Origin of the sequence: Halobaculum rarum (assembly GCF_040025155.1) — an archaeon.
In the GTDB taxonomy this organism is placed as follows: Archaea; Halobacteriota; Halobacteria; order Halobacteriales; family Haloferacaceae; genus Halobaculum; species Halobaculum rarum.
Window position 1 is genome coordinate 835,685 of sequence record NZ_CP157275.1, and the last position, 54,797, is coordinate 890,481.

General features: G+C 65.0%; 61 protein-coding genes and 2 tRNA genes (2 of these 63 running past the window's edge). 37 read left to right on the top strand and 26 right to left on the bottom strand.

The genetic code is table 11. The features are described 5' to 3' along the window. Positions 1-297: the beginning of a Gfo/Idh/MocA family protein gene (locus ABJD39_RS04360; protein ID WP_348612491.1), read on the bottom strand. It extends 729 nt beyond the left edge of the window; 297 of the gene's 1,026 nt are visible here — the first part of the coding sequence; the start codon lies at positions 295-297; its stop codon lies off the left edge, out of view. A 100-nt stretch (positions 298-397) separates the two neighbouring features. Here ABJD39_RS04360 and ABJD39_RS04365 point away from each other — a divergent pair, with 100 nt between their 5' ends. Beyond that, positions 398-880: a MaoC/PaaZ C-terminal domain-containing protein gene (locus ABJD39_RS04365; protein WP_348612493.1), complete on the top strand. Its 483-nt coding sequence runs from the start codon at positions 398-400 to the stop codon at positions 878-880. A gap of 58 nt (positions 881-938) precedes the next feature. Further along, a complete protein-coding gene (locus ABJD39_RS04370) occupies positions 939-1,529 on the top strand; it encodes a flavin reductase family protein (RefSeq protein ID WP_348612495.1) in 591 nt (196 codons plus the stop codon). A gap of 28 nt (positions 1,530-1,557) precedes the next feature. On the opposite strand, the gene ABJD39_RS04375 is transcribed toward ABJD39_RS04370, so the two are convergent. From ABJD39_RS04375 to ABJD39_RS04400, 6 genes are all read right to left on the bottom strand, one after another. Then, positions 1,558-1,815, bottom strand: coding sequence for a hypothetical protein (locus tag ABJD39_RS04375; protein ID WP_348612497.1), 258 nt, complete (start codon positions 1,813-1,815; stop codon positions 1,558-1,560). 80 nt (positions 1,816-1,895) lie between these two features. Further along, positions 1,896-2,084 (bottom strand): 1,2-phenylacetyl-CoA epoxidase subunit PaaE, encoded by a 189-nt coding sequence (gene paaE / locus ABJD39_RS04380; protein WP_348613695.1) that lies wholly within the window; start codon positions 2,082-2,084, stop codon positions 1,896-1,898. Beyond that, positions 2,084-2,539: a 1,2-phenylacetyl-CoA epoxidase subunit PaaD gene (gene paaD, locus ABJD39_RS04385; RefSeq protein WP_348613696.1), complete on the bottom strand. Its 456-nt coding sequence runs from the start codon at positions 2,537-2,539 to the stop codon at positions 2,084-2,086. The genes paaE and paaD overlap by 1 nt, the downstream gene beginning before the upstream one ends. A gap of 12 nt (positions 2,540-2,551) precedes the next feature. Then, positions 2,552-3,454: a 1,2-phenylacetyl-CoA epoxidase subunit PaaC gene (gene paaC, locus ABJD39_RS04390; protein ID WP_348612499.1), complete on the bottom strand. Its 903-nt coding sequence runs from the start codon at positions 3,452-3,454 to the stop codon at positions 2,552-2,554. Beyond that, positions 3,451-3,792 (bottom strand): 1,2-phenylacetyl-CoA epoxidase subunit PaaB, encoded by a 342-nt coding sequence (gene paaB / locus ABJD39_RS04395; protein WP_348612501.1) that lies wholly within the window; start codon positions 3,790-3,792, stop codon positions 3,451-3,453. The genes paaC and paaB overlap by 4 nt, the downstream gene beginning before the upstream one ends. 2 nt (positions 3,793-3,794) lie before the next feature. Further along, the gene (locus ABJD39_RS04400) at positions 3,795-4,733 is read right to left on the bottom strand and encodes a Phenylacetic acid catabolic protein (RefSeq protein WP_348612503.1); all 939 of its coding nucleotides are present in this window, start codon (positions 4,731-4,733) and stop codon (positions 3,795-3,797) included. 106 nt (positions 4,734-4,839) lie between these two features. Between ABJD39_RS04400 and ABJD39_RS04405 the strand changes: the two genes are divergently transcribed. Then, positions 4,840-5,478, top strand: a complete 639-nt coding sequence (locus ABJD39_RS04405; RefSeq protein WP_348612505.1) for a helix-turn-helix domain-containing protein — start codon at positions 4,840-4,842, stop codon at positions 5,476-5,478. A 160-nt stretch (positions 5,479-5,638) separates the two neighbouring features. Beyond that, a complete protein-coding gene (locus tag ABJD39_RS04410; protein WP_159668766.1) occupies positions 5,639-5,815 on the top strand; it encodes a hypothetical protein in 177 nt (58 codons plus the stop codon). A gap of 181 nt (positions 5,816-5,996) precedes the next feature. Here ABJD39_RS04410 and ABJD39_RS04415 read toward each other — a convergent pair whose 3' ends face one another. Then, entirely contained in the window at positions 5,997-6,236 is a 240-nt protein-coding gene (locus ABJD39_RS04415) for a PRC-barrel domain containing protein (protein WP_348612507.1), read from the bottom strand. Between the two features lie 129 nt (positions 6,237-6,365). Here ABJD39_RS04415 and ABJD39_RS04420 point away from each other — a divergent pair, with 129 nt between their 5' ends. Both ABJD39_RS04420 and ABJD39_RS04425 read left to right on the top strand, forming a co-directional pair. Next, a complete protein-coding gene (locus ABJD39_RS04420) occupies positions 6,366-6,770 on the top strand; it encodes a hypothetical protein (RefSeq protein WP_348612509.1) in 405 nt (134 codons plus the stop codon). 194 nt (positions 6,771-6,964) lie between these two features. Further along, on the top strand, positions 6,965-7,618 hold the full coding sequence (locus tag ABJD39_RS04425) for a helix-turn-helix domain-containing protein (protein ID WP_348612511.1): 654 nt from the start codon (positions 6,965-6,967) through the stop codon (positions 7,616-7,618). 51 nt (positions 7,619-7,669) lie between these two features. Here the strand turns inward: ABJD39_RS04425 and ABJD39_RS04430 are convergent, their stop codons facing one another. Further along, a complete protein-coding gene (locus ABJD39_RS04430; protein ID WP_348612513.1) occupies positions 7,670-8,362 on the bottom strand; it encodes an alpha/beta hydrolase in 693 nt (230 codons plus the stop codon). After that, positions 8,362-9,363: a VOC family protein gene (locus ABJD39_RS04435; RefSeq protein ID WP_348612515.1), complete on the bottom strand. Its 1,002-nt coding sequence runs from the start codon at positions 9,361-9,363 to the stop codon at positions 8,362-8,364. Before ABJD39_RS04435 ends, ABJD39_RS04430 begins: the two co-directional genes overlap by 1 nt. Positions 9,364-9,695: 332 nt before the next feature. On the opposite strand from ABJD39_RS04435, the gene ABJD39_RS04440 reads away from it, so the two are divergent. Next, positions 9,696-10,001: a HalOD1 output domain-containing protein gene (locus tag ABJD39_RS04440; RefSeq protein ID WP_348612517.1), complete on the top strand. Its 306-nt coding sequence runs from the start codon at positions 9,696-9,698 to the stop codon at positions 9,999-10,001. Between the two features lie 52 nt (positions 10,002-10,053). Here ABJD39_RS04440 and ABJD39_RS04445 read toward each other — a convergent pair whose 3' ends face one another. Continuing rightward, positions 10,054-10,929 carry a hypothetical protein gene (locus ABJD39_RS04445; protein WP_348612519.1) on the bottom strand — a complete coding sequence of 292 codons (876 nt, stop codon included), beginning with the start codon at positions 10,927-10,929 and terminating at the stop codon, positions 10,054-10,056. A 66-nt stretch (positions 10,930-10,995) separates the two neighbouring features. After that, entirely contained in the window at positions 10,996-11,427 is a 432-nt protein-coding gene (locus tag ABJD39_RS04450) for an Ig-like domain-containing protein (RefSeq protein WP_348613697.1), read from the bottom strand. A gap of 165 nt (positions 11,428-11,592) precedes the next feature. On the opposite strand from ABJD39_RS04450, the gene ABJD39_RS04455 reads away from it, so the two are divergent. Beyond that, complete coding sequence (locus ABJD39_RS04455) at positions 11,593-12,735, top strand: ATP-binding protein (RefSeq protein ID WP_431357865.1); 1,143 nt, start codon at positions 11,593-11,595, stop codon at positions 12,733-12,735. A gap of 49 nt (positions 12,736-12,784) precedes the next feature. Further along, on the top strand, positions 12,785-12,928 hold the full coding sequence (locus tag ABJD39_RS04460; protein WP_348612521.1) for a hypothetical protein: 144 nt from the start codon (positions 12,785-12,787) through the stop codon (positions 12,926-12,928). A gap of 525 nt (positions 12,929-13,453) precedes the next feature. Here ABJD39_RS04460 and ABJD39_RS04465 read toward each other — a convergent pair. Then, a complete protein-coding gene (locus tag ABJD39_RS04465) occupies positions 13,454-13,717 on the bottom strand; it encodes a hypothetical protein (RefSeq protein WP_348612523.1) in 264 nt (87 codons plus the stop codon). A 508-nt stretch (positions 13,718-14,225) separates the two neighbouring features. Between ABJD39_RS04465 and ABJD39_RS15005 the strand changes: the two genes are divergently transcribed. Next, positions 14,226-14,423: a hypothetical protein gene (locus tag ABJD39_RS15005; protein WP_431357866.1), complete on the top strand. Its 198-nt coding sequence runs from the start codon at positions 14,226-14,228 to the stop codon at positions 14,421-14,423. Positions 14,424-14,770: 347 nt separating this feature from the next. Here the strand turns inward: ABJD39_RS15005 and ABJD39_RS04470 are convergent. Next, a tRNA-Asp gene (locus ABJD39_RS04470) sits at positions 14,771-14,843 on the bottom strand. Positions 14,844-15,132: 289 nt separating this feature from the next. On the opposite strand from ABJD39_RS04470, the gene ABJD39_RS04475 reads away from it, so the two are divergent. From ABJD39_RS04475 to ABJD39_RS04515, 9 genes are all read left to right on the top strand, one after another. Continuing rightward, positions 15,133-15,363, top strand: a complete 231-nt coding sequence (locus ABJD39_RS04475) for a DNA-directed RNA polymerase subunit H (protein WP_348612525.1) — start codon at positions 15,133-15,135, stop codon at positions 15,361-15,363. Then, positions 15,360-16,925, top strand: coding sequence for a DNA-directed RNA polymerase subunit B'' (locus ABJD39_RS04480; protein ID WP_348612527.1), 1,566 nt, complete (start codon positions 15,360-15,362; stop codon positions 16,923-16,925). The genes ABJD39_RS04475 and ABJD39_RS04480 overlap by 4 nt, the downstream gene beginning before the upstream one ends. A gap of 3 nt (positions 16,926-16,928) precedes the next feature. Next, a complete protein-coding gene (rpoB, locus tag ABJD39_RS04485; RefSeq protein WP_348612529.1) occupies positions 16,929-18,755 on the top strand; it encodes a DNA-directed RNA polymerase subunit B in 1,827 nt (608 codons plus the stop codon). Positions 18,756-18,757: 2 nt separating this feature from the next. Then, positions 18,758-21,709, top strand: coding sequence for a DNA-directed RNA polymerase subunit A' (locus ABJD39_RS04490; RefSeq protein WP_348612531.1), 2,952 nt, complete (start codon positions 18,758-18,760; stop codon positions 21,707-21,709). Next, a complete protein-coding gene (gene rpoA2 / locus ABJD39_RS04495; protein WP_348612533.1) occupies positions 21,702-22,949 on the top strand; it encodes a DNA-directed RNA polymerase subunit A'' in 1,248 nt (415 codons plus the stop codon). The genes ABJD39_RS04490 and rpoA2 overlap by 8 nt, the downstream gene beginning before the upstream one ends. A 2-nt stretch (positions 22,950-22,951) precedes the next feature. Next, entirely contained in the window at positions 22,952-23,377 is a 426-nt protein-coding gene (locus ABJD39_RS04500) for a NusA-like transcription termination signal-binding factor (protein WP_348612535.1), read from the top strand. A gap of 56 nt (positions 23,378-23,433) precedes the next feature. Beyond that, complete coding sequence (locus ABJD39_RS04505; protein ID WP_348612537.1) at positions 23,434-24,318, top strand: mechanosensitive ion channel family protein; 885 nt, start codon at positions 23,434-23,436, stop codon at positions 24,316-24,318. 190 nt (positions 24,319-24,508) lie between these two features. Next, the gene (locus ABJD39_RS04510; RefSeq protein WP_073306653.1) at positions 24,509-24,937 is read left to right on the top strand and encodes a 30S ribosomal protein S12; all 429 of its coding nucleotides are present in this window, start codon (positions 24,509-24,511) and stop codon (positions 24,935-24,937) included. Beyond that, positions 24,937-25,575 (top strand): 30S ribosomal protein S7, encoded by a 639-nt coding sequence (locus ABJD39_RS04515; protein WP_348612540.1) that lies wholly within the window; start codon positions 24,937-24,939, stop codon positions 25,573-25,575. The genes ABJD39_RS04510 and ABJD39_RS04515 overlap by 1 nt, the downstream gene beginning before the upstream one ends. Before the next feature lie 194 nt (positions 25,576-25,769). On the opposite strand, the gene ABJD39_RS04520 is transcribed toward ABJD39_RS04515, so the two are convergent. The 5 genes from ABJD39_RS04520 to ABJD39_RS04540 form a co-directional block, all read right to left on the bottom strand. Then, complete coding sequence (locus ABJD39_RS04520; RefSeq protein ID WP_348612542.1) at positions 25,770-26,105, bottom strand: DUF7344 domain-containing protein; 336 nt, start codon at positions 26,103-26,105, stop codon at positions 25,770-25,772. 105 nt (positions 26,106-26,210) lie between these two features. Beyond that, a complete protein-coding gene (locus ABJD39_RS04525) occupies positions 26,211-26,861 on the bottom strand; it encodes a class II aldolase/adducin family protein (RefSeq protein ID WP_348612544.1) in 651 nt (216 codons plus the stop codon). Continuing rightward, complete coding sequence (locus ABJD39_RS04530) at positions 26,858-27,607, bottom strand: HAD family hydrolase (protein ID WP_348612546.1); 750 nt, start codon at positions 27,605-27,607, stop codon at positions 26,858-26,860. Before ABJD39_RS04530 ends, ABJD39_RS04525 begins: the two co-directional genes overlap by 4 nt. Before the next feature lie 252 nt (positions 27,608-27,859). Next, entirely contained in the window at positions 27,860-28,396 is a 537-nt protein-coding gene (locus ABJD39_RS04535; RefSeq protein ID WP_348612548.1) for a hypothetical protein, read from the bottom strand. A gap of 107 nt (positions 28,397-28,503) precedes the next feature. Continuing rightward, positions 28,504-29,268 carry a DUF5781 family protein gene (locus tag ABJD39_RS04540; RefSeq protein WP_348612550.1) on the bottom strand — a complete coding sequence of 255 codons (765 nt, stop codon included), beginning with the start codon at positions 29,266-29,268 and terminating at the stop codon, positions 28,504-28,506. Positions 29,269-29,443: 175 nt separating this feature from the next. On the opposite strand from ABJD39_RS04540, the gene ABJD39_RS04545 reads away from it, so the two are divergent. Together ABJD39_RS04545 and ABJD39_RS04550 are read left to right on the top strand one after the other, a co-directional pair. Beyond that, positions 29,444-31,636, top strand: a complete 2,193-nt coding sequence (locus ABJD39_RS04545; RefSeq protein WP_348612552.1) for an elongation factor EF-2 — start codon at positions 29,444-29,446, stop codon at positions 31,634-31,636. A gap of 218 nt (positions 31,637-31,854) precedes the next feature. After that, positions 31,855-33,279: a sodium-dependent transporter gene (locus ABJD39_RS04550; protein WP_348612554.1), complete on the top strand. Its 1,425-nt coding sequence runs from the start codon at positions 31,855-31,857 to the stop codon at positions 33,277-33,279. A gap of 92 nt (positions 33,280-33,371) precedes the next feature. Here the strand turns inward: ABJD39_RS04550 and ABJD39_RS04555 are convergent, their stop codons facing one another. Beyond that, a complete protein-coding gene (locus ABJD39_RS04555) occupies positions 33,372-34,112 on the bottom strand; it encodes a proteasome assembly chaperone family protein (RefSeq protein ID WP_348612556.1) in 741 nt (246 codons plus the stop codon). 717 nt (positions 34,113-34,829) lie between these two features. Between ABJD39_RS04555 and ABJD39_RS04560 the strand changes: the two genes are divergently transcribed. The 8 genes from ABJD39_RS04560 to ABJD39_RS04595 all read left to right on the top strand — a co-directional run bounded on the left by ABJD39_RS04560 (position 34,830) and on the right by ABJD39_RS04595 (position 41,464). Further along, positions 34,830-35,429: an amino acid-binding protein gene (locus ABJD39_RS04560; RefSeq protein WP_348612558.1), complete on the top strand. Its 600-nt coding sequence runs from the start codon at positions 34,830-34,832 to the stop codon at positions 35,427-35,429. Next, the gene (locus ABJD39_RS04565) at positions 35,426-36,400 is read left to right on the top strand and encodes a homoserine dehydrogenase (protein ID WP_348612560.1); all 975 of its coding nucleotides are present in this window, start codon (positions 35,426-35,428) and stop codon (positions 36,398-36,400) included. The genes ABJD39_RS04560 and ABJD39_RS04565 overlap by 4 nt, the downstream gene beginning before the upstream one ends. A 297-nt stretch (positions 36,401-36,697) precedes the next feature. After that, positions 36,698-37,963, top strand: coding sequence for a translation elongation factor EF-1 subunit alpha (gene tuf, locus ABJD39_RS04570; protein ID WP_348612562.1), 1,266 nt, complete (start codon positions 36,698-36,700; stop codon positions 37,961-37,963). Further along, a complete protein-coding gene (gene rpsJ, locus ABJD39_RS04575; RefSeq protein WP_348612564.1) occupies positions 37,964-38,278 on the top strand; it encodes a 30S ribosomal protein S10 in 315 nt (104 codons plus the stop codon). It begins immediately after the preceding gene. 123 nt (positions 38,279-38,401) lie between these two features. Further along, positions 38,402-39,010: a rhomboid family intramembrane serine protease gene (locus ABJD39_RS04580; protein ID WP_348612566.1), complete on the top strand. Its 609-nt coding sequence runs from the start codon at positions 38,402-38,404 to the stop codon at positions 39,008-39,010. Positions 39,011-39,073: 63 nt separating this feature from the next. After that, a tRNA-Ala gene (locus ABJD39_RS04585) sits at positions 39,074-39,145 on the top strand. A gap of 823 nt (positions 39,146-39,968) precedes the next feature. Further along, positions 39,969-41,165: a replication protein gene (locus ABJD39_RS04590; protein ID WP_348612568.1), complete on the top strand. Its 1,197-nt coding sequence runs from the start codon at positions 39,969-39,971 to the stop codon at positions 41,163-41,165. After that, positions 41,162-41,464: a hypothetical protein gene (locus ABJD39_RS04595; protein WP_348612570.1), complete on the top strand. Its 303-nt coding sequence runs from the start codon at positions 41,162-41,164 to the stop codon at positions 41,462-41,464. The genes ABJD39_RS04590 and ABJD39_RS04595 overlap by 4 nt, the downstream gene beginning before the upstream one ends. Positions 41,465-41,549: 85 nt before the next feature. Here ABJD39_RS04595 and ABJD39_RS04600 read toward each other — a convergent pair whose 3' ends face one another. Further along, positions 41,550-41,849: a hypothetical protein gene (locus ABJD39_RS04600; RefSeq protein ID WP_348612572.1), complete on the bottom strand. Its 300-nt coding sequence runs from the start codon at positions 41,847-41,849 to the stop codon at positions 41,550-41,552. Positions 41,850-41,959: 110 nt separating this feature from the next. Between ABJD39_RS04600 and ABJD39_RS04605 the strand changes: the two genes are divergently transcribed. Next, entirely contained in the window at positions 41,960-42,895 is a 936-nt protein-coding gene (locus ABJD39_RS04605; RefSeq protein WP_348612573.1) for a DNA adenine methylase, read from the top strand. Here the strand turns inward: ABJD39_RS04605 and ABJD39_RS04610 are convergent. After that, complete coding sequence (locus ABJD39_RS04610; protein ID WP_348612574.1) at positions 42,892-43,935, bottom strand: restriction endonuclease; 1,044 nt, start codon at positions 43,933-43,935, stop codon at positions 42,892-42,894. The two genes, ABJD39_RS04605 and ABJD39_RS04610, sit on opposite strands and share 4 nt — an antisense overlap. Positions 43,936-44,193: 258 nt before the next feature. On the opposite strand from ABJD39_RS04610, the gene ABJD39_RS04615 reads away from it, so the two are divergent. Beyond that, complete coding sequence (locus ABJD39_RS04615; protein WP_348612575.1) at positions 44,194-44,736, top strand: hypothetical protein; 543 nt, start codon at positions 44,194-44,196, stop codon at positions 44,734-44,736. A gap of 72 nt (positions 44,737-44,808) precedes the next feature. Here the strand turns inward: ABJD39_RS04615 and ABJD39_RS04620 are convergent, their stop codons facing one another. Next, positions 44,809-45,162 carry a helix-turn-helix domain-containing protein gene (locus ABJD39_RS04620; RefSeq protein WP_348612577.1) on the bottom strand — a complete coding sequence of 118 codons (354 nt, stop codon included), beginning with the start codon at positions 45,160-45,162 and terminating at the stop codon, positions 44,809-44,811. A gap of 241 nt (positions 45,163-45,403) precedes the next feature. Here ABJD39_RS04620 and ABJD39_RS04625 point away from each other — a divergent pair, with 241 nt between their 5' ends. Continuing rightward, positions 45,404-46,420 (top strand): tyrosine-type recombinase/integrase, encoded by a 1,017-nt coding sequence (locus tag ABJD39_RS04625; protein ID WP_348612579.1) that lies wholly within the window; start codon positions 45,404-45,406, stop codon positions 46,418-46,420. Positions 46,421-46,618: 198 nt separating this feature from the next. On the opposite strand, the gene ABJD39_RS04630 is transcribed toward ABJD39_RS04625, so the two are convergent. After that, a complete protein-coding gene (locus ABJD39_RS04630; protein WP_348612581.1) occupies positions 46,619-49,141 on the bottom strand; it encodes a DUF262 domain-containing protein in 2,523 nt (840 codons plus the stop codon). A gap of 180 nt (positions 49,142-49,321) precedes the next feature. On the opposite strand from ABJD39_RS04630, the gene ABJD39_RS04635 reads away from it, so the two are divergent. After that, positions 49,322-49,747 carry a hypothetical protein gene (locus ABJD39_RS04635; RefSeq protein WP_348612583.1) on the top strand — a complete coding sequence of 142 codons (426 nt, stop codon included), beginning with the start codon at positions 49,322-49,324 and terminating at the stop codon, positions 49,745-49,747. Positions 49,748-49,802: 55 nt separating this feature from the next. Here the strand turns inward: ABJD39_RS04635 and ABJD39_RS04640 are convergent, their stop codons facing one another. Further along, the gene (locus tag ABJD39_RS04640; protein WP_348612585.1) at positions 49,803-50,474 is read right to left on the bottom strand and encodes an HAD family hydrolase; all 672 of its coding nucleotides are present in this window, start codon (positions 50,472-50,474) and stop codon (positions 49,803-49,805) included. A gap of 347 nt (positions 50,475-50,821) precedes the next feature. Between ABJD39_RS04640 and ABJD39_RS04645 the strand changes: the two genes are divergently transcribed. Genes ABJD39_RS04645 through ABJD39_RS04660 form a run of 4 tightly spaced genes read left to right on the top strand, consistent with a single transcriptional unit; the run spans position 50,822 to position 54,747 of the window. Then, positions 50,822-51,661: a DUF4129 domain-containing protein gene (locus ABJD39_RS04645; protein WP_348612587.1), complete on the top strand. Its 840-nt coding sequence runs from the start codon at positions 50,822-50,824 to the stop codon at positions 51,659-51,661. Continuing rightward, the gene (locus ABJD39_RS04650; RefSeq protein WP_348612589.1) at positions 51,658-52,305 is read left to right on the top strand and encodes a DUF7269 family protein; all 648 of its coding nucleotides are present in this window, start codon (positions 51,658-51,660) and stop codon (positions 52,303-52,305) included. Before ABJD39_RS04645 ends, ABJD39_RS04650 begins: the two co-directional genes overlap by 4 nt. A gap of 7 nt (positions 52,306-52,312) precedes the next feature. Then, on the top strand, positions 52,313-54,034 hold the full coding sequence (locus ABJD39_RS04655; RefSeq protein WP_348612591.1) for a DUF58 domain-containing protein: 1,722 nt from the start codon (positions 52,313-52,315) through the stop codon (positions 54,032-54,034). Then, complete coding sequence (locus tag ABJD39_RS04660; RefSeq protein ID WP_348612593.1) at positions 54,031-54,747, top strand: DUF7519 family protein; 717 nt, start codon at positions 54,031-54,033, stop codon at positions 54,745-54,747. Before ABJD39_RS04655 ends, ABJD39_RS04660 begins: the two co-directional genes overlap by 4 nt. A 24-nt stretch (positions 54,748-54,771) precedes the next feature. Here the strand turns inward: ABJD39_RS04660 and ABJD39_RS04665 are convergent, their stop codons facing one another. After that, a protein-coding gene (locus ABJD39_RS04665) for an AAA family ATPase (RefSeq protein WP_348612595.1) crosses the window boundary here: on the bottom strand, positions 54,772-54,797 show its final stretch. It continues 928 nt past the right edge of the window; the window shows 26 of its 954 coding nt (coding positions 929-954); the start codon falls outside the window, past its right edge — the gene reads right to left on this strand; it ends in the stop codon at positions 54,772-54,774.

Consider the following 54,797-nt stretch of genomic DNA (forward strand, 5'->3'; position numbering starts at 1 on the left):
GGCGTCCTCGGCGATCGGCTTCTCGCAGATGACGTTGACGCCCGCCTCCAGCCCCGCGGCGGCGATCTCCCGGTGGTGCATCGGCGGCACGCCGACGTAGAGGACGTCCAGATCCGCCTCGGCGAGCATCGTCCCGTGGTCGGTGTAGGCGGCCGCGTCGCGCTCGGCGGCGAACGACTCGGCGCGCTCGGCGTCCACGTCGCAGGCGGCCGCGACGGTCGTGTCCGGGTGCTGTGCGAACGACTCCGCGAGTCTGGTGCCGATGACGCCGCAGCCGACGATCCCCACGTCGTACATGGATCGTGATTCGGGTGCGGCGGTTTGTGCGTTCGGATCCCGATGTCGTCGCGACGGAACCACGCGAAACGGTTTTCACGCGATCCGGTGACATGTCGACATGGCATACAGCTACGAGCCGCACTACTTCGAGGACTTCGAGGAGGGACAGGAGTTCGTGAGCGTCGGGCGCACCGTCACCGAGTCCGACTTCGTGATGCACTCGGCGCTGACGGGCGACTGGACGGAACTTCATACGAACGCCGAGTACGCCGAGGACAACGCCTTCGGCGAGCGCATCGCCCACGGCCCGATGACGTTCGTGCAGGCGACGGGGTTCGTCTACCGGACTGGCATCGTCGAGCGCACCGCGCTGGCGTTCCTCGGGATGAACTACATGGACCTCCCGAACCCCGTGTTCATCGGCGATACCATCTCGATGGAGATGGAGGTGACGGAGACGAAGGACGTGTCCAGCCGCGACGACGCCGGCCTCGTGGTTATCGACTGCGAGGTGACGAAGGGGGACGACACCGTCGTGCTCCAGGGGGACATGAAGTTCCTGATCAAGACGCGCGCCGAGGCCGACGACCCCCACGCGTGAGCGGTCGATTCCGCCCGTACCCGCGGGTATTTGTTCCGGGTTGTCCCAATGTGTGCCGATGGAAACAGCCGTCTCCGACCGAACGCCGCGAGAGATCGCGCGGATCGTCAAGACCGCCGTCTCGCCGCGTCCGATCGCGTGGATCAGCACGGTCGACGAGAACGGCGTGGACAACCTCGCGCCGTTCAGCTCCTACAACTACGTCTCCTCGCGGGAGCCGGTGGTACTGTTCAACTCCCCGAACGAAGCCAACGGCGGGCTCAAGGACACCCCGCGCAACGCGCTCGACACCGGCGAGTTCGCGGTGAACGTCGTCACCGAGCCGTTGCTGGAACGGATGGACCACAGCGCCGAGTCGCTGCCGCCCGAGGAGAGCGAGTTCGATTCCGTCGGGGTGTCGCGCGCCGACTGCCGACGGATCGACGCCCCGCGGGTCGGCGAGGCGGCCGTCACGATGGAGTGCACGTTGTACGACTCGCTGGAGGTTCACGACCGGCTGATGGTGCTCGGGGAAGTCGAGTACGTCCACGTCGACGACGACGTGCTCACCGACGGCCGGATCGACCAGCGGAAGCTCCCGACGGTGGGGAGACTCGGCGGCCCGTACTACACCGTCTCGGAGATCACGGAGTTCGAGCGGCAGTTCTGAACCCCACGGCGGCCACGGTCGCCGGCAGTCAGGCGGAGCGAGCGTAGCGAACCCCGAAGTAGAACGCCACCGCCGGGACGACGGCGGTGAGGAGGAGGTTCACAACGAGCAGATAGACGGACACGGTCTGTCCGATGCTCCCAAGCGTCGGCAGCCACGTCGCCCCGGTCTCGATGTACGCGTCGATCACGACGCCGACCGTGGCGCGGAGGAGATAGCCCGCGAGGACGAGGGCGACGACGCCGAGCGGGTACCGGAGGCGGCGGTCGTCATTGAGTACTGACACGGGGAGCGATCCGGCAGCTTCGCTGATAGCTGTTCGGGATGGAGAGCAGAATCGGCACGGGGGCTCCGGTTCGTGCGATGTCAGCCGAACCGCTCGAACGGCTCGCCGCACTCGTTGCAGAAGTGCATCGAGCGGCACAGCCCCGGCCCCTTCGGGTGCTCGCGCTCGGTGTCGGTCGACCCGCAGTACGGGCACTCCGCGGGGTCGTCGTCCGCGTCGCTTCCGGCGACCCCCGCGGCGACGCTCGGGTCCGGCGCGTTCCGGCGCATCACACGCTCAACCCGAACTCGCGCAGGGCCGTCCGCCCCGCGTCGGTCACCATCGCGACGGTCCACTCCGGCGAGTACCGCAGGCGCACCTCGGCCTCCTCGACGCCCGGCGCCGTCTCGGCGGCGCAGCGCACGTCGTTCGTGAGCATGTCGCGGGCGGGACAGCCCGTGTACGTGAGCGTCATCTCGATCTCGCAGCGCCCGCCCTCGTCGACGGCCACGTCATAGATCAGGCCGAGGTCGACGACACTGACGGGCATCTCCGGGTCCTCGACCTCGTAGAGTGCGTCCCACACGTCCGCCTCGACGCCCGTCGCGTCCGCGCCCGTCTTCGGGTACTCCTCGGGCGCCTCGCCGGAGTCGTAGGACGTGTACGCGCACGCCTCGGCGTCGGACGGGGCATCCGCGCCGTCCGCGGCGTCGTCGGAGGACCCGCCGGGCACGTCCGTCGGCATGTTCGTCGGCATCTATGCCTCCTCCCCCCGCAAGCGCGCGGGGCGGTCGAAGTCGACCTCGCGGTGCGTCGCGGTGAACGCCTCCCGCAGATCGAACCACGCGTCCGTGTGGCTCCCGTCGCGCCCGCGGGCCTCCGGACGGGTGACCTCGTCGGGCTCCGGGACGACGAGCCCGTATCCCTCCAGCGTCGGGACCACCGTCTCGAGCCACTCCTCGCGCATCGACGCGAGCGACTCGCGGCGGAAGCCGGCGGCCCGGATCTCGGCCTCGTGCTCGCCCGAATACCACAGCGACAGCGCGTGCGGGAACAGGTCGTCGACGGCGGCCTGCAGGCGCTTGCGGGCGTTCTCGTCGCTCGCGAGGCGTTCGAGCCAGCTCAGCGCGTGCTCGCGGTGGTACTCCTCCTCGGCGAGCGCCTTGCCGACCCGGTCGGCGAGGGGGGCGTAGCTGGTGTCGACCAGCGCCTCCAGGCGGATGCGCTCGGCCACGTCGTACAGGTACGTGCGGACGACGGCGTCGCCCCAGCCGTCGTCGGCGAAGGGGCGCTCGACGAGCGTCGCGTGCGTCCAGTCGTCGGCCGGGCGCCGCCAGATGCACTCCTCCTCGGAGTAGCCGAGTTCCTGCAGGAGATCGTACCACAGGCGCGCGTGGCCGAACTCGTCCTGCGCGACGTTGGCGAGCGCGAGGTCCGACTCGATGGTCGGCGCGAAGATCTGCCACTCGGTGAGGCGCTCGGCGTGGACGAACTCGTCGTCCGCGAGGCGAAACAGGAGTTCCTCCAGCGCGACCTGCTGTTCGGGGGCGAGATCGCCGCGGTCGAGGGAAGCGGCGGCGGGCGCGTCGGTCTCGTCGGTCGCGCCGCCGTCCGTGACGCGCTCGGCGTCACCGTCGTCCACGTCGTCGCGTCCGCTCATACCTCGCCCTCCGATTCCAACTGCTCGCGACGCTTCCGGGCCGCCTCGCGCTGTTCGGCCTCGCTGTCTTCCACTTCCTTGGCGAACGACGCGTCGATGTCGTTGTACGTCATCGCCCAGCGGTAGGACTTGTCCGTGCGGCCGCCGAAGGCGGCCTCCTCGGCGTCGACCTCGCCGATCTCCGACTGCGGCACCACCCACAGCGAGTTGGTCTGCATTCGGCGGGCGTGCTGGATCTGCGCGAACAGCTTCGCCATCTCGCGGTCGGGCGCGTGGACGTTGCCGACGTGACGGTGGTACTCGCCCGGCTTCTCCTGTCTGAACACTTCCCAGATCATGGTCAGTCCGCCGCCTGCGGCGTTCCCGAGGTGCCGCGCTCCCAGTTGTCGAGGCTCTCGCGGACCCACTCGACGGCCTCCTGCCGGCGGGCGCGCGAGCCGATCTGTACGTCGCTTCCCTCGTAGTCGTTCTTGGCGATAGTCCAGAACTCGTCCCAGTCGAGGTCGTCCTCGCGGACGGCCATCGTCCCGTCGTCGCGCTCGAAGACCCGCGGGTACTCCGGGATCTCCAGCCCGTACTTCTCGGCTTTCGGGATGTACAAGTTGAGGAACGAGTTGCGGAGCTCGTCGTTGGAGGTCGTCTTGAGGCCGACCTGCTGGGCGAAGTCGTTGTGGGTGGACTTGTCGTTCGTCGGCCCGAAGAACTGGAGGATGCGAGGCCACCACTCCTCGAACGTCTCCTGGGTGCGCTCCTGTGTGGCCTTCGACCCGCGCATCAACTCCCGCAGGATCGACTCGCCGTGTTTCACGTGGAACCCCTCCTCGAAGCACACCTTGTCCATCGCGTGGGCGTACGGCGTCCAACTCGTCGATTTCAGGGTGGCCTGCCGGCGCATCGCGCCGCCGTCGACGAAGAAGTCGATCATCGGCGCCTCGTACCACGAGTCGACCGGGTAGTGGAAGCAGTTGAGGAACTTCCCCTCGCCGTTCTGCAGTTCCTCGAGCATCTCGTCGCGCGTCTTCACGCCGAGCGTCTCGGCGGCGCGGTAGAGCAACTGCGCGTGGCCGATCTCGTCTTGCACCTTCGCGGTGTTCGCCAGCTTTCGGTCGAGCGAGGGTGCGTGCCGGGTGAACTCCTTGTCGAGGTACCCGCCCATCACCTCGCTGTTGGCGTGGAACTGGATCATCCGGGTCGCCGCCCGACGGTACTCCTCGGGCATGTCGTCGTTCGGGCCGAACTGCCGCGGTCCGGCGCGTTCCTTGACCGCCTCGATATCCATGATGATCGATCCTTCACGTTGTGGCCCTTACCGATTCACCCGTTCATATACGTGTTTTATATAGTAGACGCGATACCGTCTCACACGATCTGCCCGTGATCGACCCATGATCGAGGAGTGTCTCGCCGTCGAGGTCCGCGTGAGCGGCGACGACTGCCCGCTCGCCGAGGCGACGGCCGCGACGCGCGTGCCAGTGCGCGCGGAGCCGCCGCAGCTGCGCGCCGACGGCAACGTCCTCCTCCGGTTCGGCGCGCCCCGCGACGACGACCTCGCGGCGCGCCTCGACGCGGACGACCGGATCCGATACCTCCACCGCTCGCGGGCCGGCGATCGCGACACCTACCGCTGTCTCTCGAAGCATCCGTGCGTCGTCCACGAACTCGTCTCGGCGGGACTGCTCGTCGAGGACGTGACCTACCGCGACGGCGACGCGACGATCACGGGCGCCGTCGTCGGCCACGAGGTGCTGCGCGGCGTGATGGAGACCGCGGGGGAGACGGTCGGCGTCCGCCTGACCCGGACGTATCCGCTGCGCGAGGAGGCCGCCCCCGTCGCCGGACGGTTCGGACTCACCCCGCCACAGGTGGCGGCGCTGCGGGCGGCGGTCGAGGCGGGGTACTTCGACGTGCCCCGAGCGGCGACCTCCGAGGCGGTCGCCGACACGCTCGGCGTCTCGAAGAGCGCGTTCCTCGAACGCCTCCGACGCGCGGAAGCGACGCTGTATCGCGAGCTGTTCAATGGGTGACGGGTAGCGAACCGCGCCGACCGCTGGACCGCCGGATCAGATCGCATGCCCGCGTCGACGCGGAGAATCTCGCCGATTCTCGAATCGCTGTAAAGCGGCGTGTTCGGGGCTGTATCGCTGGAATCGCGCCAGTTATACCCGCTCGACGGAAACCGCTAGTGTGACGCGAACAGACCTCGATACAGCCGACCGCCCCGTTTCCCTCTCGAGCCACGCCTACCGGATCACCGTCGACGACGGGCGAGAGACGTTCGACGCCCTCGAGATCTGCGACGAGCAGCGTCCCGAGGCGTATCTGATGTCCGATACGGTCCGCTCGCTCGACGCGATGCGATAGCCGGCGGTCGAGCCGATCGCTCCCGCACGGAGGGGAGCGATACCGCGAACAGTCAGTGACTGTTCTCCCCGCTTCCGCCGACGCAGACGAGCGACGGGTTACCGCCCGGCGGCCGCGGCGACTCCGCGGCCGGTGTCGAAAATACCCCCGTCGGAGTCGGTACGCGGACAGCGCCGCCCGGTCAGAGGTCTTGTACGCGGACCTCGTCGTCGGTGATCTCGGCGATCAGGGCCTCCTGGAGCGGGTAGTCCTCCTCGTCGCGCCCGCCCCAGTCGAGTTTCGCCGCTATCTCGTCGGTGATCCCTGGGTCGGGATCGACGTAGGCGGTGCCGTGCTCGACGGAGCTGACGATCCCGATCTTCTCGCCCCGCGCGTCGACCACGTCCTTTCCGGCGTCGTCGTCTGTGATCGTGGCTTGCATCGCGACTCGACCGAGGGTCGGCGACCGCAAGACCGCTGTGCCTGCGTTCGCAGGGGGCGGCGACCCGAGACGGACGACCCGGCACCTGCCGGGAGGTTACTTACCTTGTCATCCACCGACATATCCCGCATGTCGATAGGCAGCGATCCGGCGGACAGGGAACTGCTCCCGGAGGGGTGGCGGTCGGTCGAACGGGCCGACGACCGGATCGAGTACGAGCGGGCGTCGGGGGAGGAGTGGGGGACCGACCTGGTCCTCCTTCGGGCCGTGCGGACCTGTACGGGGCCGGTGGCCGGAAGAGCCGGTCCCCTGTGGGACCTCCAGGTGGAGACGCGGTCGGGGGAGGTCAGCACCTCGCGGTCGTTCGGGAACGCGGGATGTCGAGCCGACGCACGCCGAAAACTGGCCCGTGCGATGGAGACGGTCGAGTCGGTCGCCGACCACGTGAACGGGGGTCCGCTCACCGCGGCCAAACTCCGGACCGCGCTCGACGCGACGGAGCCGTCCCAACCGCTGACGGAAACTCACCGATGACCCGACGGGCCCAGGGACGCACCGCCTGAGTTAGGGTGGGTGCTCTCTCCCGCGCCGACGGGTAGGTCGCGGGGCACGCCCGGTGGCGACCACGGAGACGACCGGAGCCACGAACACGATCGGTACCGAAGCTGTATCGATCCTGGCGTCGTCGGGAAAGTACTGACATGTACGGCCGGGCGAAAGGTGGGCGAGTGGTCGTGATCGTCAGGGGGACCGTCCCCTCGAGCGAGTTCGCGTTGCGTCACACGCTCGAGGCGGTCCCGAACGTCGAGGTCGAGATCGAGCGCATCGTGAGTACGAGCGAGCACTCGGCGATGCCGCTGTCGTGGGTTCGCGGGGGTGAGCGGGAGGCGACGGCGACCGCGCTCGAGAACGACCCCAGCGTCGAGGACGCGACGCTCCTCGCCGACTTCGACGACGAGTGGCTCTACCGGATGGAGTGGGTCGATCACGTCAAGTTCATCCTGCAGATGGTGACGGGCGCGGACGCGACGGTGCTCGACGCCTACGGCAGCGGGGACAGGTGGATGCTCAGAGCGATGTACCCGGACCGCGACGCGCTCTCGGCGGTTGACGAGTTCCGCGCCGATCACGGTCTCACGTTCGACGTCGAGAGCGTCCGTCGGCTCGACGGGGATCCGTCCGGCCGATTCGGGCTGACGGCCGGCCAGTACGAGGCGCTGACCACCGCCGCCGAGCGCGGGTTCTTCGAGGTCCCCAGGGGGATCACGCTGCAGGAACTCGCCGAGGAACTCGGGATCTCCCACCAGGCGCTCTCCGAGCGGATCCGGCGCGGCACCGACGCCCTCATCGACGACACGCTCCTGATCAAGCCGCCGCCGTGACCCCGGTGCGGACGGCCCGACCGGGCTCTCGGGGCGCGACCCCGCCGGAGTCTACCGGCCGGTCCCGTCGTCCGAGTCGCCGAGTCTCCTCCCGAGCACGTCGTCGATCCACGCGAACTCGTCGTCGGTGACCTCGTGGCCGACGCCGTCGTAGACGCGCTCGGTCACGTCGCCGCCGCGGGCACGAAGCACGTCCGCCGTCGCCGCGAGCCGCTCGACAGGCACCCGGTCGTCGTCGGCGCCGCCGGCGACGAGCACAGGTGTACCGGTGAGGTCGCCGTCGTACGATCCCGGATCGACCGTCGGCCCGAGCAGCCCGCCGCTGAGCAGCGCGAGCGGGTGGCGACCGCCGACCCCGGCGGCGTACTCGGCGGCGACGGCGGCACCCTGGGAGAATCCCGTCACGACGATCGCCTCGGCGGGGAGATCCAACACCTCCCGCGTCCGAGCGAGGACGGCGCCGACGGCCGCCAACGCGGACGAGAGATGGGGTTCGTTACGCTCGCGCGGTGCGTCGGCCGCGTGCGGAAGCCATCGGCTCCGAACCCCCTGCGGCGCGACGAACGCGACGCCGTGGCGGGCGACCGGCTCGTAGAGGTTGATCGCCCCCTGCGCGGTCGCGCCGCGGCCGTGGAGGCACACGACCGCCGCCTCGGCCGCCCCTCGCGGCGCGCCCGCGGTGACGACGGGCTGCCCGGCGTGGGGGCCGGGGAGGTCGTCGGGCAGCGTCCCGCCCGGGAACATCAGTCGCCCGCCTCGAAGTCGGCGCCTCCATCGGCGCCACCGGTGGCGCCCCCGTCGCCGCTTCCGTCGGACGCCGTCGCAGGAGTCTCAAGTGGTGGGAGCTGTCCCTCGACCATCTCGCGGTCCTCCTCGGCCCACGGCGGGAGGACGAGCGACTCGCCGAACGACTCCTGCGGCTCGTCGATCCCGAAGCCCGGCCCCTCCGTCGACAACTCGATCAGGATCCCGCCCGGCTCGCGGACGTAGATCGCCTTGTAGTAGTGTCTGTCACGAATGCGCGATACCTCGATATCCCGCTCGCGGAACAGATCGTGCCACTCGTGCAGTTCCTCCTCGTCGCCGACGCGAACGGCGACGTGGTGGATACTTCCGCTTCCCTCGCGGGCGAAGTCGGCCTCCCGGTCGAGCAGATCGACGACCGTCGAGTGGTCGCCGCCGGCGCGGTAGCGGACGCGGTCGCCGTCCTCGCCGACGAGGTCGAACCCGAGCGTGTCGAGGACGCTCGCGGTCGCGAACGGGTTCGTCGGCAGTGCCGTGACGCCGTGGATACCGCGGATCGCGGCGCGTTCGGGAACCGACCCCTCGGTCCACGGCTCGACCGGCTGATCGGCGGCGACGAGTTCGAGCCGGGTCCCCGAAGGGTCCTCGAACCGGAGCGCCGACTCGTCGAATCGTGAACCCTGTTCCGTGTCGACGCCGTGGTCGCCGAGGCGGTCGGCCCAGTAGTCGAGCGACCCCTCAGGGACCGCGAACGACGCCGCGGTGATCTGCGGGCGCCCGCGGCGTCCGGGCGGCTCGTTCGGGTACGGGAAGCAGGTGTAGACGGTGCCGAGATCGCCCGCGCCGTTCCCGTAATACAGGTGATAGCGGAGCACGTCCTCGTGGTTGACCGTCCGCTTCACGAGTCGGAGGCCGAGTGTCCCGACGTAGAAGTCGAGGTTCGCCTGTGCGTCCCCCACCATCGACGTGACGTGATGGATGCCCGGTGTGTCGCTGAGCATTCGGGTACCATCGGTTCGGACCACAGCGTGTTACCTCTCGCGGCACCGGCAGCGACGCCCTGGTCACGGGTCGGACGGTAGCGGTGAGCCGTAGGTCGGTCAATTGGGGGACCGTCCGCCGAAGCCGAAAGAATCAATCACGCGTCCGACGTTCGATCAGGTATGAACGACGACGTCGATCGGCGTGTCGACACTCCTCGCCGTCGGTTCGACGGGGATATCGCCACCCGTCGACCGATCGCCAGCGACGCGTTCGGCTCCGCCGGGACCGCTCGCCGTCCCGGAGGCCCCCCGAACGCCGATCGTTCGCCAACCGTCAGTGGAGGCGGCCGGTGAGCCCCGACCCCGCGGGGTCGGTGTCGGTTACCTACGACGCGGAGACCGGTGAGTACACTGCCGCGTTCGATCCGGACGCCCTCGACGCGAGCATCGCGGTCGTCGAAGCGACCGCGGCGATCCGCCGCGAGGAGCCCGAGCGCCACGCGCCGCTGTTCGAGGTCATCGATCCGGATGCCCTCGACCGGATCTGCGAACGCAGCAGCAACGACGACACCTTCGTGGAGTTCTCGTATCTCGATCACCGAGTCCGCGTCCGCAGCGGCGGACACATCTCGGTCGTTCCGAAACCGACCGACTAGCGTCGCCTGAGCGCCCGCCACATTCCCGACTGTCTGCCGTCGGCAGCCCGCGCTACACCACGTCCGATCCCCCCTCGTCGAGTGTCCGCCCGTCCGCCGACGCCGTCCCGGGTTCTCCGGAGGTCTGTGTGTCGAACGCCTGGCTGTGCGGGTCGATATCGGCGACGAACCGCATCGTCGCGAGGTTCCCCGCGAGGCCGAGCACGGCGCCGAGTGGGAGCCCCACCGCTAGGCCGACGAGCGGAACCGAGACCACGAACGCCGAGACCACCGGTGAGATGACGACGACCGCCGCCACGAACCCGACGGCGTACGAGAGGTACGCCCCGCCGTCGACCGCGAGCGTGTAGGACGCCCGCACCGCCGAGAGGAGATCCGTCTCCCGAAGGACGAGGAGGTACGGCGTCGCGTACAGGAGGTAGGTCGCGACCGCGATGGCCACCAGCGCGAACGCCATTACGACGATACCGAGTCCGGATGGCGCACCCACGAGGAGGACGAGCGGCGAGAGCGTGATCACCGGCGCGACGGTGAACACGAGGAACGCCGGCAGGTAGCGACGGACGTGCTCGACGAACCGGTAGGGTTCCCCCGCCAGCGCGTTCGCGAGCGACCCGAAGTAGCCCGCAGACAGCGCGCTCGACGCGAGCAAGCCGCCAATGGCGAGCGCGAGGACGGACGGGTTCCGCAGGGCGCTCGGCGGGACGCCGGCGTCGACGCCGCCGTTCGGGACCGAAACGAAACTCCACGTCGAGAGCACCGATGCCGGGAGCGTGAACCGAACGCCGACGTGAACGCCGTCGAACGCGAGCACGGACTGAATCTTGTTCGCGTCCAGCACCCCGAGTGCGAGAGGGACCAGCGCGAGCGGCAGGTGTGCGAGCGCGTCGTCGACGCCGTCCGAGAGCCGCGTCGTGATGGAGGGCACGAACAGCCGTGCTCGACCCGGCGCGAAAGTCCTTGTGGGGGAGAGCTGTCGGTGGCAGCCATACAGTCACTCCGCCACGACGAGTACCCTCGTGTTCCCTCGCCTGTCCGCGTACTGTCCGCCCGCCGGCGGCTTGATCGAGATGCTGAGCGTCCCCTGCTCGCGGTTTGGCCCGAGCGTCGGGGCGACTGCGACCGTCGCCGTACCGTTCGATCCGGTTTGCGCGGTTGCGACGCCGTCGAGGCGGGCCGTGTCGGCGGTGACGACGATCGTCGCGCCCGCGACCGGGCGGCCGTCGGGGTCGACGACCGTGACGGAGAGGTCCTGCTCGCCGGGCGTCGTGACCTCCGGCGTCGGGCGCGCGTCGAGCTCGGTGACGGCGAGCCCCTGCACGCCGCTGATCATGTTGAGCATCACGCTGAGGCTGGCGACGCCGACGACGAGCGCGATCACGAGTCTGACCGGGAGCCCCTCGATGGCGCGGTCGTCGCGGCGCAGTTCCGCGAGGCGGCGACGCTCCGTCGCCGCGGCCGAACGGAATCGAGCGCGGAGGTCGTCTCGGGTCGAGGAGGTGCTGTCGGGAGACACACGTCCCGGTGGGCCCGGTTTCCTACTTGAACGCTCGCACGAGGGTTCATCACGGATACCGGGACCATCCCCGCCGTGCACGTGATCGGCATCGAGAACGACGGGACCGGATACAGACGCGAGCCGGAGGGTGACGACGGGTTCGGGTCGGACGGCCGGCGGACCGACGGACCGGTCGCGCCGCTGGGACGGTTTCGCGCCCCGGACGACAGCGGCGGTGCCCGGGTGGCCGTCGATATCGACGGCCCGCACGCGGCGCTCGTCGTCGGCAAGCGCGGGGCGGGCAAGACGCACACCCTCGCGGTGCTGGCGGAAGGCGTGGCCGCGGCGGACGGGCTCGCGCCGGTGGTGATCGATCCGATGGGCGTGCTCTCCGGGCTCGCGGTCGACAGCGGGACGATTCACCGGCGTCCACGAGTCAGACCGGACGCGGTCCCGCCGTCGGCGTGGCCGGCGCTGCTGGATCTGGATCCGGCGGGCGCGGTCGGCTCGCTCGTGTGGCGCGCAGTCGCCGAGTCCTCGGCTCCCGCGGTCGCTGCCGCGCGCGAGTACGTCGCCGACGCGGACGCCGCCCGGGCGACCCGTCGTGCCGCGGACGCGCACCTCGCGCTCGCGACCGAGTGGGACGCGTTCGATCCCGACGGGATCGCGCCGCGAGCGCTGGCTACCGGTGAGCCGACGGTGCTCGACTGCTCCGGCCTCCCCCTGGCCGCAGCCGGGGCGGTCTGTGCCGCCGTCGCCCGCGGGCTGTACGACGCACGCGTTGCCGGGACGATCGAGCGCCTGCCGTGGCTGTTCGTCGACGAGGCGCACGCGTTCTTCGACGGCGTCGCCGGCGACGCGCTGGCGACGCTGCTCACCCGCGGCCGCACGCCGGGCGTCTCGCTCGCGTGTGCCACCCAGCGACCCGCGGCGCTGCCGCCGGTCGCGGTCTCGCAGGCGGACCTGCTGGTCGCCCATCGGCTGCACAGCCGCGCCGACATCGACGCGCTCGCGGCGGCCAGACCGCTCGCGGTCACCGACGACCTCGCCGGCCGGCTGCCGACCGGCGTCGGCGAGGCGCTCGTCGTCGACGACGCGAGCGAGAGCGCGACCACGGTGCGGGTCCGCGAGCGCCGGACGCCCGACGCCGGTGCCAGCCCCAGAGCGAGCGACCGGGGTCGGGACGGAACGGACGGCGAAAGCTGCGGACGTGACAGGCAGGTGCCCGACGAGTGAAGCGTTATCCGCGCCGACGCACAAGCGGGGGCATGGACGTGATGCGGTCGTGAGCGCCGGCGGCGGGGACGGCTCGATCCGAACGAAACTCGTCGCCGGCGCGGTCGAGAAGCCGGTACTCGGCGTGTTCGTCGTGTTGATGCTGCTGATGGCTGCCGGGTTCCTCGTCGCGTTCCTGCTGTTCGTCGTCTGAACGGGGCAGGGTGCCATCGGCGGCGAGCCGGGAGTTCAGATCCGCTCGTGTCGTCGGTTCGATGCCGCCGGACCCGCTCGTCGATACGCTCCTCGCTCCTCAGTTAATTGAAACAGAAAGCGCCCGGAGCGGGATTTGAACCCGCGTCACAACCGTGACAGAGTAACGATCGAAACTCGTCTGGAAAGGCCACTTCCAGGCCGGAATTGCCGGGTCTACCGAAATATTCTCTTCTACACTCTACTCAACACAACAACAACTTAAAGAACTTACCATGACCCGACTATTAATCGACTACGCGATTAACACATATGCCTCAACAAGGGGATGTAGCATATGGGGCGAGAATGACTTTATCGTAAAGGTGCATAGATCTTCGCAAAACACGTCTCTGTTGCAACTCGATTTGTTAGACACTATTCTCGGGGAAATAGCAGGTAAGTAGGACTGCGTAGTTACCACGGCGATTTCTATCAGTTACAGATGATGTCACAGGAGTCGTGCTGCATACAGCGCGCGAATCCATCACTCGTTACTGAGCTGAATAGCACGATTGATGACGTACATGAGAACAGTCGCTACCCCTACTGCGAGTATGAATTGGGCAAGCACTACCAACGGCATTCCAATCAATGAGCTTCTCAGGAATACAAACGCAATTGCGAACGGAATGAGTGCGATGATGGCGAACAATCCGATTAATTTAGCAATTGGAGTCGCCTCATCCAGGAGTTGAGTCGTATCAAGCTTCCCAGTTTCTTGCTCGAAGAATAGCTTGGAGGGCGGCATCTATCGAATTTTCACACCCATGTTGACATTATTGTTCCGATTCTACAACTGTCAACAATAGTGTCGCCACTACTATTCTTCAATTCAGAATGAGTCTCATCTGTCTGTACCAACCTGCTGAACTCATCCTCTATATTCAGCACGCAGTTACTGATAGAGAGTAGGTAGAACACGTCTCGGAGCGGTGACTACACCGTCTGTTCTTAGCGAAGCTACTCTCCACGTTGAGGGAGTTCTTTTACTCCGATTCGGAGTAGAACAGCCGCTCAGTAGACCTGCGAACTTATCACATGTCTGCCATATGTCAAGAGATAACTACTATCGCACTATGCAATTCGTATGTTGGGACAAAGGTTTGATGCAGAAGAAACGGATCGTGCACTGAACGCCTTATCCCATGCCATCCGCCGCCGATTGCTCTTCAAACTCCATGAGGATGTAAACTCGGGGGAAGGAGAATCTATCAATTACACCGAAATTTTCTTCTCTCAGTACAGAGGTGAAACGCATGTCACTTTATCACACCCATCTCCCCAAACTCGAAAAATTTGGGTACATCAAGTGGAACGAAGCCGAAAAAACGATACAGAGAGGTCCTCAATGGGAAGAAATCGAACCACTTCTTGAACTCATTCACTCTCATCTGTGCGAACTTCCTCCGTTTCTCCAAGGAAAACCACCTGACAGAAACGGAACAAAGTGCTAATTCTTTCGTCTGTACTTACCGTAGCGACTCAACACATAGAGGCGGGTTCTCACACTCCCGAATGTGTGGCAGTAGGTGATACACCCGCGACTGAGTGAGCCATGTCCCCTGCATCTGCCAGCTCCCTCAAAGATAATTCGCTGACGAGATCTCCAACATAGCCTCAAAGATCGAATAGCGAGTTCTATTCGGAGGGGGCCGTGCTACAGTTACTATTCATAGAGGGGTGTGACTGCCCAGAAAGATCCATCTCCGATCTAAGTGGTGTTCAATGGAACATCCCTACCGCGCGGTGAACTGAGCAACATAATTTCCTAACCCAGCGGTAGAAGGCTTAAGAACGGAAACGCCCGGAGCGGGATTTGAACCCGCGTCACAACCGTGACAGGGTTGTATGATGGGCCACTACACCATCCGGGCGTGCATCGCGTCGGCGGATTTCACTTCGCCTCTGCGCATCCATTCCTTTCCCGGGTACATAATTAAGACTTCTCATCCGATCCCACCGTGTTCCGCGATACCGTACGCCGTAACGTTCATATCTGCGGGGACGGATCGGGTAGTCGTGCAAGCGGTGTGGTGACCAGCTACCGGTCCCCAACTCGTTTGACAAGCGTTATGTGGCCGCGTCGTATATACCGCCGTAGTATCTCGTGAAGACTTCTCCCCAGCAAACACGGCCGCGCGCGACTACGAACTTCCCCAAGCCATGGTAAACGTAAGCGAACACGAACTCGTACCCGATCACACGCTCCTCGAGGACGAAGACGAGATCGAGGAGATGCTCGACGAGTACAACATCAAACGGACCGATCTCCCCAAGATCAAGCGGACCGACCCCGCGGTGCCCGACGAGGCCGAGACGGGCGACGTGATCCGCGTCGAACGGGATTCACGAACCACCGACACGGCAGTCGTCTACCGACTGGTGGTAGAATGAACAGAGAAGCACGACGCTCCGTCTCCCGGGAGTACTTCTCCCAGGAGCGGCTCGCGGAGCACCACTTCCGGTCGTTCAACAACTTCCTCGACCGCGGCATGCAGCGCGTGGTCGACGAGAAGGAGACGATCGAGACCGACATCGGCGACAAGGAGGGGCAAGAGCCCGTCTACGTCGAACTCGGCGACGTACGGATGACGACCCCGCGCGTCCGCGAGGCCGACGGCTCCGAGGAACTGCTGTACCCGCAGGAGGCGCGCCTCCGGAACATCACCTACGCCGCCCCGGTCTTCATGGAGATGAAGATCATCCGCGGCGGCGAGGAGGAGCCCGAGACGGTCGTCGACCAGACCGAGACGAAGGTCGGCCGGATGCCGATCATGGTCGGCTCGAACAAGTGCAACATCTCCGGGTTCTCCGACGAGGAACTCATCGAGATCGGCGAGGACCCCGTCGACCCCGGCGGCTACTTCATCGTCAACGGCTCCGAGCGCGTGCTCATGACCAGCGAGGACCTCGCGCCCAACAAGATCCTCGCGGAGTACGACTCGAAGTACGGCGACGAGATCCAGGTCGCCAAGACGTTCTCCCAGCGCCGCGGCTACCGCGCGCTCGTCCTCTGTGAGCGCAACCGCGAGGGGCTGCTCGAGGTGAGCTTCCCGTCGGTGTCCGGCTCCGTGAACTTCGTCACCCTCGTTCGCGCGCTCGGGCTCGAATCCGACGAGGAGATCGTCCACCGCGTCTCCGACGACCCGGAGATTGTCAAGTTCATGCTGGAGAACCTGGAGGAGGCCGACGTGCAGACCGAGGAGGAGGCCATCGAGACCCTCGGCGAGCGCGTCGCCTCGGGCCAGGGGAAGAACTACCAGCTCAAGCGGGCCAACTACGTCATCGACCGCTACCTCCTGCCGCACCTCCACGAGGAGGGCGTCGAGGAGGAGGACGTCCGCATCAACAAGGCGTACTACCTCTGCCGGATGGCCGAGGCCTGCTTCGAGCTCGCGCTGAACCGCCGCGAGTCCGACGACAAGGACCACTACGCCAACAAGCGCCTCAAGGTCTCGGGCGACCTGATGACGGACCTGTTCCGGACGGCGCTCAACAAGCTGGCGCGCGACGTGAAGTACCAACTCGAGCGCGCCAACATGCGCAACCGGCAGCTCACCGTCAACACGGTGGTTCGCTCGGACGTGCTGACCGAGCGGCTCGAACACCCCATCGCGACGGGGAACTGGGTGGGCGGCCGCTCGGGCGTCTCCCAGCTCGTCGACCGGACGGACTACATGGGCGTCCTGTCGCACCTGCGTCGCCTCCGGTCGCCGCTGTCGCGGTCGCAGCCGCACTTCGAGGCGCGCGACCTGCACGCGACCCAGTGGGGTCGCATCTGTCCCTCCGAGACCCCGGAGGGCCCGAACTGTGGGCTGGTGAAGAACTTCGCGCAGGCGATGGAGCTGAGCCAGAATATCGAGGACGAGCAGGGACTGAAGCGAGAACTCGCGTCCATGGGTGTCGAGGGGATCCCCGGCATCAAGGGCGTTGACCGCGCATCCGCGGACGACTAACATATGGCAAGCACACGAGAAGCGAAAGTCTACGTCAACGGGAGCCTGGTCGGGACCCATCCGGATCCCACCCAGCTCGCGGCACAGATCCGTGAGGCGCGCCGCCGCGGCGACGTCTCCGACATGGTGAACGTCTCGGTGAAAGACCGTACGAACGAGGTCATCGTCAACGCCGACGCCGGCCGCGCTCGGCGGCCGCTCATCGTCGTGGAGAACGGGGAGCCGCTCCTCGACGACGAGACGATCGAGGCGCTGGAGAACGACGAGATCGAGTTCGAGGACCTCGTCGACCACGGCATCGTCGAGTTCATCGACGCCGAGGAGGAGGAGGACATCTACGTCGCCACCGACGAGGAGGACGTCAACTCGCGAACGACGCACCTGGAGATCGACCCGCAGCTCATCTTCGGCATCGGCGCGGGGATGATCCCCTATCCCGAGCACAACGCCTCGCCGCGCATTACCATGGGCGCGGGGATGATGAAGCAGTCGCTCGGGCTGCCGTCGGCCAATTACCGGATCCGGCCGGACACCCGCCAGCACCTCCTGCACTACCCGCAGCTGTCGATGGTCAAAACGCAGACCACCGAACAGATCGGGTTCGACGAGCGCCCGTCCGCGCAGAACTTCGTCGTCGCGGTCATGAGCTACGAGGGGTTCAACATCGAGGACGCGCTCGTCATGAACAAGGGGAGCGTCGACCGCGCGATGCAGCGCTCGCACTTCTTCCGGACCTACGAGGGCGAGGAGCGCCGCTATCCCGGCGGCCAGGAGGACCGCTTCGAGGTCCCCTCCCAGGACGTGCGCGGCGCCCGCGGTGAGGACGCGTACACCCACCTCGACGAGGACGGCCTCGTCAACCCCGAGACGAGGGTCAACGAGAACTCCGTCCTGCTCGGGAAGACCAGCCCGCCCCGGTTCCTCGAGGAGCCGGACGACATGGGCGGCCTCTCCCCGCAGAAGCGGCGTGAGACCAGCGTCACGATGCGCTCGGGCGAATCCGGTATCGTCGACACGGTCACGCTGATGGAGGGCGAGGACGGCTCGAAGCTCTCGAAGGTCTCGGTGCGCGACGAACGGATCCCCGAGCTCGGGGACAAGTTCGCGTCCCGTCACGGCCAGAAGGGCGTCGTGGGCCACCTCGCCCCGCAGGAGGACATGCCGTTCACCGAGGACGGGCTCGTTCCCGACCTCGTGATGAACCCGCACGCGCTCCCGTCGCGCATGACGGTGGGCCACGTGCTGGAGATGCTCGGCGGGAAGGTCGGCTCGCTCGAGGGACGCCGCGTCGACGGCACCGCCTTCCAGGGCGAAGACGAGGACGCGCTCCGCTCGTCGCTGGAGGACCACGGCTACAAGTCCTCCGGGAAGGAGGTCATGTACTCGGGCGTCACCGGCGAGAAGATCGAGGCGGAGATCTTCGTCGGGACGATCTTCTACCACAAGCTGTACCACATGGTGAGCAACAAGCTGCACGCCCGCTCGCGCGGGCCGGTGCAGGTGCTCACCCGCCAGCCGACCGAGGGGCGTGCCCGCGAGGGTGGCCTCCGCGTCGGCGAGATGGAGCGCGAGGTGCTTATCGGACACGGCGCCGCGCTGGCGCTGAACGAGCGGCTGCTCGACGCCTCCGACAAGGAGACGGTGTACATCTCCGAGGAGACGGGGATGGTGGCCGTCGAGGACGTGGAGCAGCGTCGGATCTACGACCCCATCACGGGCGACGAGGACGACATCCACGAAATGGAGATCAGCTACGCGTTCAAGCTGCTGCTCGACGAGATGAAGGCGCTCGGCATTCGACCGACCCTCGAACTTGAGGACGCAGTCTAACTATGGCAGGCCAGACACCCAAAGAGATCGGCGGCATCAACTTCGGGCTGATGGACCCGGAGACGTATCGGGACATGTCCGCGACGAAGGTCATCACGGCGGACACGTACGACGACGACGGCTACCCCATCGACATGGGGTTGATGGACCCGCGGCTGGGCGTCATCGACCCGGGACTGGAGTGCCGCACCTGCGGCAAGCACTCCGGGTCGTGTAACGGGCACTTCGGCCACATCGAACTGGCCGCGCCCGTGATCCACGTCGGCTTCACGAAGCTCATCCGTCGGCTGCTGCGCGCGACGTGCCGCAACTGCGGCCGCCTCGCGCTCACCGAGGAGGAGAAAGAGGAGTACAAGGAGAAGCTCGTCCGTACGAAGGACCTCGGCGGCGACCCCACCGACGTGCTGAAGTCGGCGGTCCGGCAGGCCCGCAAGGCCAACAACTGCCCGCACTGCGGCGAGCCGCAGGCGGACATCAAACACGAGAAGCCGACCACCTACTACGAGGTGCAGGACGTGCTCTCGGGCGACTACTCGGAGCTCATCACCCGCGCGATGCAGCCGGACGAGCCCGAGGACGAGGAGGAGGAAGTCGACGAGAGCGAGGCGATCTCCCCGATGGATCTCGCCGACGAGACGGGCATCGCGCTCGACCGGATCAACGAGATCCTCTCGGGCGAGTTCCGCCCGCGCAAGGAGGACCGCAAGGCCCTGGAGAAGGCGCTGGGCATCGACCTCACCGTCGAGGACATGAACAAGCTGATGGCGAGCGACATCCGCGACTGGTTCGAGGACATCCCGGACGAGGACCTCGAACCGCTCGGCATCCACCCGCAGAAGTCCCGCCCCGAGTGGATGATCCTGACGGTGCTGCCGGTGCCGCCGGTCACCACCCGTCCCTCGATCACGCTGGACAACGGCCAGCGCTCCGAGGACGACCTCACGCACAAGCTGGTCGACATCATCCGGATCAACCAGCGGTTCATGGAGAACCGCGAGGCGGGCGCCCCGCAGCTCATCATCGAGGACCTGTGGGAGCTGCTCCAGTACCACGTCACCACGTTCGTCGACAACGAGATCTCGGGCACGCCGCCCGCGCGCCACCGTTCGGGCCGCCCGCTGAAGACGCTCTCCCAGCGCCTCAAGGGCAAGGAAGGTCGCTTCCGCGGTTCCCTGTCGGGCAAGCGCGTGAACTTCTCCGCGCGGACCGTCATCAGCCCCGACCCCACCCTCTCGCTGAACGAGGTCGGCGTCCCCGAGCGGGTCGCCGAGGAGATGACGCAGGTGATGAACGTCGCCGAGCGCAACCTCGACCGCGCCCGGCAGTACGTCCGCAACGGCCCCGAGGCCCACCCCGGCGCCAACTACGTCAAGCGGCCCGACGGCCGCCGGCTGAAGGTGACCGAGAAGAACTGCGAGGAGCTGGCCGAGAAGGTCGAGCCCGGCTGGGAGGTCAACCGCCACCTCGTCGACGGCGACATCGTGATCTTCAACCGGCAGCCCTCGCTGCACCGGATGTCGATCATGGCCCACGAGGTCGTGGTCATGCCGTACAAGACGTTCCGCCTGAACACGACCGTCTGCCCGCCGTACAACGCCGACTTCGACGGCGACGAGATGAACATGCACGCGCTCCAGAACGAGGAGGCCCGCGCGGAGGCGCGCGTCCTCATGCGCGTGCAAGAGCAGATCCTCTCGCCGCGCTTCGGCGAGAACATCATCGGCGCCATTCAGGACCACATCTCGGGGACGTACCTCCTCACCCACGAGAACCCCGAGTTCACCGAGACGCAGGCGCTCGACCTGCTCCGGGCCACCTCGGTCGACGAGCTGCCCGAGCCGGACGGCACCAACGAGGCCGGCCAGGCGATCTGGACGGGCCGAACCGTCTTCTCGGAGCTGCTGCCCGACGACCTGAACCTCGAGTTCACCTCCTCGACGGGCGACATCGTCCGCATCGAGAACGGCCAGCTCGTCGAGGGAACGATCGACGAGGACGCCGTCGGCGCGTTCGGCGGCGAGGTCGTCGACACGCTCACCAAGGTGTACTCGGAGACGCGCGCCCGCGTGTTCATCAACGAGGTGGCGTCGCTCGCGATGCGCGCCATCATGCACTTCGGCTTCTCGCTCGGTATCGACGACGAGTCGATCCCGCCGGAGGCGACCGAGCAGGTCGACGAGGCGATCGACTCGGCGTACGAGCGCGTCCAGGAACTCATCGAGACGTACGAGCAGGGCGATCTGGAGAGCCTGCCCGGCCGGACGATCGACGAGACGCTGGAGATGAAGATCATGCAGACGCTCGGCAAGGCCCGCGACTCCGCGGGCGAGATCGCCGAGGATCACTTCGCCGACGACAACCCGGCGGTCATCATGGCACGCTCGGGCGCCCGTGGGTCGATGCTGAACCTGACCCAGATGACCGGCTGCGTCGGCCAGCAGGCGGTTCGCGGCGAGCGCATCAACCGCGGCTACGAGGACCGCACGCTCGCGCACTACGAGGCGGACGACCTCTCGGCGGAGGCCCACGGCTTCGTGGAGAACTCCTACCGCTCGGGGCTCACCCCGGAGGAGTTCTTCTTCCACGCGATGGGCGGCCGCGAGGGGCTGGTCGACACTGCGGTCCGGACCTCGAAGTCCGGGTACCTGCAGCGTCGCCTCATCAACGCGCTCTCGGAACTGGAGACGCAGTACGACGGTACGGTGCGGGACACCTCCGACACCATCGTCCAGTTCGAGTTCGGCGAGGACGGCACCTCCCCGGTGAAGGTCTCCTCCAACGAGGACAGCCCCATCGACATCGAGCAGATCACCGACCGCGTCGTCGACGCGGAGTTCGGCTCCGAGGAGGAGAAGGAACGCTTCCTCGGGCGCCGCGAGGCGCCGACGAACCTCTCGGAGTACGCCGGTCCCGGCCTTGACAAGGCGGGCGGCGTGGGGGTGGGCGATGACTGACAGCGGGTCGGTCGACCGCTTCGTCGACGCCCACGCCGAGGTCACCGAGGACATCGCGCTGGTCGTCGAGGACACCGAGTTGCCGCGGCGACTGAAGGACGATATCTACGAGAACATCGACGGACGCGGCGGCGTGACGGCCGAGCAGGCCAACGAGATCGCCCAGGCCGCCGAGTCGCGCTACCTCGACACGCGTGTCGACCCGCTGGACCCCGTGGGGACCGTCTCCGCGCAGTCCATCGGCGAGCCCGGAACGCAGATGACGATGAACACGTTCCACTACGCGGGCGTCGCGGAGATGGACGTGACGCAGGGGCTCCCCCGGCTCATCGAGCTGGTGGACGCCCGGAAGACGCCGGACACGCCGATCATGGTCGTCCACCTCGACGAGGAGCACGCGACCGGCCGCGAGAAGGCCCACGAGGTCGTCTGGCAGCTGGAGGCGACGAAGATCCTCGCGCTCGGCGACGTCTCGACGAACGTCGCGGACATGATCGTGCGTATCGACCTCAACGAGGACACGCTACTGGAGCGGTGGCCCACCCACGAGAACCCGACGGAGGTCGCCGGCATCGTCGCCGACATCATCGAGGACTCGCTGGGCGTCTCCACACGCCACTCGGGCACGGCGATCGAGTTCGGTCCCGACGAGCCGAGCTACCGCGAGCTGCTCCAGCTCGTCGAGGAGCTCCGGGACATCGTGTTCAAGGGGATCGAGGAGGTCTCCCGCGTCGTCATCCGGAAGGAGGAAGTCGACGACGACGGCGACGAGGAGTACGTCCTCTACACCGAGGGGTCGGCGTTCGCCGACGCCTTGGAGATCGAGGGCGTCGACGCCTCCCGGACCACGTGTAACAACATCCACGAGATCTACCGGACGCTCGGCGTCGAGGCGGCCCGCGAGACGATCATCAACGAGACGATGGAGACGCTCGAAGAGCAGGGGCTCGACGACGTGAACATCCGCCACCTGATGCTCGTCTCGGACATCATGACGAACCGCGGTACCGTCGAGTCGATCGGCCGCCACGGCATCTCCGGGTCGAAGGACTCCGTGCTCGCGCGCGCGGCGTTCGAGGTGACGGTGAACCACCTGCTCGACGCGGCGATCCACGGGGAGGCCGACGACCTCAACGGCGTCATCGAGAACGTCATCGTCGGGAAGCCGGTGTCGATCGGCACCGGCGACGTTGACCTCCGCATGGGCTCGGCCCCCGACGTGAAGTCCGCGGACGACTGACGGTGCGCGTCGAGATCACCGACGAGGCGCGGCGGTACATCGGGACGTTCGACGAGCTCGTCGGCGTCGCGCCGACGGACTGCCTCGTCTTCGAGGGCGGCGATCGGCTCGTCTTCCTCATCCCCGCGGGCGAGATGGCCGAGGCGGTCGGCCCCGGCGGGAAGACCGTCGAGCGCGTCGAGGAACAGCTCGGCGCGTCGGTCGAGCTGGTCGAGGACGCCGACACGCCCGAGGCGTTCGTCGCGAACGCGCTCGCGCCGGCGGCCGTTCGGGGCGTGACGGTGAGCCGGCAGAACGACGTCGTCGCGTACGTCGAGGTCGTCGAGGCCGACCGCGGGGTCGCCATCGGTGCCGGCGGCCGCAACATCGAGGTCGCGCGGACGCTCGCGAAGCGCCACTTCGACGTCGACGACGTGCAGTTAGCCTAACCCTCCCGTCGGTACGCGCCGACTGTTTTTCCGGCTCGACCGCGAGCCACGCCGGGATGAGGTCGCTCCAGATCGAGGCGCCCGAGCCGGTCCCGGTTCCCGTGCCGGTTGAGACCGCGACGGACGCGCTCGTGAGTGCGCTCGTCACGGCGGGCTGGATCCTCGCGGTCGCGATCCCGGTGTACGCTATCGGTCGATTCGTGGTCGTTCCTGCGACCGCCCGCGTCGTTCGCTCGCGGAATCCACACAACCCGACGATCGTCGACGCGACGCGAACGTACGTGACCGTGCTGGTCCTCGTCGTCGCGGCGGTGTTGGGGCTTATCGCCGGCGGCTACGGGCGGACACTCGGCAGTTCCACTGTGGTCATTGCCGCCGTGACGCTCGCGGTCGGTATCGCCGGGCAAGACCTCATCGGGTCGCTCGTCAGCGGGCTGTTTCTCGTCGCCGACCCGGAGTTCAACGTGGGCGACTGGATCGACTGGCCCGGCGGGGAGGGTCGCGTCGAGCGCGTCGACTTCCGCTCGACGCGCGTCAGAACCGTGGAGAACACGGTCGTTACCGTTCCGAACACCGTCTTGACGGCCGACGCGGTCGTCCGTCCGTACGCTGGAAGCCACATCCAGGCGAGAGAGACGGTCCCGGTGGCATACGGCGATGACCTCGCGGGAGCGACGCGGGAACTCGCTACCGCCGTGGCGGCCGTCCAGGGCGTCGCCGACTCCACCGCACCGAGGGCGTGGGTCGATACGCTCGGCGACGACAACGTGACCCTGACCGTCGAGTACCGGATCGACGATCCGACCGTCTCCCGCGTCAGACACATCCGCGCGAACGTCAGGGATCGGGCCGTCGACGCGCTCAAGTCCATCGGAGCGACGCCCGGACCGCCGGCCGGTCGTGAACTCTCCGGAACGGTCACGATGCGTGATGCCGAGTAACCCGAGGCCGGTCGGTGTCGACGACGCTCGCTGCGCGCCGTATTCGAGCGGAAACGCCCGCTGCGCCCGTCGAGGGGAGCCACGAAACGGACGCAGATCGGACGAGAGGTACCGCTAATCGTTTCTCGCGTCGTCTCGCCGTAGCGGAAAGGGAACCCTTAGGTAGCTCCGCTGAAAACGGAGGTGCACGATGGCCAACGGCAAATACGCCGCGCGGAAGCTCAAGAAGGACCGCCAGAAGCGGCGGTGGTCCGACTCCGAGTACGCGCGACGCGAGCGCGGTCTCTCCGAGAAGTCCGACCCCCTCGAGGGCGCCCCCCAGGGTCGCGGTATCGTCCTGGAGAAGGTGGGTATCGAGGCGAAGCAGCCCAACTCGGCGATCCGGAAGTGTGTCCGGGTTCAGCTCATCAAGAACGGGAAGCAGGTCACGGCGTTCTGTCCCGGCGACGGCGCGATCTCGTTCATCGACGAGCACGACGAGGTCACCATCGCGGGTATCGGTGGCGCGAAGGGTCGCGCCATGGGTGACCTCTCCGGCGTCAACTACAAGGTCGAGAAGGTGAACGGCGTGTCGATGATCGAACTCGTCCGCGGCAACGCGGAAAAGCCCGTCCGATAATGAGCGAATCAGAGCAAAACCCCGACGCCGAGGCCGAGGCATCGGAACCGGACGAGTCCGCCGACTCCGAGCAGGTCGTCGAGAACGCGCTGCTGTTCGGCGAATGGGACGTCTCGGAGATGGAGTACTCCGACCCGTCCACGCGGAAGTACATGAACGTGACCCCCATCGCGCACACGATGGGTCGCCACGCGTCCAAGCAGTTCCAGAAATCCGAGATCTCCCTGGCCGAGCGGCTCATCAACCGCCTGATGCAGACCGACGAGAACACCGGGAAGAAGCAGCAGGCCCAGCGCATCGTCCGCGATGCCTTCGACACGATCCACGCGCGCACCGAGGACAACCCGGCGCAGGTGCTCGTCGAGGCCGTCGAGAACGCCGCCCCGCGCGAGGAGACCGTCCGCCTGAAGTACGGCGGCATCTCGGTCCCGAAGGCCGTCGACGTCGCGCCCCAGCGCCGCGTCGACCAGTCGCTGAAGCTCATCGCCGAGGGCGTCCAGGGCGCCAGCTACAAGACGACGACCAGCGCCGCCGACGCGCTCGCGGACCAGCTCATCGGCGCCGCCCGCTACGACGTCCAGACGTACGCCATCTCCCAGAAAGAGGAGACCGAGCGCGTCGCCGCCGCCGCACGCTGACCGCGCCACGGCACCGACGCGACACCCGCGGCACGGCTGCCGCGCTCTCTCTGTTTCGCGTTCGTCGTCAGAGCTCACCCGCGAGCGACCGCGTTCGATTCCCTCCGCGCGCGCATCGTCCCGCACGCTGTTTCTTGACGGACGCTGTGTCTTGCCTCGGACCGCTCGCAGGGAGCCGGTCGGGCGACCCCCGGTCAGCGCTCGGACCGACGGATGTCGTCGAGGGACCGAACTGACCGGATGAGCGGCCGGATCCGATCGAACGCGAGGCCACACGAGACCGTCTGAGCCTCGCGGTTCCAGTCGATAACGTTCGTGTCGGCGAGCTTCGGGAGGTGGACGTGTCTGAGGTGGACCGCCATCGTACCGGTGTCCTCGTCCGGTCTGACGATGTCGTCGGGGACAGACACGATCCCTTCGGACGGCGATCGGTCCGCCAGCTCGAAGAGGAGTCGCCGCCGGAGTTCGTCCGCGAGGAGTTCGAACCACGTGTCGTAAGTCTCTGGCGACCCGTGAGTGTCCTCGGACATGATCCCGAGATTACATTCGTGGTACTTTGTCGTTTCGGCTGTGTCTGGTGTGCGCACACCCAGCACAGTGACGGCGGTCGAGCTTCGCGACGGCGCGTCCGCCGGTTACTGTCCGTAGCCTTCGAACTGCTCGATCGCGGTGTCGAGTTCCTCTTCAGGTAGTTCAACCGGCTCGCCGACGGCCGACGACTGGAGGTACAGCCGCGAGAGGTCCTCGACGTGGGTGGTGTGCTCCAGCGCCGTCTCGATGTCGGCGGCGGTGACGACGAGGCCGTGGTTCTCGATGAACGAGGCCGTGGCGTTCGCCTCCTCCATCGCGGCGACGACGTTCGCGGCGAGTTCCTCGGTCCCGTAGGGGGCGTACTCGGCGACGGGAACGCGCTTGCCGACGGCGACGATCATGTAGTGGATCGGCGGGAGTTCCTCGTGGAGGACGGCCATCGTCGTCGCCCACGGCGAGTGGGTGTGGACGATCGCGTCGGAGCCGTACCCGCGGTAGATGTGGCGGTGCATCGGCACCTCGCTGGAGGGTTTCATCCGGCCGGCGACTCGCTCTCCCTCTAGATCCACGACAGGCACGTCGGCGACGTCGAACGCGTCGTAGGCGACGCCGGTCGGGGTGACGGCGAAGCGGTCGCCGTCGCGGACGCTGAGGTTCCCGGTCCGTCCGGGCGTGAGCCGCGCGAGTTCGGGCGCGTGCTCGACGACGGCCTCGCGGGCTTCCCGGAGAACCGTCGGATTCGCCTCGTCGCTCACAGCGCCACCTCCGTCACCGCGGCCAACGAGTCCAGGCGGTGGTCCGGCGTCCGGACCTCGTTCGGGGCGGCCTCGGTCCGGTCGGCGTCGCCCCCGTCGTCGGCTCCCCCGGTGGCGTCGCCCTCCGGTCCGTTGAACAGCGCCGTTTCCATTCCGAGCGCGTTCCCGCCCTCGATGTCGTTCGCGAGGGAGTTACCGACGACGAGCGCCTCCGAGGGCGTTCTGTCGAGCCGGGCGAGCGCCGTGGTGAAGACAGGTGCCGCCGGCTTCTCGCGGCCGACCTCCTCGCTGGTGACGAGCGCGTCGAGGCGCTCGTCGACGCCGAGGCGCGCGAGCTTGCGCAGTTGGACGCGCGTCGTGAGGTTCGTCACGACCGCCACGCCGACGCCGGCGTCCCGGAGCGCATCGAGGGTGGGGAGGGCGCCGTCGAAGGCCGTCATCTCCCCGAGGTACGCGTCCCAGTAGGCGTCGCCGAGCGCCCGCGCGAGGTCGGCGTCGAACGGTCCCGGGAGGTCCGCGACCAGCCGCTTGTAGTAGATGTGGCGGCTGTGGCTGCTGGCGGTGGCGCCGACTTCCCGCTTCGTCGCCCGTCGAGCGCGTCCGCGTCGCGCCTCGAACGCGTCGGCGTCGAGGTCGCCGCCGCGGTCGCGGTACGTCTCGAAGGCGGCGCGCGTGCCCGCCTCGTTACACGGATCGTACGGGTAGAGGGTGTCGTCCAGATCGAACAACACGGCGTCGACAGCCATGCCCGGCGCTCCGTCCCCCCGCCGCATAGGTGTTCGGTCGCGTCGACTGGGTACTCGCGTCGATCGGCCCCGAACAGACAAAAGATGCGAAGATCGGATCGGTCGAGTCGGCTCCGGACGAACGTTCAAATACGAACACGGGGCAAGTGACGACCACGGGCGATGGGTCGCGCCCGTCGGCCCGGACCATCACCCGAGCGCAGGCCACTCCGCGGCCGTACCGACCGGCGGCCGCACCGGCCGACTACAGCCTCACTCCGGACGGCGGCCGATCCGGCCGAGCGCGAGCGAGCGGCCGACGGCGACCAGCGCGATAGCGGTTCCCGTGACCAACAGCAGCGGCGTGTAGTCGCCGGCTGCGAAGCGGGCGAACACACCGGCGGCGACGAGGATGCCGACGGCGCCGACGACCGCCAGCGCGGCGCCCACGCCGACCCGCCAGCCTCCGAGGGAGTCATGCGAACGCGCCCACGAGGCGACGAGCGCGGCGAGCAGCGCGAGCACGGCGAGGAACCCGGCGAAGGCAGCGTCGTACGCGGCGGCGCTCGCGAACGCCGGAAGCACCGCCTCGAGTTGGTCGAACGCCACGATCAGGAGGTAGCCGGGCACGCCGAACGGCGGGACCGGGATCGCATACAGGAGTCCGTACAGGCCGGCGATGACGGCGACCGCGACCACCCAGTCGCGCAGGAGTGTCGCAACCGCGTACGGTCGGCGGCGGGGCGCGCGCGCGTCGTCGGTATTCCGGTCGCCGTCACTCGTGGATCCCGTGGAGGGCTCGGATCCCATGGTCAACCGTTTCCTGGTCGCCCGCGAAGTAGCTACTGGCGACCCCTGTGCCTACTGGCGACGCCCGTTCTCGCCGTTTCGGTCGCGTTGAGAACGCCCCTCGGTAGTCAGTCGGCGGCAGCGGGACCGCCGCCCGCGTCGACGGCGTACAGCCGCGCAGCGTCGACCAGCGCCTTGCGGTACTCCGACTCCGACGGGTCCGCCGCGAGCGACCGGAACAGCCGGGTGAACCCCGGAACGTCGACCGCCGGCGCGTCGTCGGCGGCGGCGTGGGCCAAGTCGTAGAGGCGGTGTCCCTCGTCGACGAGGTCGTGGCGTTCGCACATCGCCAGCGCGAACGCGGCGTTGACGGCGGTGATGTCCGGGTCGGAGCCGGGCGTCATGCGCTGTGAGTCGGGATGGGGATGATCGCGCGGACGGTCGGCGACGGCCGCGGCCAGCTGCGACTCGAAGAACGTCGCCAGCTTCTCGCCCGGGCCGACGGAGAGCGTGATGTCGTCGGCGTACACGTCCTTCATGTGGTTCGCGATCTGGTAGCAGTGGTGGACCTTCCGGCGCTCGACTGACGCCCCGGACAGCGCGAGAAACAGCGCCTCGTCCGTCGACTGGTGGTGCGACGGGTGCGGCTCCTCGTAACGTGCCATGTGCGACAGCTCGTGGAGCGCGAGTTCGCGCGCCATCGCGGAGGTGGCGGCTTTCCGGGAGATATTGAGCACGTGACGGTCGTCGTAGTGAGCGGCCCACGTCCGCTCCTCGGGATTCTCGCGAACCCGGACCTCGACGGGAAGCGAGAGGTCGTGTTCGGTCTCGAACAGCGCCGTCGCCCCGAGGAAGGGGTCGGGCGGGACGGCACCGCGGACTCGAATGTCCATGTGTGCTGTTGGCACGCCCCGGATCGGTTTGACTCTTGTGCCGATCGGGTGGGGGCACGACGACGATCGAACCGACCCACGAGACGGCGTACCACGCGGTGTGAACCGTGGATTCGAGGGTTTCGACGCCGGCAAAGCACTACCCTTTTGACCGGGCGGAGAATACCGGTCGGTAATGGGCCGACGAAAGAAAATCGTACAGGAATGTGAGGAACTGATGGACCAGCCGGAGCAGATCCGGAACATCGCCATCGCTGCTCACGTCGACCACGGGAAGACGACACTGACGGATAACCTGCTCGCCGGCGCGGGCATGATCGCCGACGCGGACGAGGCGACGCAGCTCGTGATGGACACCGAGGAGGACGAGCAGGAGCGCGGGATCACCATCGACGCGGCGAACGTCTCGATGACACACGAGTACGAGGATGAGAACCACCTCATCAACCTCATCGACACGCCCGGCCACGTCGACTTCGGCGGGGACGTGACCCGCGCGATGCGCGCCGTCGACGGCGCGCTCGTCGTGGTTGACGCCGTCGAGGGCGCGATGCCCCAGACGGAGACGGTCGTCCGGCAGGCGCTCCGCGAGGGCGTCAAGCCGGCGCTGTTCATCAACAAGGTCGACCGCCTCATCTCCGAGCTCCAGGAGGGGCCCGAGGAGATGCAGCAGCGTCTCGAGGCGGTCATCGGTGACGTGAACGAGCTCATCCGCGGGATGACCGAGGAGATGGACGACATCGAGGAGGACTGGACGGTCTCCGTCGAGGAGGGTACCGTCGGGTTCGGCTCGGCGCTGTACAAGTGGGGCGTCTCGCTCCCGTCGATGCAGCGCACCGGCATGTCGTTCGGCGACATCATCGAGCTGGAACAGGACCACGAGCGGCAGGAGCTCCACGAGCGCACGCCGCTGTCGAACGTCGTGCTCGACATGGTCGCGGAGCACTTCCCGAACCCGCTGAAGGCGCAGCCGTTCCGCGTCCCGCGCATCTGGCGCGGCGACGACGAGTCCGAGGTCGCCGAGAGCATGCGAACCGTCGACCGCGACGGCGACATCGTCTTCATGGCGACCGACATCGGGATGGACCCCCACGCCGGCGAGATCGCGACGGGCCGCGTCTTCTCCGGCACCCTCGAGAAGGGACAGGAGCTGTACGTCTCCGGGACCGTGGGCAAGAACCGCGTCCAATCGGTCGGGATCTACATGGGTGGTGAGCGCGAGGAGCTCGACCGCGGCGTCCCCGCGGGCAACGTCGCGGCCGTCACCGGCCTCAAGGACGCCATCGCGGGCTCGACCGTCTCCGACAAGGAGATGACGCCGTTCGAGTCGATCGAGCACATCTCCGAGCCGGTCATCACGAAGAGCGTGGAAGCGAAGTCGATGGACGACCTGCCGAAGCTCATCAAGACGCTCCAGCAGGTCGCCAAGGAGGACCCGACCATCCGCGTGGAGATCAACGAGGACACGGGCGAGCACCTCATCTCCGGGCAGGGCGAGCTCCACCTCGAGGTCATCACCCAGCGCATTCAGAAGAACCAGGGCATCCCGGTTCAGACCGGTGAGCCCATCGTCGTCTACCGCGAGCAGCCGCAGGAGGCCTCCCGCGAGGTCGAGGGCGTCTCGCCGAACCGCCACAACAAGTTCTACATCACCGTCGAGCCGATGGCGGGCGACATCGTCGAGACGATCCAGCGGGGCGAGGCGTCGATGAGCATGCCCGAACTGGAGCGCCGCGAGGCGCTGCAGGACGCCGGCATGGACAAGGACACCTCCCAGAACGTGGAGCACATCCACGGGACGAACATCCTCATCGACGACACGAAGGGGATCCAGCACCTGAACGAGACGATGGAGCTGGTCATCGAGGGCCTCGAGGAGGCGCTCGACGACGGTCCCCTCGCCGCCGAGCCCGTGCAGGGCGCGCTGCTGCGCCTGCACGACGCGCGGCTGCACGAGGACACCATCCACCGCGGTCCGGCGCAGGTCATCCCCGCCGTCCGCAACGCCGTCCACCGCGCGCTCATCGACGGCGAGGTCCGGCTTCTGGAGCCGATCCAGGACGTCCGCATCGACGTGCCCAGCGAGCACATGGGGAACGCCTCCGGCGAGATCCAGGGCCGCCGTGGCCGCGTCGACGACATGTACCAGGAGGGCGACCTCATGGTCATCGAGGGCATCGCGCCCGTCGAGGAGATGATCGGCTTCTCCAGCGACATCCGCTCGGCCACCGAGGGCCGCGCCTCCTGGAACACGGAGAACGCGGGCTTCCGCGTGCTGGTCGACAACCTCCAGCGCGAGAAGATCATGGAGATCCGCGAGCGCAAGGGCATGAAGCTGGAGCTGCCGCAGTCGATCGACTACATCTAAGCGGCCTCCGAGGCGGCGATCGGCGTCGCCCGATTCTCTCGGTTCTTCTGATTATCCGGCCGTGTTGAAGTCCTCCGCAACTGCTGACATCTCCCCACGGTAAACGGCGGGATTTTCTCGTTGTAGAGGAACCTCCGTTCCGTATCGCGCTCTATCCGAGACAGAGTCTATCATGTGGACAATCGGGATTTAAGTTCATACTAAACGCACGCCGGATCATGGCTACGGCACGATGGTCTTCCGGATTCGGGTTTATCCTTGCGACGGTCGGGGCGGCAGTCGGCCTTGGGAACATCTGGCGGTTTTCTGCTGTTGTTGGCCAGAACGGCGGCGGTGCCTATCTTGTCCCCTACCTGATCGCAGCCGTTGTTTGTGCGGTGCCGATGCTCGTTCTGGAACTCGCCATCGGCCGACGCCTCCGAACGGACGTCGTCTCCGCGTTCCGATCGGTGAAGACGGACTACACGGCGCTCGGATGGGTTATCCTCGGCGGGGTTCTCCTCATATTGAGCTATTACCTCGTTCTCACCGGGTGGGTGCTTGGATTCTTCCTCTCGTGGCTCGCCGGCTCACAGACGACATTCGCACCGTTCACCGCAAGCTGGCTCCCCGTCGGGTTCTTCGTCGTAGCAACGGTAGTGACAGGAGGAGTGGTCTCGATGGGCGTTCGCGGCGGTATCGAACGTATGGCGACGGTCGTGATGCCGACCGTGTTCGCACTTCTCATCGCGCTTGCGCTGTACGCCGTCACGCTGTCCGAGTGGGACCGCGCCGCTGCCTTCCTGTTTACTCCGGAGTTCTCGGTGCTCACGGATCTGGGCATCTGGAGTGCAGCCTTCGGTCAGGTCTTCTTCTCGATGTCCGTCGGTCAGGGGATCATGCTCACCTACGGAAGTTATGTCGAGGAGGGGACAGATCTGCTCAAATCGTCGTTCGTGATTACCGTCGCCGATATCGGGGCGGCGATCCTCGCTGGCCTCGTCATCTTTCCGATCGTGTTTAGTTTCGGTCTCCAGCCGACCCTCGGGACTGAACTCGCGTTCACGACGTTGCCGACCGCTTTCGCGACGATGCCGTTCGGGCGAGTTATCGCGATCGGCTTCTTCGGGCTGCTCTTTTTCGCCGCGCTGTCGTCGTCCGTGGCGCTGCTCGAGGTCGGGGTCGCCGCCGCGGAGAACACGACGAGACTCTCTCGTCAGCGTGCGACACTACTGTTGACGGGTGGGGTGTTCGTAGCCGGGGTCCCCTCCGCGTTGAGCTATAGTCCCATCAACTTGGCCGTTGCAGGGCGGCCAGTTCTGGACATGATCGACGAGTCAGTCGGGACGTTCGCGCTGCCTATCTCGGCGCTCTGTATCGTGTTCGTCTTCGTCTGGGTAACCGATCTCGAAATCGTCCACGAGGAACTCGGACGGCTCTACCCCCTCGTTCGCTATCTGATCCCGAGCGTGCTCGTCGTCGTCACCGCCGCCCGGACTGTCGGCATCGCTCGCCCAGCGTGGCGACTCCTCGTCGATCACACGCGAAACGGACCACTCGGCCTACTCGTCGCTGCGGCTTTCCTGCTCGCCTTTGCTGTGTTGGGATGGGTTCTCAGGGATCGACTCCCCGCCCCTCCTCGTCTCCGGGGTCGACGACGCTAGTCGGGAGTCTGAGAAAGACGTGCAGCCTTCGTGTCGATGTGGAGAGTGTATCTATCGGTAGCGGCGATCACGACGGGCCATCTCCGGTACGGTCACATGAAGCCGATGTCATCGGTTCGTCGCATTCGTTTCTCCGCACGCTGTTGGGTTTCGACGTGTGCTGCGAGCTGTTCGTAATGTTGGCGCGTACGATCTGCAAACTGACGGAGCTGGTCCGTGTCGATGTCGAATCCATAGATCTGATCGAGACCTTCAACGAGCCGTAACGTAGCACCACCATCGAGGGGCTGTCGTGGGTTGACGAAGGTGGCGATCAAGCCGACGCGAAGCGTCGTATCTATTGCCCGACTGATGAGACTCGCGTTGACTCCGGACAAAAATCCGCCTTGCAGGGCTCCTATCTCGGTGTCAGCGAGGCGGTGTTGGTAATAATCGTCCGACGCAACGTAAAACAGCTCCTCGAACGATTCCAGCGAGGGGAGTGTCGTGAGTAGTGCGATCTCATCGACGGTTGACTCGTCGATCCAGTCGAGCAGGGTTCGGCCGAACGGTTCGGACAACTGTGCCGGGATCGGGAGTTCACACGTTACGAACGTATAGTTCGCTCCTTGTTTGGAAAACAGGCGAGTGTGGTGGTATGGGCGTCCCTCGCTGAAGGGCGTGACTGCGGGGAGTCCTTCCGCGTGGATGTAGCCAGTTTCGTGAAGGCCTAACTGTTCGATGAAATATTGGTTCGCCGAGATACCTGCCATCCCTGGGCCGGGAAACGCCGCAATGACTGAGGATTCGGGTTGTTCGTCGATAGTAATGTCGAGACTAAATTCGGGATCCATACGCAGATAGTTCACCCCGCCGTTACAAATCCTTTCGTGGCCGAAGACGCTCGTAGTCGGAGATCGGCTTGGACGAAGCGCTACCAGCGGAGTGGAGACCTGAACGGTACGGATAGGGTATCCACGGAGAGATAAGGTCGATACGGTGGTCGCGCCTCGGGTGACCTAGAGGAGGACGGTGGGACACGGTTCGCGGTGTGGGGCGTTGAGAGAGGGTTGTTCTCCGGTGAGTGATGTAGTTGCAGCAGATAGATGTCATCGATTGAGGATTTCACACGGTCGATTCCTTACGATTCTCTCAGGCATTGCAGTTCATCCCGAGGTTCCGGTTCGCTCGGTTCCCCGTTCGGTCGCGGTGCGCCGCCGCCCCCACAGCGTCTGCGCCGTCGAACCGTCAGCGTGATCACCGTTCTCCCGAGAGAGCGTCGGCAGATTCACAGGATCGTTCACACACTGGCAAGCATCGCCACGGTGGAAGGCTTATCACGTCCCCGTCTACACAAGACAACTATGCCAAGTGGCACGACCCACGGTCGGCGCGACGGCTGCGAACGAGTCGATCAGCCCCGCATGCCGATCACAATTATTGGGTCCGGAGCCACACCCCCCGGCGGAACACGGTCGACGGCGGACACGAGCGGCGAGGGGGGCACTCGTCGTCGCGTCGACGACAGCGCCCCGTCGGGGACGAACGCGGCCGAACGGAGGGCACGGTAGATGCCCTCGGAGCCGACGCCAGCCCCCGACGAGCAGCCGGTGGCGTCCGAGGAGAGCCCGGAGACGGACGGCGGCCGCGAGACCGAGTTGCAGGCACACACCATCAGGCTCGAGTTGGTCGACGAACCCGGACAGCTGCTGGCGGCGCTGAAGCCCATCGCCGACAACGGCGCGAACCTGCTGTCGATCTTCCACGAGCGCGGGAGCCTCACGCCGCGAGGCCGAATCCCCGTCGAGGTGGACATCGAGTGTCCGCCGGACCGCTTCGAGGGGCTCCTCGAGGACCTCCGCGACCGCGGCGTCAACGTGATCCAAGCCGACGCCGAGGAGTACGGCGACGAGGTGACCGTCGTCCTCGTGGGCCACCTCGTGGACACGGACCTGTCGGACACGCTCAAGAAGATCCAGGACTGCTCGGGGGCCTCGGTCGCCGACATCGACCTGTCGGCGCCGGCGGGCGCCGGCTCGTCGGCACACTCGAGCGCCCGGCTCCGCCTGCGGGCGCACGCCGGCGAGACAGCGCGCGTCGTCGAGACGGTCCGGGAGGTCGCCGCCGAGAAGGACATCGACGTCATCGCGCCGCTGGAGGGCAGCCGATGAAGCTCTGTGTCCTCGGCGCCGGCGCGGTCGGCCGCTCGGTCGCGGAGTTGGCCCCCGAGTACGGCCACACGGTGACGGCGCTGGCCGACTCCTCGTCGGCGGTCGTCGACCCGGACGGCGTCGACGTGGAGACCGCCCTCGCGCGCAAGGACGCCGACGAGGCGCTCGGCGGCGACGACCCCGGCGACGCGCTCGCGGCCGAGTACGACGTGCTCGTTGAGGCGACGCCCACGACGCTCGGCGACGCCGAGCCGGGGTTCTCGCATCTGCGCACCGCGCTGGAGCGCGACAGGCACGTCGTGCTCGCCAACAAGGGACCGGTCGCCGAGCGCTACGCGGACGTCCGCGCGCTGGAGGCCGACTCCGCGGGCGAGGTGTACTTCGAGGCGACCGTCGGCGGCGCCATCCCGGTGTGTGCGACCGTCGACGACCTCGGAGCCGAGCACGTCTCGGCCGTTCGCGGCGTGCTCAACGGGACGGCGAACTTCGTGCTCTCGCGGATGGCCGCCGAGGGGCTCGACTACGACCACGTGCTCGCCGAGGCGCAGGACCTCGGCGTCGCGGAGGCGGATCCGTCCTTCGACGTGGAGGGCACCGACGCCGCGCTGAAGTGCGTCATTCTGGCGAACGTGCTGCGCGAGGCCGACTGCGACTCCCTCGACGAGCTTCGGGACGTCGAGGTGACGCTCGCGGACGCGGACGTGGAGGGGATCCGGGACATCCCGGGCAGCGCGCTGGAGTTGGCCGCCGAGGACGGCCGGACCGTCCGGCTCGTCGGCGAGGCGACCCGTGACGGCGTCAGCGTCGGCCCACGACTGGTCCCCGAGAACGGCACGCTGTCGGTGACGGGTACCCGAAACATCGTCGAGATCGACCACGAGTACGCGGGCGGGCTCGCGATCTCCGGCCGCGGCGCCGGCGGCGAGGAGACCGCGAGCGCGGTGCTGGCCGACGTGGCTCGTCTGGAGTAGCCGAGTCGAGCGGAGGCCAACCGATTCCGGGAACGGCGATCGAGCGGCCGGGCTTCGGATTCGCCGGTCGCCGAACTGATCGGAGGTGATCGGCCCACCCCGGTCAGTCTCCGCCACTGCGATCAAACGTCTCCGCCGACGCGGTCGTCGATCGGCCGTGCAAATCCGACACACGGCACAGACACACACGCAAAATCGCATGAAGGCGCAGGGATAGGCTGCTGAGCGTATCGAAATGGTTTTAGGGCGTTCGGACGTTACAAGTCCTTACAGAGCGCCTCAGCGCGTGATTCCACTATGAGCGACAAACCCCACCAAAATCTGGCCATTATCGGCCACGTCGACCACGGGAAGTCTACGCTCGTCGGGCGGCTCCTCTTCGAAACAGGGAGCGTCCCCGAGCACGTAATCGAGCAGCACCGAGAGGAGGCCGAGGAGAAGGGCAAGGGCGGATTCGAGTTCGCCTACGTCATGGACAACCTGGCCGAGGAGCGCGAGCGCGGTGTCACGATCGACATCGCCCACCAGGAGTTCGACACGGAGAAGTACTACTTCACCATCGTCGACTGCCCGGGCCACCGTGACTTCGTGAAGAACATGATCACGGGCGCCTCGCAGGCCGACAACGCGGTGCTCGTCGTCGCGGCCGACGACGGCGTCGCGCCCCAGACCCGCGAGCACGTCTTCCTGGCGCGCACGCTGGGCATCAACGAGCTGATCATCGGGATCAACAAGATGGACCTCGTCGACTACTCGGAGGACTCCTACAAGGAGGTCGTCTCCGAGGTCGAGGACCTGCTCAAGCAGGTCCGCTTCGGTACCGAGGACGCGAGCTTCATCCCGATCTCGGCGTTCGAGGGCGACAACATCTCCGAGCGCTCGGACAACATGTCGTGGTACGACGGCGAGACCCTCCTGGAGGCCCTCAACAACCTGCCGGAGTCGGAGCCGCCGACGGACGCGCCGCTTCGGCTGCCCATCCAGGACGTGTACACCATCTCGGGTATCGGAACCGTCCCGGTCGGACGGATCGAGACCGGCGAGATGACTCCCGGTGACAACGTCTCCTTCCAGCCGTCGGACGTCGGCGGCGAAGTGAAGACGGTCGAGATGCACCACGAGGAGGTCGACTACGCGGGCCCCGGCGACAACGTCGGTTTCAACGTCCGCGGCGTCGGCAAGGACGACATCCGCCGCGGCGACGTCTGTGGTCCCGCGGACGACCCGCCGACGGTCGCCGAGACCTTCCAGGCGCAGGTCGTCGTCATGCAGCACCCGTCGGTCATCACGGCCGGCTACACGCCCGTCTTCCACGCCCACACGGCGCAGGTCGCGTGTACCATCGAGTCGCTCGACCAGAAGCTCGACCCGTCGTCGGGCGAGGTCGACGAGGAGAACCCGGACTTCATCAAGTCCGGCGACGCGGCCATCGTGACGGTGCGCCCGCAGAAGCCCCTCAGCATCGAGCCGTCCAGCGAGATCCCGGAACTGGGCTCCTTCGCGGTCCGCGACATGGGTCAGACCATCGCGGCCGGCAAGGTGCTCTCCGTCAACGAGCGGTAAATGCCCGAGCAACAAGCGCGCGTCCGACTCGCGGGCACGAGCCCCGACGACCTGGACGCCATCTGCGACGACGTCCGCGAGATCGCGGACAAGACCGGCGTGGCGCTGTCGGGCCCCATCCCGCTCCCCACGAAGACGCTGGAGGTCCCGTCGCGCAAGTCCCCCGACGGCGAGGGGACGGCGACGTGGGAGCACTGGGAGATGCGCGTCCACAAGCGGCTGATCGACATCGACGCCGACGAACGCGCGCTCCGTCAGCTCATGCGGATCCAGGTCCCGAACGACGTCTCCATCGAGATCGTCCTCGAGGACTGACCTGAGGCGCACCGGACCCCACGGTCCAACTCGGACACCGTTCTCTCCGTTTTTCCGCCCCATAGCGACGCCTCGGTCTCGAGCGGCGGCACGGTTTTGCGATCGCGACCCGCAGTATCGTCCATGTCCTCCACACGAACCCGCTCCGGGTACGGGAGTCTCCGACCGGTCGCCGAGACGATCGGAGCCATGATCGCCGTCTCCGCCACGTTCTGGTTCATCGGCTTGTTTGCGCGGCCGCTGGCGGCGTTCCTGTTCGTGCTCTCCCCACCGGCGTCGGTGCACCCGTGGACGCTTGCGACGAGCGTGTACGCCCACGCCGGCCTCGGACATCTGCTCTCGAACGCACTCGTGGTCGTCGTTGCCGGCGTTCCGGTGGCCGCTTCGACGACTCGGACCCGGTTCCACGCGTTCGTCCTTGTGACCGGCGCGCTCGCGGGACTAGCGCAGATCTGGGTGAGCGGGTTGCTCTCGCCTGCGGGCGTTCTCGGTATCAGCGGCGCCGCCTTCGCGCTCGTGGGGTATGTCACCGCCGCGAATCCCGCGGCCGACGCGCTCGGCCGGTTCGCTGGCCGACTGGGCGTCCCGCCGCGCGTCGTCGTCCTCGCGGTCGGGGCGCTCGCTGTGGGCGTGACGCTCGTGTTGAGTCCCGCAGGGAGCGCGCTGGTTGCCCACTTGGTCGGGCTCCTCCTCGGGATCGTCGCGGGCCGTATGGGACTGCTTCGTGTGTGACAACCGTGCGAGGGCGGGTCGAAACGGAACCCTCAAGTGCGATCCCGGGGTTCGTTAGGATGCGGGCTCGTAGATCAGTGGTAGATCGCTTCCTTCGCAAGGAAGAGGCCCTGGGTTCAAATCCCAGCGAGTCCATAGAAGCCGTTCTTCTTTCCGAGTTCTGCCATTCTGTCACGGAAGAGCCCTTAGCTCGGAAATCTACATATCAAACCACCTAGTAACAAAGTCCCCATTTAGCCGAAGGAACTCGTTCGTTCCTTCCAGCCCGTCCCCTTCCTACGATTTGAGCGAAGGATCCCCTCCCAACTCCGGTATATTGGAGGTGATCCCATGAGGTTCGTTCCGGGATTCTGTTCGGTTTGCCGACGCTACTCTGATAGAACCGAGTATAGGTCAGAAACATTCGAGGATCCACTTTGTCAGTGGTGCCATCGTAATCTCGTCACTCATGCGCGTGATCCGCGGATCATAGGAAGGAACTCGGAGGTCGCTCGATGAGGTTGATCCTTCTCCCACCCTCCCTTCCCTCCCTCTTATTTTGGGGAGAGGGCCCCCTTTCACGGGGGTCCGGGCAATTGCCCGTCCGTCCGGCGACGACGTATTGCCCGTCCGTTGGTCCGAGCCCTGGAAATGCTCGGCGCGTCTCGGGCGGTCCGAGTGCTCCGAGGACCGCCAGCGCCGAGCTGCCGGAAGCGGACCCCCTGCCATGGGGGTCCGACCCGGAAGCCGGGGCGCACGCCGACCGAAGGGAGGCGAACGTGGGCGGCGCGGAGCGGGGGTGGTCGGAATGACTCGGGATGTTACTGCTCAATCGAGCCTCGGCTCTCACTCGATAAGCGAAAACTGGGACTCCGCTTCTCGGCCTTCCAAGACTAACTGTACATCCAACGCTGAGGCGGGTGAAACGGGTGATGTACCGCTTTCACGGCGACCGTACTGGCAACGAAAGAACGAACTCGTGGATCAATTCATCGATGAAATGCCTGTCCGAGCACAGCGCCCGATCTCCGTCAGAGAGGGTACGTCAATCCGAGAAGAAACGGTAAGCGAAAAGTTCGGAGATTCTGGATTCCGTTCAAAGTCTTGGAGTCAATCACTTCGAGAGTTTCTCACTTGGTATAACGATTACCGGCACGCGCATCGCGTGTTTCGCTCTCCGGAGGGTGAGACAGTTCGTGCGCCCCTCACAAACTCCCATCAGCCGAACTATGGAGACAAATACTACGCACGAATCAAAGCGCTGGAACGTCAGATCACGGCCGACTACGATGATTTGTACGTGGCGATGCTCACACTTTCGGGGTCTTCACGGAATGGTAACGGTGGTTGGCGCTGCCCCGCTGATCACCTTCGGGACGTAATCGACTCGTTCCGTCCGAACGAGGGGCGTGGTGTATATCACGCACTCTACGATTCGCTGAGAGACTACCAGTGGGAGTATGCGCTTGTAGTTGAACATCACAAAACCGGCTACGGTCACGTTCACGTAGCGATCTTCATAGATGGGAAAGTCGACGAGTCCGACTTCCACTCGGCTATCGACGCGCACCTGCGCACCTGTGAGATCGCGCATCGGGACGCGCATGATTACTACAGTACGGACCCTTCGGACCGCCCTATTTCGGTTCGACAGGTTGACTCGGAGCTCGACCCGGACGACTACGAGCAATACGATAAGGTCGGAAACCTCGGGTCGTACATTGGGGAGTATATCGGGTCCTACGGTGGGGAGTTGTTCAACAGGAACCTCGAAGAACTAGTCTTCCGCGCTTCGTGTTGGGCGACTGGTACCCAGATGGTTCGCTTCTCAACGGGTGCAAATGCACTAATCGACCGGGAGCTTGACCGAGAGGAAAAAGAAGACGCTGAGCCAGTCGTGATTCCAAATCCGGATTTTGACCCAGAGATTGACGCATCCAACAAAACAGATACGAAACCCTTTGACGTGGATGGGGAGACTTGGACTCTCGAAGGAATTGGGCGCGTCGATGCGGATGGTGAAACGGTGTACGACTTGCAGCGGAACGGCGTACAGTATCAAAAGATCGACGGAGCAGAACATCTTGATCCCCCAAATCCACAGCCACCGGATCAACCATTCAGGCGAACATCTGCTACCAGTCTCAGAGAGTTCAATTCGGAGACTAAATCGTGACTACAGATAATCGTGGAATAATCAACTCACTCCCACCAAGGCCGGTTCTTGAATCCACTATTGACCGATTAGCTACTCATGAAAAAGTGGGTGAGTGGGAATCAACGCTTGCGTATTACCAGCCTGAGGTGGGCGAAGAGCTCGTTTTTAATTTCATGATAGAAGTCTCCGGAGAATGGTGCGCATTAGTCTTGCACGAGGATGGAGAAAGTGGCTGGAAGATATTGGGAACGTATGAACGATTTGGAGATGCTGGTCGCTCGATTTCAAACTGGAGAGAAGATAATAATATCTATTGATATATTTTAACCAGTGGAATCACAGGGATATCTCATGAGTCTTAATTATATACTACCATTTCCAGTCCTACCCACCAATTCAATTTTATTCGGAACTCTTCGCAGTCTTAGACATGAACAGCGCAACATCATCCTCGAAACGGTCTAGCTTATCGATCTCTTCAATCAGTTGTTCAAGAAGAATCTGACGAGTATCTTCGTCGAGTTCATTCTCAACGTTGTCGTAGAGACGAACCATGCCCTCCATCTCTTTTTTAATGCTGTTGAGTGCACCATCACCGAGTCGTTCTCTAAGGTACCGATCGTGAGAAACGTAGTCCTGCGGAGACTCGGGAGGGAGATGATGTTCAACATCTGCGAATGTGACTGAGCTATCGTCGTCCATTTAACAGATCTTGTACTGGACACAGTATTTATAATCTTATCCCTCAATCGTTACCAGGAGTCCGACCATCAACCACGGTATTTAAGATCATAAGATCCCTGTGCCCTACAATGCCAGAACCGATTCTAAAATGGGCCGGTGGGAAGCGCCAAATTCTCTCACAGATTGTTGACCACTTCCCATCTGACGAGAAAATAATGGGCTACCACGAGCCCTTCTTTGGTGGTGGTGCGGTGTTTTTCCGGCGTTGTCACAGCTATGATGGAACTATTAACGACATCAATACGCGGCTGATCAACTTCTACAAGATTGTTCGAGACCACCCCAACGAGTTGCTGAGTCAACTCGAAAAATTCGATCGGCCGGACGCCGATCCAGACCCCGATCGCCGGTTTGACAAAACGAACCGGAAGGGGAAGGAAATCAAGAGCAACTATTACCAAGTCCGCGAGCTATTCAATCGGCGACCGAACGATGAGGAGTTCGACGAGATCGAGGAAGCTGCGCAGCTTCTCTATCTGAATCGGACGTGCTATAACGGACTCTACCGCGAGAACCTTTCTGGCGAGTTCAACGTTCCTAGTGGAAACTACAGTAATCCCGATTGGGAACAACGGTCTCGGATCCGTGAGGCGAGCGAAGCACTGGAAGGCGTCGAGATATTCAATACAGACTTCTCTTATGTGGCAGATCACGCTGAGGAAGGTGACTTGGTGTACTGCGATCCACCGTACGATCCGAGCGGCGATGCTTCGACCTTCGCTGAATACAGCTCAGATGTGTTTGGGAAAGAAGAACAAGAGCGACTTCGGGACCTGGCGCTTGAGTTGAACGACCGAGGGGTCTACGTAGTGATATCGAACGCTCCTTCTGTGGGCGAGCTCTACGAGCCGTTTAACGAGGATGGTTTCCACGTAAGTAGGGTTGGGGCGCGGAGAGCTATCAACTCCAATGGCGATGGCCGGGGCGAGGTGAAGGAAGTAATCGTGACGAATGCTGAAGAATTGCGAACGCGTGATGGGACTATTCCCGAGTTTGCTTTCTAGAAGTCTCCTAAGTCCATCTTGTAGTACTCAAACCACAGCATTCCTTTCTCTCGGCGCTTGACATCAGGGTGCCTTCCGAGCCACTTACCTACCGTACTCGCACGCCGACCAACGGTAGTACCAGTCACCTCGGTTTCGTCTCGAATGATCTCCTCGATTTGTGATTTTGGGATCTTGTACTCTTCCTCAAGGACATCTACGATCTTCTGAATGATCTCAATATTTCCTACGTTAGCTGAAAAGTGCTTTTCGGCCGCATCATCATTTCCACTCTTGAGGTAAGACACGTATTCCTCCCCCAGTTCTGTCAATTCCCACTTTCGCATCTTTTTGTCCCCAGAAGTATCCTCCTCAAGATATCCCATGATGCTTGCCGCAGTGGTGTAGTAATCTGCTTGGCGCGGAGTCCAACTATCGCCAGTTTTTCTAGACAGATGCTCCGCAATTTCGGGCTTGTACTGGTTTCCATTGCTGATCCCATCCAACACGAGATCAAAGTGGTGGAATGAATCGGCCTGCGGGATCTTCCAAGCCGGAATTAGGTCACCTGCGAACTTATCGAACCTGTGCCAGAATTCTGGGTCGATCGCGAATTTTTTCTCTTCCTCACTAGGTTGTTCAGTTACACCGACCTCGTGTTTCAGCATGAGTTCTGCCAGATCGTTACCATTGATGAGGTCGATCGAATAGAATTCGGTATCATTCACCTTCTCAGCGGCGTCCTTAGTAAATGATGAGGTGGTGATCAGTGTTCCAAATCCGAATCCCTCCCCCTGAAGCGAGCCTGCTAACTCTCGGACGGCGCCCGATGAGATCCTGCTACTGTACTGTTTTACCTGAACACCGAATTCACCAGTATAGAACTCGTCTCCGACGTATCCTTGTATATCGATGCCGTGGTCCTTACTCCTTCGTGTAGTCTCAATTCCATCCGGACTTTCAACTTCTTCAATAACGCTCTTACAGAGATGCTCGAACTTGATCGGATCTATCTCTCTATTCCGCTTTTTCAGCTCTTCGAGGGTTTCCTGCTTATCCATTTCTCTCCTCACTATTGCTTGAAAACATATTCTTTTTCATAACTATCCGAGTAGCGTTTCATGTTAGCCGGCGAGTATATAATGAGCTAACTTTTGTCGGATTTTTCAATACACATAATGTTATATTAATTGTCGTCCTACAACATAACAACGGAGTGGCTCTATTGAAATCCTCAACCACAGATAGTTTGTTGAAGCCATATTAAATAGAGGACGCGAGTCTTATAAATTGATTTAATTCGGTTAATATATTACTCTGTGTCATTCCAAGCCTATATGACTCATGTAGCTGATCCTGAGTGGGCAGATCTGCTAGACTTATTTTACAAACAAAATGGTTGGATGTACAGTTACACTAAAACTTCCATATATTATGAAGATCTACCTGAAGAACATGACCTTGATGAACACATTGATTGGCATGAGGACAAAGATAATAATCCAACAAATATGCTATTAACCATGGGTTTGATAGAATCTAAAGAACCCGGAGAATTAGGTGTGAGACGAGCTAGCCAAAGGGAATCGGTTTTATGGTATCAATTGACTGAGAAGGGTTTCTCAGTTGCTCATGATCGTTATATGAATAAACAGGAACAGAGCTTGTTGAAAGAACAAAACAACTCCAACAGGCTAGTTGCGGTGTTCACCATATTACTTGCCTTTACCGCCGTAATTCAGGCAATATCTCAAATCATTTCACTCGATGAATTTCGAACGGCCGTAGCCACCATCTACACTGCTTTAGCACTGACAGCAATGGTAATCTCATATGAAACTTTCCCAGATCTTTCTATCTGAGACTCATACTCTGTATTCAGCACGCGATTTCTATCAATCCCAGAGGATTTCAACAGAGGCAACAGAGTCAATTCAATCAGGAGTCTCTTCAGCTGAATTGGAACCATCCGGGTCAACGCCCGGTTCGCCAGTTACGAGATATATTCCTTCAGACGTAATTTTGTATTTGCCCCGTCCGACTTTTTCAACGAGCCCGCCTGCTTGAAGCGTGCTCAGGCGGCGAGAAACAGTAACTCGCGTGATATCCGTATTTTCCGCGATAATTGACGGAGAGAGCGTTAGTCCGGAACAGAGAATAAACATAATATGAGCGTCCGCATTCGTGAACCATTCCGGTGTCTCGCCCATCATGCCGGGTGAAACATCCCCAGTTAGATCAAGATAGCCAGGAAGCTCGCTGAGCTCCGGTTCGTTTTCGTCATCCATAGCTCACAGGTTGAGTCCACTACGCAAAGTTGTGTTGTCTAGTCGTTTGCCTATGTGAACACGCTATCAATTGGCCCCTTCTATTGTTTGCCTATGTTAACAGGCTACTAGATAGTGAGGACAAACGTATGTTACCGATTAGTAGCAACAATTAAGACACATCCAACAGAGTACTTCGATATGCACTCACCGGGCCGGGTGGAAGGAACGGTTGAAGCGCACTTGCACGAGGGATCGCCAGATGTCTGATGATCTGGAACCGCTTTCTGTCACTGAGGGAATAGAGCGGTTTCTCCAAGCACGGGAGTCAGAACTTGCTGATTCATCACTGAACAACGCTCGAACTCGGCTCAACTATTTTCAGGAGTGGACCGTGGACCGAGAGATTGAGAACCTGAATACGCTAACAGGTCGCGATCTCGCGGACTTCGTGGCATGGAGACGTGGACAAATCGCACCGCTAACTCTGCAGAAACAACTCTCGACCATTCGCTCGGCACTCCGGTACTGGGCAAAAATCGAGGGCGTCAGCAAGGGACTCGCAGAGAAACTTCACTCGCCGGAGCTGCCAGACGGGGCAGAAGCCCGTGATGAACACCTGACTGCAGATGAAGCCGAAGATATCCTGCAAACGCTGAGCCAGTACCACTACGCAAGCCCACGCCATGTGATGTTGTCCCTGTTATGGGCGACTGGGATGCGCCGGTCGGCGCTTCGCTCCATCGACGTGGATGATCTACGACCGGACGAACACGCGATTGTTCTAAAGAACCGACCGGAGACAGGTACGAAGCTAAAAAACAGAGACGCGGGCAAACGGTGGATCTACCTCGGCCCACAACGGTACAATATCGTCGAGGATTCGCTCGACCACCCAGATCGGGATGATGTATTCGATGAGTATGGACGCGAACCACTACTAACCACAGTCAATGGGCGTCCAACGGGAGATACTATTTACACCCGCGTAAACCGCGCTACCCAGCCCTGTGAATACGGAGAGTGTCCACACGATATCGACCCGAAAGACTGTGACGCACGCGGCCGTGACGGCTATCCCAGTAAATGCCCGTCGTCAGTCGGTCCGCACGCGATCCGGCGCGGCGCAATCACTGACCACCTGAACAAGAATGTCATGCCGGAGGTCGTCAGTGAGCGCTGCGATGTGTCGCTTGCTGTTCTTTACAAGCACTACGACGTGCGCACCGACCAAGAGAAAATGAACGTCCGAAAGAACTCGTTGGGGGAGTTGCTGTAATGCCTGCGGAGGTTCCTCCCCAGCGAGTCCAGTTCAGTACGGGTCGATCGCGAAGGCCCGGAGTTCTCGCGGGAGCAGCACTAACACGACAACGTTCAGCCGCAGCCTCGCGAAAACAACTCGCGAAGGATGTGAAGTTCGCCAGCTTCCGGGGCGCGGCCACTCCGTCCCCGAAGTATTCAGGAGCGCAGGTGCCTGCTACTCCTCGTCACGATAGGCGTCGTTCTCCGCGACGATCACGCGAGCGCGCGAATCCATCTCTTCGCGCACAGCGGTCGCGAGTTTCTCTTCAGTCCAGTCGTCGAATTCAGAGATCTCCTCACCGTCGGTCTCCACGTAGTCGAAGGCCAGCGACTCCAGTGTCAGATCCAAGAGCGTGGCCTTTCGTTCCGTGAGGGCACGGCGCGTCCAATAGTCGTCGTACTCGGCGATGGCGTCGGCGAACGCGGTCGTTCGCTCGAGCGCGGCGATCTCGGCTTCGATCGCTTCGAGAAACTCGTCTCCGGTGTCACAGTCGAGCCCCAGCTCGTCGGCGTCAGCCCCCCAGTCCTCGCTGACGCTGTTTCCGTGTGCTGTCTTCAGCTTCGCCCATCGCGTCAACGTGCGTACGGAATCGTCGCTGAATTCGTCAGGGCTGAAATACCCGTTGACGACCGCTTCGTCGAACTCGGACAGTTGATACAGCGGCAGCTTGCGGGACAGCGGATGATTCTGACCGGTAACGTTGTCTTGGTTCCACAGCAGCCCTAAGTTTCCGAGATCGGAGATATAGTACTCGTCGCAGATCTCCATGAGCAGTTCGTCGTCCCCCTCATCGATGATCCCGCCGATCGTCTCCGCGATCGGGCTGTCATCGGTCGCCGTCTCGAAGAACTGGGTGAACCAGTAGTACCGATCGAACGCGCCGATGTTGTCCAGAAACGGGGACTGGGGGAAGAAGTGCTCCAGATGGACTTCACTGATGTTGAGCGACCGTCGCCACATCGCGTCGACTCCAGTGTGTTCGTCGGTCAGCTTCCACAGAAGCGCCTTCGCATATCGTGTGTTGATCGCCGACGTCTCGATCAGCGTCTCCGCGAACGCGGTCCCGTTCACGCCAGAATAGACGTCGGTGAACCGTCCATACAGCTGTGCTTCGACGTTGATGTCGAGCGCATCGCTGTCGCGCGTGAACCGGTGTGCGACCCCGGCGTAGATATTCTCCAGCCTGTTGGGGTTGATGCTCGATAGCACCTGCCGGAACGTGACGTTCTCGACGGCGTGCATCGTCCGAACGAGCAGGGACTCCGCACGCTCGGTGGCGTCGCTCTCGCGAGCTTTCGTGTACGCCGCAAGGACCAACGGCCGCCACTGACTCGTGCGCAGCGACTGCAGCCGCTGCAGGATGTCGTTGCACGTGCGTTGTCGCTCCTCGTCGTTGAGCTCAAGTCCGTCGTCGTACGGGTAGATGATGTTGTGGTAATAGGAGCTGTATCGTTCCAGCGTTTGGAGGAACTCCTCGGCGCCGGTGAGCGTCTCCAGTTGGCTTTCAAGCGTCTGGTCCTCTCGCGGATTCAGGACGAACGCTTCTAACAGGTGATCGGAGACCTCGGACCGACTGTCGACCGTACTGTCGACGACCGAGATCGTATCGACCAAGAAATCGCTGACATCGCCGTAATCTCCGTCGAAGAGGTCGACGATGTCCTTCCAACGTTGGAGGTTCTGCGCTTCGATATCGGGGTCTGCGTCCTCGCGCAGTCGGGCGACGATCCGGGCGCGAATGATGTCGACCTGATTCAGGTCCATCCCGCGATCGTTGAGGATCTGGAAGATGTCCATCAGCAGCGACGGGTGCCCCTGTGAGACGTGGAAGTGGCCGACGACGAATGCGTGAAGGAGGTACTCCTTCAGGTTAATCAGCGCCCGCGCTCGCTGCGTATCCGTGTCGTAGCTGGTCGCGAGTTCGGTCTCGATGTGCGTACGGAAGTAGTCGTACGCCTCGATCAGCCGCTTGTTCGAATCGTCGAACGATCGATTGTCGTTCTCGATCGCATCCCACTCGGCGTCATCGATGCGGAGGAGTTTGGCGTAGTGGCGGATCGTGATCGCGTTCCGCTTGCGGTTCCCGTGGACGCTTTCCTGATCGGTGATGTAGGCGAGCCGTTCGGTCGTCCCCCGCATCAGCGCACGATAGAACTCGTCGTTGTGGTCGTTGAGCGTCAGCTTGGGTTTCGGGTTGGTTGAGCCGGGATTCTCCAAGAAGAACGTCTCCATCAGCGTCTGCTGACTGGTGGCGACTGCGGCGATGTTGTCTTCAGTCTCCTGGTCGATCTCGTCGAGTTCTGCGAGCAGTTCCTGAATGATCTTTAAGATCAACGAGACAGTCGTGATACGCTGTTGACCGTCGATGATCTCGGCTGTTCGATTGTCGACGTCGGCCGTGAAGACCGAACCGAAGAAGATCTCGGTCAGATCGTTCCTGGAGATGGAGTCCGCGAACACCGGCTCTAACTCGATCCAGAGGTCCTCCCACTGCTGTTCCTCCCACGCGTACCCGCGCTGGTATTCCGGTATCTCTAGGTTCCCGGCAGTGAAGAGGTCGTTGAGCATCGCGCGGTCGAAGTCGATGTTGTTCCACACCGACCGTTGCACCCAATCCCAGCCGCGAATCACCTCGTCACCAGGATCCTCCTCAAACTCGAAGAGGTGCGTCCCGAAGGATACCTCAAAACTTGGCATCGGGCCGCATCGACACGGTGGCCCGGCATGAACCTACCGACGTCAGAAGGGCGGTCGGAACCGAGTGCCGGCGGCAACGATTCCGTCCCAGAACCGCTCGCCCCCCAACTCCGAAGGGTCCAGCAACCGGGAGACTAAGGGACGATCCCTCCGATCACCGACGAGGAGATGTACCGGTCGATGCGAGTTCGCGGCCGTCCGATCGTCCTGTGGGGACTGCTGGCGGTGCTTGGCCAGCTGTCGGTCCGTGCACTGGTCGGCGGCGTAGCCTTGCTGTTGATGCCCTCTGGGGAGCTGGTCGGCCTCTCGACAGCCCCGCTTGACGGGACGCCGTTCGGGTCCTTCCTCGTTCCGGGGATCACGCTCGTCGCCGTGTTCGGGCTCGTCCCGGCGATCGTGTGTTACGCGGTCTACACGCGACGCCGGTGGGGCTGGCTCGTGGCCGTCGGCGTCGCCGTCGCGATGCTGGCCTGGCTACTCGTAGAGGCGGCCGTCGGCTTCGATCGGCCGACGGTCCTCCTGAACCTCGGCACCGCCGGAGCGATCCTGGTGCTCGCCTCGCATCCGTCGGTTCGACACGACGTGCTGGGGGCCGAGGTGTCGTGACGGCGGCGATCGGTTCACCGGCTCCCCGGATAGGTCCGGTAGCCCCTCGACGCACTCACTCCGCGACCGCCAGTCGCTCCACGAGTTCGTGCAGCGAGCCGACGTCGTACTCGGGTGTCGGGTCGGGATCGGCGTCGGCGTTGAACGGGCGGCGGACGAACGCGGCGTCGATGCCGACGTTGTGGGCGGCGGCGACGTCGGAGGACCGATCGCCGACGTAGACGACGCGGTCGGCCGTGAGGTCCCTCAGGGCGCGTTCCATGTACCCGGTCGCCGGCTTCTCCGCCCCGACGTCCTCGACCCCCGGTCGGAGGCCGTACCAGGTGTCGAAACGGTCGCGGAGGTCGAACCGGTCGAGGACGGTCTCGACGGCCGCGTGTTGGTTGTTGCTCACGATCCCGCGGGTGGCGGGAAGATCGAGGGCCGCCCCCGCGTCGTCGTACAGCGCCTTCTCCCCGTCCTCGATCGCGGTCCGCTGGTTCGCGGTGACCAGTTCGTTACGGCGGTGCCAGAGCCGGTCGAACGCGACCTCGTGGGTCGACTCGAAGTGAGCCGTCGCCTCGTCGAGTCCACCGTGAAGCGTGCGGACCGCCCGGAACTCCCCGTCGGTCGGGTCGTCGATATCCGCCTCCCGCAGCGCGCGCTCGGCGGCGTCGTCGAACACCCACGACGGGGACCGCTCGATCAACACCCCGTCCATGTCGAACACCACGGCGTCGTAGTCCATGCGGTCCCCAGCGGTGCCGACCGCATCAGACTGGCGGCTCCGTCCGGGCGTTCTTCGGGAGCGACGCCCAGATCTGTGTTCCGTCGTCGGGGCAGGCGACGTTGATCGTTCCCGTCTGTCGTACTGGTGAGCGAGGAACGGAGAGTTCGGTCCGTGAGTCGCCGGCTTCGGGACGCCCCGATGACCGACCCCACTCGATCCCCGACGATCCCCGGAAAGCTCCCCCTACAACCATATGACGTGTATAACTATGCCCGCCTCCCCCATGGCGTCAGTGGAATGCAGCCCACCGCCACCGAGTCACATCTGATCAGCCCCGCCGACCTGTACGGGTCGTCCCGTCGAACATGAGTCGGGGACGGCTCGGGCCGGTCCTGATCACCGTACTCGCCGTCGCCGCGCTGGGCGTCACCGCGACCTCCCTGGAGTCGACGCTGACGACCGATCCCGACGAGGAGATCAACCCCGACTGGGATCGGCTGCCGATCGGGGTCGACGACGCGGCCGCGATCAAAGAGGAGATGGGCGACGGGAGCGGGACCGACGAGGCGGACCCCGAGGTCGGCGCGACGGACGACGCCGCGAGCGACTCGGGTGACTCGGGCGACTCGGGCGTCCCTCCCGAATCGGTCGCCGACGAAGGGGAGCCCGACGCCTCGAGCGCCGTCGACGAGTCGGCGGAGTCGACTGGGGGCGACGGCAGCGGTTCGGGGGACGCCGGCGGCGTCAGTTTCGAGTCGGCGGCGGCTCCCGCCCCGGGCGAGGCGAGCCTCCTCGATCGGTTACTATTGCTCCTGCGGTCGCTCCTGCCGGTCGCCGCGTTGCTGGCGCTGGTGGCGGTCGCGTATCGCTACCGCGGGGCGCTCCGCTCGGCGTTCGGGTCGGAGACCGACGACGCGACCGCGGAGGCGACACCCGGATCGACATGGCCCGGCACGACCCCGTCGAACGTCGTCGACCGCGCGTGGGTGACGGCGGTGCAACGGGTCGATCCCGAACGGCCGGAGACGACGACGACCGCCGAGTGTCGGGCGCTGGCGCGCGAGCGACGCGGGGACGTCGACGGGGACGCCGTCGACGCCATCGCGACGGCGTTCGAGCGCGTCCACTACGCCGGTCGCCCCGTCGCCGAGGAGGAGGGCCGCGCCCGCGAGGCGCTCCGCCGCCTCGACGGGGGCGAGGAATGAGCACCCGCGAACGCGGGTGGGAAGCTCTCGTCTGGCGGGCGATTCGGGGGCTGCTCCTCGCGACGGGTCTCGCGGTGTTCGCCGTCGGCCTCCTCGCCGTGGTCGACCCCGAGACGGGCGAGCGCCTCCCGGTCGAGTCTGCCGTCCGGGCGCTCGGCAGCGACTACGTGGTCGTGGCGGCCGTCGGCCTTCTGGCGATGGGCCTCTCGGCGCTCGTCGTGGGCGCCCGCCGCCTCAGGGGGGTCGACGAGGCGACCCCGCCGGTCGTCGAGGGCGTCCAGTCGGCGACGTATCCCGGAGAGTCCGTCGACCGATCGCCCGGACGGCTCCGGCGCCTCATGGGTGGGGGAGCCGCGGAAGATGACCGCCGCGAGCGCCTCCGTGCGGCCGCGACGCGGGCGACGATGCGCGCGGACGGCTGTTCGCGGGACGTCGCCGAGCGACGGGTCGCCGAGGGCGACTGGACGGACGACCCGGTCGCGAGCCGAACGCTCTCCGGCCCCGGTCGTCGGTCGGACCGAGCGCGGCGGCGACGCCTCGACGACGACGCGGTCGGACGGACGGTGGACGCGATCGAACGGCTGACCGACGACGGGTCGGGGCGCCGCGGGGAGGGAGAGAGCCCCTCCGGGACGGGGAGGTAGTTCGACGGTGCGCCTCCTCGACAGCCTGCGACGCGCGGTCGGCCGGGCCGGCTCCGCCGCGGGCGACGGCGGCGAGCGGACGGACGGGAACGTCGAGCCCTCGACGGCGACCGACGGAGGAACGCCTGCTGACGGAGAGATGCCGGCCAGTGGAGGGATACCGGCGGACGGACGGACGGCCGCCGACGGCCGGGCGGTCACGAACCGAACCGCGACCGCGGACGACTCCGCCGCGACGAACGGACATGATACCGACGAGGCGTTCGTGTCGACGGTCGACGGTGGCCTCGATACGGACCCTAATACGGACGACCCCGCGTCGACGGACGGCGTTGCGGGCGCGAACGCGGCGGCGACCGCCGACGACGGAACCACCCGCTCGACGGGTCGGTGGCGCGGGATCGTCGGCGTCGCCCTGCTCGCGGTGGCCGCCGGCGTCCTGGCGAAGCGACCTTCGCTGCTTCTGGTCGGGGCGGTCGCCGTCGTCTTCGCCGCGTATCCGCTCGTCACCACCCCCCCGGACCCGGACCTCTCGGTGAGCCGGACGATCGACCCGTCGTCGCCGGACGACGGCGACCCGGTGACGGTCCGGACGACGGTCCGGAACGAGGGCGACAGGACCGTGTTCGACCTCCGCATCGTCGACGGGACGCCGCCGATGCTCCCGGTGTGTGGGGGCTCCCCCCGGGCCGCGACGACGCTCCGACCGGGCGATGAGGCGACGCTGGAGTACGAACTCCGCGCGCGACCGGGGCGGCACCGATTCCAACCGACGACCCTGCTTTGTCGCGACGTCAGCGGGTCGGTCGAGGTCGAGACGGCCGTCGCCGCCCGGACGACGATCGAGTGTGCCGCACGGCTCCCCACGGTCCCGCTGCGCGCCCGGAGCCGTCACCGGACCGGCCCGCTCGTCACCGACGAGGGGGGAAGCGGCCTCGAGTTCCACTCCGTCACGGAGTACGAGCGCGGCGACCCCGCCAGCCGCATCGACTGGCGGCGGTTCGCGCGGACGGGCGAACTCACGTCGGTCGCGTTCAGGACCGAGCGCCTCGCCGACGTCGTCGTCTGCGTGGACGTGCGCCCCGCCGCCTTCCGTGCGAGCGACGCGACCGAACCCCACGCGGTCGCCCACGCCGTCGACGCCGCCGACCGCATCGGCGACGCGCTCCTCGAGGCGAACCATCGCGTCGGCCTGGCGGCGATCGGACGCGACGGCAGCCTGCTCGCGCCCGGGAGCGGCCCCGAGCACGCCGATCGGTTCCGAAACCTGCTGGTGACCGGCCCGGCGTTCTCGCTGACGCCGCCGGCGTCGGCCCGCGCGGACGGGGACGGCGGGAGCGACTCGTTCGACCGGGCCGAGCGCGGTGACCCGACCGACGGGAGCAACTCACTCGACGAGGAGGGATCGCCCGACGAGACGGACTCCCTCGACGGGCAACTGTCCCGGCTTCGGACAGTGATCGGGTCGAACACGCAGGTGATCCTCCTGACGCCGCTTTGTGACGAGGAGGCCCACCGCATCGCCCGCCGGCTGGAGGGCGAGGGCGCGGCGGTCACGGTCGTCAGCCCCGACGTGACGACCGACCGGACCGCCGGGGGACGCCTCGCCCGCATGGAGCGCGACCACCGGCTGACTGACCTCCGCAACGCCGGCGTTCCGGCCGTCGACTGGGACCCGACGGAGTCGCTCGGGGCGGCGCTGTCGGCGATCGAACGGTGGGAACGATGACCGACTCCGCTCTATCGGCGACGGCGGAGTTCCGCCCGCTGCCGACGGCCGTCAGCGGCGTCATCGCCCTCGTCGCCGCCGCCGTCGCGACGGGGCTGGTCGCGGAGACGGCCGCTCAGCGGTCCGTGCTCGCGGTCGCGCTCGTCGGCGTCGCGGCCGTCGCCGCCGGCGGCCGGCTGTGGCGGCTGGGCCACGCCCTCTTCGGCGCCGTGGTGGCGCTGTGCGGGACCCTCGTCGTCGTCGTCGCGGTCGGGGAGGCCCTCTCGCGGCCGGAAACGATCGTCGGTCAGCTGGTGCTGTTGCCCGGGATTCTGGGGCTGTGGACGCTCGCCGCGGCGCTCGTGCCGATTCGGTTCGGTCGGCGTCGGCTCCTCGTCGACGCCGGCGCCGCGCTGGTGTTCCTCGCGGTGGTGACCAGCGGGGTCGTCCGCGGGGCGTCCACGCCAGCGCTCGTGGGCGCGGGCGCGGCGACGATCCTCGCGTGGGACGCCGCCGAGAACGCGGTGTCGATGGGCGGGCAGATGGGGTCCGAGCCCGGAACCGCCACCGCCCGTGCGGAACTCGTCCACGCCGGGGTCGGCGGAGGACTCGCCGTCGGCGCCGTCGCGGCCGTCCTCGGGGTGTCACACCTCGGCATCGACGGCCTCCCGTTCGCAGCCCTCCTCGCGCTGCTGGTCGCCGGCGTCGCGTTGGCACTCGTCGCCCACGGCTGAGGGTCGGGCGGTTCCCGACGGTCCTCAGGCGTTCAATTGCGGGACGGGTA

Excerpts from the sequence above, each read along its gene's own strand:
- ABJD39_RS04545 (WP_348612552.1), top strand. The coding sequence starts at position 29,444 with ATGGGCCGACGAAAGAAAATCGTACAGGAATGTGAGGAACTGATGGAC.
- ABJD39_RS04505 (WP_348612537.1), top strand. The coding sequence starts at position 23,434 with ATGAGGTCGCTCCAGATCGAGGCGCCCGAGCCGGTCCCGGTTCCCGTG.
- ABJD39_RS04620 (WP_348612577.1), bottom strand. The coding sequence starts at position 45,162 with ATGGATGACGAAAACGAACCGGAGCTCAGCGAGCTTCCTGGCTATCTT.
- ABJD39_RS04515 (WP_348612540.1), top strand. The coding sequence starts at position 24,937 with ATGAGCGAATCAGAGCAAAACCCCGACGCCGAGGCCGAGGCATCGGAA.
- ABJD39_RS04600 (WP_348612572.1), bottom strand. The coding sequence starts at position 41,849 with ATGGACGACGATAGCTCAGTCACATTCGCAGATGTTGAACATCATCTC.
- ABJD39_RS04580 (WP_348612566.1), top strand. The coding sequence starts at position 38,402 with ATGTCCTCCACACGAACCCGCTCCGGGTACGGGAGTCTCCGACCGGTC.
- ABJD39_RS04555 (WP_348612556.1), bottom strand. The coding sequence starts at position 34,112 with ATGGATCCCGAATTTAGTCTCGACATTACTATCGACGAACAACCCGAA.
- ABJD39_RS04520 (WP_348612542.1), bottom strand. The coding sequence starts at position 26,105 with ATGTCCGAGGACACTCACGGGTCGCCAGAGACTTACGACACGTGGTTC.
- ABJD39_RS04510 (WP_073306653.1), top strand. The coding sequence starts at position 24,509 with ATGGCCAACGGCAAATACGCCGCGCGGAAGCTCAAGAAGGACCGCCAG.
- ABJD39_RS04660 (WP_348612593.1), top strand. The coding sequence starts at position 54,031 with ATGACCGACTCCGCTCTATCGGCGACGGCGGAGTTCCGCCCGCTGCCG.
- ABJD39_RS04565 (WP_348612560.1), top strand. The coding sequence starts at position 35,426 with ATGAAGCTCTGTGTCCTCGGCGCCGGCGCGGTCGGCCGCTCGGTCGCG.
- ABJD39_RS15005 (WP_431357866.1), top strand. The coding sequence starts at position 14,226 with ATGTCACTTTATCACACCCATCTCCCCAAACTCGAAAAATTTGGGTAC.
- ABJD39_RS04650 (WP_348612589.1), top strand. The coding sequence starts at position 51,658 with ATGAGCACCCGCGAACGCGGGTGGGAAGCTCTCGTCTGGCGGGCGATT.
- ABJD39_RS04490 (WP_348612531.1), top strand. The coding sequence starts at position 18,758 with ATGGCAGGCCAGACACCCAAAGAGATCGGCGGCATCAACTTCGGGCTG.
- ABJD39_RS04475 (WP_348612525.1), top strand. The coding sequence starts at position 15,133 with ATGGTAAACGTAAGCGAACACGAACTCGTACCCGATCACACGCTCCTC.
- ABJD39_RS04610 (WP_348612574.1), bottom strand. The coding sequence starts at position 43,935 with ATGGATAAGCAGGAAACCCTCGAAGAGCTGAAAAAGCGGAATAGAGAG.
- rpoA2 (WP_348612533.1), top strand. The coding sequence starts at position 21,702 with ATGACTGACAGCGGGTCGGTCGACCGCTTCGTCGACGCCCACGCCGAG.
- paaC (WP_348612499.1), bottom strand. The coding sequence starts at position 3,454 with ATGAGCGGACGCGACGACGTGGACGACGGTGACGCCGAGCGCGTCACG.
- rpoB (WP_348612529.1), top strand. The coding sequence starts at position 16,929 with ATGGCAAGCACACGAGAAGCGAAAGTCTACGTCAACGGGAGCCTGGTC.
- paaB (WP_348612501.1), bottom strand. The coding sequence starts at position 3,792 with ATGATCTGGGAAGTGTTCAGACAGGAGAAGCCGGGCGAGTACCACCGT.
- ABJD39_RS04635 (WP_348612583.1), top strand. The coding sequence starts at position 49,322 with ATGCGAGTTCGCGGCCGTCCGATCGTCCTGTGGGGACTGCTGGCGGTG.
- ABJD39_RS04400 (WP_348612503.1), bottom strand. The coding sequence starts at position 4,733 with ATGGATATCGAGGCGGTCAAGGAACGCGCCGGACCGCGGCAGTTCGGC.
- ABJD39_RS04415 (WP_348612507.1), bottom strand. The coding sequence starts at position 6,236 with ATGCAAGCCACGATCACAGACGACGACGCCGGAAAGGACGTGGTCGAC.
- ABJD39_RS04540 (WP_348612550.1), bottom strand. The coding sequence starts at position 29,268 with ATGGACATTCGAGTCCGCGGTGCCGTCCCGCCCGACCCCTTCCTCGGG.
- ABJD39_RS04480 (WP_348612527.1), top strand. The coding sequence starts at position 15,360 with ATGAACAGAGAAGCACGACGCTCCGTCTCCCGGGAGTACTTCTCCCAG.
- paaE (WP_348613695.1), bottom strand. The coding sequence starts at position 2,084 with ATGCGCCGGAACGCGCCGGACCCGAGCGTCGCCGCGGGGGTCGCCGGA.
- ABJD39_RS04430 (WP_348612513.1), bottom strand. The coding sequence starts at position 8,362 with ATGTTCCCGGGCGGGACGCTGCCCGACGACCTCCCCGGCCCCCACGCC.
- tuf (WP_348612562.1), top strand. The coding sequence starts at position 36,698 with ATGAGCGACAAACCCCACCAAAATCTGGCCATTATCGGCCACGTCGAC.
- paaD (WP_348613696.1), bottom strand. The coding sequence starts at position 2,539 with ATGCCGACGGACGTGCCCGGCGGGTCCTCCGACGACGCCGCGGACGGC.
- ABJD39_RS04560 (WP_348612558.1), top strand. The coding sequence starts at position 34,830 with ATGCCCTCGGAGCCGACGCCAGCCCCCGACGAGCAGCCGGTGGCGTCC.
- ABJD39_RS04405 (WP_348612505.1), top strand. The coding sequence starts at position 4,840 with ATGATCGAGGAGTGTCTCGCCGTCGAGGTCCGCGTGAGCGGCGACGAC.
- ABJD39_RS04605 (WP_348612573.1), top strand. The coding sequence starts at position 41,960 with ATGCCAGAACCGATTCTAAAATGGGCCGGTGGGAAGCGCCAAATTCTC.
- ABJD39_RS04550 (WP_348612554.1), top strand. The coding sequence starts at position 31,855 with ATGGCTACGGCACGATGGTCTTCCGGATTCGGGTTTATCCTTGCGACG.
- ABJD39_RS04645 (WP_348612587.1), top strand. The coding sequence starts at position 50,822 with ATGAGTCGGGGACGGCTCGGGCCGGTCCTGATCACCGTACTCGCCGTC.
- ABJD39_RS04640 (WP_348612585.1), bottom strand. The coding sequence starts at position 50,474 with ATGGACTACGACGCCGTGGTGTTCGACATGGACGGGGTGTTGATCGAG.
- rpsJ (WP_348612564.1), top strand. The coding sequence starts at position 37,964 with ATGCCCGAGCAACAAGCGCGCGTCCGACTCGCGGGCACGAGCCCCGAC.
- ABJD39_RS04630 (WP_348612581.1), bottom strand. The coding sequence starts at position 49,141 with ATGCCAAGTTTTGAGGTATCCTTCGGGACGCACCTCTTCGAGTTTGAG.
- ABJD39_RS04370 (WP_348612495.1), top strand. The coding sequence starts at position 939 with ATGGAAACAGCCGTCTCCGACCGAACGCCGCGAGAGATCGCGCGGATC.
- ABJD39_RS04435 (WP_348612515.1), bottom strand. The coding sequence starts at position 9,363 with ATGCTCAGCGACACACCGGGCATCCATCACGTCACGTCGATGGTGGGG.
- ABJD39_RS04625 (WP_348612579.1), top strand. The coding sequence starts at position 45,404 with ATGTCTGATGATCTGGAACCGCTTTCTGTCACTGAGGGAATAGAGCGG.
- ABJD39_RS04465 (WP_348612523.1), bottom strand. The coding sequence starts at position 13,717 with ATGCCGCCCTCCAAGCTATTCTTCGAGCAAGAAACTGGGAAGCTTGAT.
- ABJD39_RS04365 (WP_348612493.1), top strand. The coding sequence starts at position 398 with ATGGCATACAGCTACGAGCCGCACTACTTCGAGGACTTCGAGGAGGGA.
- ABJD39_RS04530 (WP_348612546.1), bottom strand. The coding sequence starts at position 27,607 with ATGGCTGTCGACGCCGTGTTGTTCGATCTGGACGACACCCTCTACCCG.
- ABJD39_RS04420 (WP_348612509.1), top strand. The coding sequence starts at position 6,366 with ATGTCGATAGGCAGCGATCCGGCGGACAGGGAACTGCTCCCGGAGGGG.
- ABJD39_RS04535 (WP_348612548.1), bottom strand. The coding sequence starts at position 28,396 with ATGGGATCCGAGCCCTCCACGGGATCCACGAGTGACGGCGACCGGAAT.